Source organism: Pedobacter sp. UYP1 (assembly GCF_040547305.1).
In the GTDB taxonomy this organism is placed as follows: domain Bacteria; phylum Bacteroidota; class Bacteroidia; order Sphingobacteriales; family Sphingobacteriaceae; genus Pedobacter.
This window is the reverse complement of the sequence record NZ_JBEPPL010000003.1, coordinates 1-57671: the sequence shown is the minus strand read 5'-3', so window position 1 is coordinate 57671 and position 57671 is coordinate 1. Positions and strand designations below refer to the sequence as shown.

47 protein-coding genes and 1 riboswitch (1 of these 48 running past the window's edge) are annotated in these 57671 nt (G+C 37.8%); of the genes, 37 read left to right on the top strand and 10 right to left on the bottom strand.

Annotated features, from left to right (window positions below):
- The 6 genes in view from ABIB30_RS08065 to ABIB30_RS08040 are tightly spaced (at most 47 nt apart) and all read left to right on the top strand, a layout consistent with a single transcriptional unit that may run on beyond the window.
- Positions 1-398: the end of a CDP-alcohol phosphatidyltransferase family protein gene (locus ABIB30_RS08065; protein ID WP_354300884.1), read on the top strand. 538 nt of this gene lie to the left of the window's left edge; 398 of the gene's 936 nt are visible here — the last part of the coding sequence; the start codon falls outside the window, past its left edge; the stop codon is at positions 396-398.
- Between the two features lie 4 nt (positions 399-402).
- The gene (locus ABIB30_RS08060) at positions 403-1389 is read left to right on the top strand and encodes a lysylphosphatidylglycerol synthase transmembrane domain-containing protein (RefSeq protein ID WP_354300882.1); all 987 of its coding nucleotides are present in this window, start codon (positions 403-405) and stop codon (positions 1387-1389) included.
- Positions 1390-1436: 47 nt separating this feature from the next.
- Entirely contained in the window at positions 1437-2156 is a 720-nt protein-coding gene (locus tag ABIB30_RS08055; protein WP_354300880.1) for an HAD family hydrolase, read from the top strand.
- Between the two features lie 24 nt (positions 2157-2180).
- Positions 2181-3554 (top strand): exodeoxyribonuclease VII large subunit, encoded by a 1374-nt coding sequence (gene xseA / locus ABIB30_RS08050; RefSeq protein ID WP_354300879.1) that lies wholly within the window; start codon positions 2181-2183, stop codon positions 3552-3554.
- Entirely contained in the window at positions 3532-3738 is a 207-nt protein-coding gene (gene xseB / locus ABIB30_RS08045) for an exodeoxyribonuclease VII small subunit (protein WP_041887315.1), read from the top strand. Before xseA ends, xseB begins: the two co-directional genes overlap by 23 nt.
- Before the next feature lie 38 nt (positions 3739-3776).
- Positions 3777-4691, top strand: a complete 915-nt coding sequence (locus ABIB30_RS08040) for a tetratricopeptide repeat protein (protein WP_354300877.1) — start codon at positions 3777-3779, stop codon at positions 4689-4691.
- On the opposite strand, the gene ABIB30_RS08035 is transcribed toward ABIB30_RS08040, so the two are convergent.
- Positions 4688-5050, bottom strand: coding sequence for a response regulator transcription factor (locus tag ABIB30_RS08035; protein WP_354300875.1), 363 nt, complete (start codon positions 5048-5050; stop codon positions 4688-4690). The two genes, ABIB30_RS08040 and ABIB30_RS08035, sit on opposite strands and share 4 nt — an antisense overlap.
- A gap of 224 nt (positions 5051-5274) precedes the next feature.
- On the opposite strand from ABIB30_RS08035, the gene ABIB30_RS08030 reads away from it, so the two are divergent.
- The 4 genes from ABIB30_RS08030 (at position 5275) to ABIB30_RS08015 (ending at position 9726) form a co-directional block, all read left to right on the top strand.
- The gene (locus tag ABIB30_RS08030; protein ID WP_068396825.1) at positions 5275-5454 is read left to right on the top strand and encodes a BF3379 family histone-like protein; all 180 of its coding nucleotides are present in this window, start codon (positions 5275-5277) and stop codon (positions 5452-5454) included.
- Between the two features lie 60 nt (positions 5455-5514).
- On the top strand, positions 5515-6519 hold the full coding sequence (gene mgrA / locus ABIB30_RS08025; RefSeq protein ID WP_354300873.1) for an L-glyceraldehyde 3-phosphate reductase: 1005 nt from the start codon (positions 5515-5517) through the stop codon (positions 6517-6519).
- A gap of 64 nt (positions 6520-6583) precedes the next feature.
- A riboswitch (cobalamin riboswitch) is annotated at positions 6584-6769 on the top strand.
- A 182-nt stretch (positions 6770-6951) separates the two neighbouring features.
- The gene (gene metE / locus ABIB30_RS08020; RefSeq protein ID WP_354301619.1) at positions 6952-9276 is read left to right on the top strand and encodes a 5-methyltetrahydropteroyltriglutamate--homocysteine S-methyltransferase; all 2325 of its coding nucleotides are present in this window, start codon (positions 6952-6954) and stop codon (positions 9274-9276) included.
- A gap of 63 nt (positions 9277-9339) precedes the next feature.
- The gene (locus ABIB30_RS08015) at positions 9340-9726 is read left to right on the top strand and encodes an acyl-CoA thioesterase (protein ID WP_111632365.1); all 387 of its coding nucleotides are present in this window, start codon (positions 9340-9342) and stop codon (positions 9724-9726) included.
- Between the two features lie 55 nt (positions 9727-9781).
- On the opposite strand, the gene ABIB30_RS08010 is transcribed toward ABIB30_RS08015, so the two are convergent.
- A complete protein-coding gene (locus tag ABIB30_RS08010; protein WP_354300871.1) occupies positions 9782-10798 on the bottom strand; it encodes a Gfo/Idh/MocA family oxidoreductase in 1017 nt (338 codons plus the stop codon).
- Here ABIB30_RS08010 and rpiA point away from each other — a divergent pair.
- Complete coding sequence (gene rpiA, locus ABIB30_RS08005; RefSeq protein ID WP_354300869.1) at positions 10797-11528, top strand: ribose 5-phosphate isomerase A; 732 nt, start codon at positions 10797-10799, stop codon at positions 11526-11528. The two genes, ABIB30_RS08010 and rpiA, sit on opposite strands and share 2 nt — an antisense overlap.
- A 61-nt stretch (positions 11529-11589) precedes the next feature.
- Here rpiA and ABIB30_RS08000 read toward each other — a convergent pair whose 3' ends face one another.
- Positions 11590-12780 carry a C1 family peptidase gene (locus ABIB30_RS08000; protein ID WP_354300868.1) on the bottom strand — a complete coding sequence of 397 codons (1191 nt, stop codon included), beginning with the start codon at positions 12778-12780 and terminating at the stop codon, positions 11590-11592.
- Positions 12781-13015: 235 nt separating this feature from the next.
- On the opposite strand from ABIB30_RS08000, the gene ABIB30_RS07995 reads away from it, so the two are divergent.
- The 11 genes from ABIB30_RS07995 to ABIB30_RS07945 all read left to right on the top strand — a co-directional run bounded on the left by ABIB30_RS07995 (position 13016) and on the right by ABIB30_RS07945 (position 29228).
- Entirely contained in the window at positions 13016-14050 is a 1035-nt protein-coding gene (locus ABIB30_RS07995; RefSeq protein ID WP_354300866.1) for a CobW family GTP-binding protein, read from the top strand.
- A gap of 12 nt (positions 14051-14062) precedes the next feature.
- Complete coding sequence (locus tag ABIB30_RS07990; protein ID WP_354300864.1) at positions 14063-16642, top strand: M1 family metallopeptidase; 2580 nt, start codon at positions 14063-14065, stop codon at positions 16640-16642.
- A gap of 91 nt (positions 16643-16733) precedes the next feature.
- Positions 16734-17180: an Xre family toxin-antitoxin system antitoxin gene (locus tag ABIB30_RS07985; RefSeq protein WP_068396845.1), complete on the top strand. Its 447-nt coding sequence runs from the start codon at positions 16734-16736 to the stop codon at positions 17178-17180.
- Positions 17181-17188: 8 nt separating this feature from the next.
- Positions 17189-17656 (top strand): RES family NAD+ phosphorylase, encoded by a 468-nt coding sequence (locus ABIB30_RS07980; RefSeq protein WP_354300862.1) that lies wholly within the window; start codon positions 17189-17191, stop codon positions 17654-17656.
- A 53-nt stretch (positions 17657-17709) separates the two neighbouring features.
- The gene (locus ABIB30_RS07975; protein ID WP_354300860.1) at positions 17710-18618 is read left to right on the top strand and encodes a UbiA prenyltransferase family protein; all 909 of its coding nucleotides are present in this window, start codon (positions 17710-17712) and stop codon (positions 18616-18618) included.
- 21 nt (positions 18619-18639) lie between these two features.
- On the top strand, positions 18640-19296 hold the full coding sequence (locus tag ABIB30_RS07970; protein ID WP_354300858.1) for a class I SAM-dependent methyltransferase: 657 nt from the start codon (positions 18640-18642) through the stop codon (positions 19294-19296).
- 284 nt (positions 19297-19580) lie between these two features.
- The gene (locus ABIB30_RS07965) at positions 19581-20978 is read left to right on the top strand and encodes a TolC family protein (protein WP_354300857.1); all 1398 of its coding nucleotides are present in this window, start codon (positions 19581-19583) and stop codon (positions 20976-20978) included.
- Positions 20979-20992: 14 nt separating this feature from the next.
- Entirely contained in the window at positions 20993-24277 is a 3285-nt protein-coding gene (locus ABIB30_RS07960) for an efflux RND transporter permease subunit (RefSeq protein ID WP_354300855.1), read from the top strand.
- 58 nt (positions 24278-24335) lie between these two features.
- Positions 24336-25439 carry an efflux RND transporter periplasmic adaptor subunit gene (locus ABIB30_RS07955; RefSeq protein WP_354300853.1) on the top strand — a complete coding sequence of 368 codons (1104 nt, stop codon included), beginning with the start codon at positions 24336-24338 and terminating at the stop codon, positions 25437-25439.
- Positions 25440-25501: 62 nt separating this feature from the next.
- Positions 25502-26416 carry a helix-turn-helix domain-containing protein gene (locus tag ABIB30_RS07950; protein ID WP_354300851.1) on the top strand — a complete coding sequence of 305 codons (915 nt, stop codon included), beginning with the start codon at positions 25502-25504 and terminating at the stop codon, positions 26414-26416.
- Between the two features lie 250 nt (positions 26417-26666).
- Positions 26667-29228, top strand: a complete 2562-nt coding sequence (locus ABIB30_RS07945; RefSeq protein ID WP_354300849.1) for a DUF5686 and carboxypeptidase-like regulatory domain-containing protein — start codon at positions 26667-26669, stop codon at positions 29226-29228.
- On the opposite strand, the gene ABIB30_RS07940 is transcribed toward ABIB30_RS07945, so the two are convergent.
- On the bottom strand, positions 29225-30436 hold the full coding sequence (locus ABIB30_RS07940) for a BamA/TamA family outer membrane protein (protein WP_354300847.1): 1212 nt from the start codon (positions 30434-30436) through the stop codon (positions 29225-29227). The genes ABIB30_RS07945 and ABIB30_RS07940 overlap by 4 nt on opposite strands.
- 72 nt (positions 30437-30508) lie before the next feature.
- On the opposite strand from ABIB30_RS07940, the gene ABIB30_RS07935 reads away from it, so the two are divergent.
- Complete coding sequence (locus ABIB30_RS07935; RefSeq protein WP_354300845.1) at positions 30509-31225, top strand: DUF92 domain-containing protein; 717 nt, start codon at positions 30509-30511, stop codon at positions 31223-31225.
- A gap of 189 nt (positions 31226-31414) precedes the next feature.
- Complete coding sequence (locus ABIB30_RS07930; protein WP_354300842.1) at positions 31415-32098, top strand: substrate-binding periplasmic protein; 684 nt, start codon at positions 31415-31417, stop codon at positions 32096-32098.
- A 193-nt stretch (positions 32099-32291) separates the two neighbouring features.
- Here ABIB30_RS07930 and ABIB30_RS07925 read toward each other — a convergent pair whose 3' ends face one another.
- Positions 32292-32528, bottom strand: coding sequence for a hypothetical protein (locus tag ABIB30_RS07925; RefSeq protein ID WP_354300841.1), 237 nt, complete (start codon positions 32526-32528; stop codon positions 32292-32294).
- A 145-nt stretch (positions 32529-32673) separates the two neighbouring features.
- On the opposite strand from ABIB30_RS07925, the gene ABIB30_RS07920 reads away from it, so the two are divergent.
- Positions 32674-33318 (top strand): DUF1269 domain-containing protein, encoded by a 645-nt coding sequence (locus ABIB30_RS07920; RefSeq protein WP_354300839.1) that lies wholly within the window; start codon positions 32674-32676, stop codon positions 33316-33318.
- Between the two features lie 23 nt (positions 33319-33341).
- Here the strand turns inward: ABIB30_RS07920 and ABIB30_RS07915 are convergent, their stop codons facing one another.
- Positions 33342-35705 carry an ABC transporter permease gene (locus ABIB30_RS07915; RefSeq protein ID WP_354300838.1) on the bottom strand — a complete coding sequence of 788 codons (2364 nt, stop codon included), beginning with the start codon at positions 35703-35705 and terminating at the stop codon, positions 33342-33344.
- Between the two features lie 206 nt (positions 35706-35911).
- Here ABIB30_RS07915 and ABIB30_RS07910 point away from each other — a divergent pair, with 206 nt between their 5' ends.
- From ABIB30_RS07910 to ABIB30_RS07900, 3 genes are all read left to right on the top strand, one after another.
- On the top strand, positions 35912-36865 hold the full coding sequence (locus ABIB30_RS07910; protein ID WP_354300836.1) for a helix-turn-helix transcriptional regulator: 954 nt from the start codon (positions 35912-35914) through the stop codon (positions 36863-36865).
- A gap of 65 nt (positions 36866-36930) precedes the next feature.
- Positions 36931-37431 (top strand): DinB family protein, encoded by a 501-nt coding sequence (locus ABIB30_RS07905; RefSeq protein WP_354300834.1) that lies wholly within the window; start codon positions 36931-36933, stop codon positions 37429-37431.
- 77 nt (positions 37432-37508) lie between these two features.
- Entirely contained in the window at positions 37509-37718 is a 210-nt protein-coding gene (locus ABIB30_RS07900) for a DUF6965 family protein (RefSeq protein WP_354300833.1), read from the top strand.
- 4 nt (positions 37719-37722) lie between these two features.
- Here ABIB30_RS07900 and ABIB30_RS07895 read toward each other — a convergent pair whose 3' ends face one another.
- From ABIB30_RS07895 to ABIB30_RS07885, 3 genes are all read right to left on the bottom strand, one after another.
- On the bottom strand, positions 37723-38130 hold the full coding sequence (locus ABIB30_RS07895) for a MauE/DoxX family redox-associated membrane protein (RefSeq protein ID WP_354300831.1): 408 nt from the start codon (positions 38128-38130) through the stop codon (positions 37723-37725).
- 320 nt (positions 38131-38450) lie between these two features.
- Complete coding sequence (locus ABIB30_RS07890; protein ID WP_354300829.1) at positions 38451-39029, bottom strand: Crp/Fnr family transcriptional regulator; 579 nt, start codon at positions 39027-39029, stop codon at positions 38451-38453.
- Positions 39030-39841: 812 nt separating this feature from the next.
- Positions 39842-42169, bottom strand: coding sequence for a family 78 glycoside hydrolase catalytic domain (locus tag ABIB30_RS07885; RefSeq protein ID WP_354300827.1), 2328 nt, complete (start codon positions 42167-42169; stop codon positions 39842-39844).
- A gap of 368 nt (positions 42170-42537) precedes the next feature.
- On the opposite strand from ABIB30_RS07885, the gene ABIB30_RS07880 reads away from it, so the two are divergent.
- Positions 42538-43122 (top strand): RNA polymerase sigma factor, encoded by a 585-nt coding sequence (locus ABIB30_RS07880; protein ID WP_354300824.1) that lies wholly within the window; start codon positions 42538-42540, stop codon positions 43120-43122.
- Positions 43123-43131: 9 nt separating this feature from the next.
- Here the strand turns inward: ABIB30_RS07880 and ABIB30_RS07875 are convergent, their stop codons facing one another.
- Positions 43132-44454 carry a glycosyltransferase family 2 protein gene (locus tag ABIB30_RS07875; protein WP_354300822.1) on the bottom strand — a complete coding sequence of 441 codons (1323 nt, stop codon included), beginning with the start codon at positions 44452-44454 and terminating at the stop codon, positions 43132-43134.
- A 178-nt stretch (positions 44455-44632) separates the two neighbouring features.
- On the opposite strand from ABIB30_RS07875, the gene ABIB30_RS07870 reads away from it, so the two are divergent.
- From ABIB30_RS07870 to ABIB30_RS07835, 8 genes are all read left to right on the top strand, one after another.
- The gene (locus ABIB30_RS07870; protein WP_354300820.1) at positions 44633-45829 is read left to right on the top strand and encodes a FecR family protein; all 1197 of its coding nucleotides are present in this window, start codon (positions 44633-44635) and stop codon (positions 45827-45829) included.
- 153 nt (positions 45830-45982) lie between these two features.
- Entirely contained in the window at positions 45983-49693 is a 3711-nt protein-coding gene (locus ABIB30_RS07865) for a SusC/RagA family TonB-linked outer membrane protein (RefSeq protein WP_354300818.1), read from the top strand.
- An 11-nt stretch (positions 49694-49704) separates the two neighbouring features.
- Positions 49705-51090: a RagB/SusD family nutrient uptake outer membrane protein gene (locus ABIB30_RS07860; protein WP_354300816.1), complete on the top strand. Its 1386-nt coding sequence runs from the start codon at positions 49705-49707 to the stop codon at positions 51088-51090.
- Between the two features lie 41 nt (positions 51091-51131).
- The gene (locus ABIB30_RS07855; protein WP_354300814.1) at positions 51132-52319 is read left to right on the top strand and encodes an NHL repeat-containing protein; all 1188 of its coding nucleotides are present in this window, start codon (positions 51132-51134) and stop codon (positions 52317-52319) included.
- Positions 52320-52363: 44 nt separating this feature from the next.
- On the top strand, positions 52364-52909 hold the full coding sequence (locus ABIB30_RS07850) for an outer membrane beta-barrel protein (protein WP_354300813.1): 546 nt from the start codon (positions 52364-52366) through the stop codon (positions 52907-52909).
- A gap of 3 nt (positions 52910-52912) precedes the next feature.
- Positions 52913-53755, top strand: coding sequence for a hypothetical protein (locus tag ABIB30_RS07845; RefSeq protein ID WP_354300811.1), 843 nt, complete (start codon positions 52913-52915; stop codon positions 53753-53755).
- Entirely contained in the window at positions 53755-55593 is a 1839-nt protein-coding gene (bamJ, locus tag ABIB30_RS07840) for a BamJ family beta-barrel-assembly machinery protein (protein WP_354300809.1), read from the top strand. The genes ABIB30_RS07845 and bamJ overlap by 1 nt, the downstream gene beginning before the upstream one ends.
- A gap of 2 nt (positions 55594-55595) precedes the next feature.
- A complete protein-coding gene (locus tag ABIB30_RS07835) occupies positions 55596-57041 on the top strand; it encodes a S8 family serine peptidase (RefSeq protein WP_354300807.1) in 1446 nt (481 codons plus the stop codon).
- The last annotated feature ends 630 nt before the right edge of the window (positions 57042-57671 follow it).

Sequence of the window (57671 nt, the reverse complement as noted above, 5' to 3'; positions counted from 1 at the left end):
CGACCGATTTACAAAATGAATACAACAGGGATGCTAAGCAGACCAGTCTGTTTTTGCGGATAGTTGCTAAGGGATACATCAATTATACCCAGTTACAGGAAAGATGTTCTCCATACCTGCAGAAATTTCTAAAGCTTGTCAAGAAAAAATATACAACTGAATTACCTGCAGATTTAGTCAGTGAGTTCCGCACCTTGAATAAACCATTAATGAAGTACACAAATATTATCCAGTTCAATACCAGGGTAATCTTTTTGTTTCTGTGGTTGTTTCTGGATGAGACCTGGGTTTATTTCGTATTTGACCTGGTCGTTTTAAATTCGATCTTAATTTATATGGTGAACAGACAGGAAAAAATAAGCCGCATGTTTTACGAACGCCTGTCGGTTAAAGCTTAAATCAATGAATAGTAAGGCTTATAAGGTAATATTCATGGCTCTGGGCATTGTTACGCTCGGGTTTATGATCTACAAACTGGGTTTCCATGAAATTCTGGGAAATATAGAAAAAACGGGTGGTTGGTTCATTCCTATTATAGGAAGCTGGCTGGTTATTTACGGACTGAATGCGCTTGCATTTCGTCAGATTATTGAAGAGCCTGCGTTACCTGAAAGTAATCTGCCATTTTCAACGGTACTGCGTTTAACGATTACCGGTTATGCTATAAACTATGTAACTCCTTTTGTAGCCCTCGGTGGGGAGCCTTACCGGATCATGGAGCTGAAAAAGTTTATGGGTATCCATAAAGCAACCTCTTCCGTATTGTTATATGGAATGATGCACGTGTTTTCACACATCGTTTTCTGGGTGCTTTCGATCTTGCTGATCCTTGCGGTATTGCCACTGGAATCAACCATGGTGATTGGCTGTGTAGTTGGCTTTATTCTAGGTATCCTGATTATTTTATGGTTTTTGAGTATCTATAAAAAGGGTTTTACGGTCAGTACTTTTCTGCTTTTGCAAAAGCTTCCTTTTGTAAAGAAATTTGCGACCAACTTTTTAAAAGATAAATCTGAATCGCTGCATGAAGTGGATGATCAGATCAGAATGTTATATGAACAGCGGAAGTCACGTTTTTTGATGGCACTGCTTTATGAAATTCTGGCAAGGGTAGTGACCTGCGCGGAGATTTATTTTACGGCTGTTGCGATTGGTTTGGATATGACGGTTTCGCAGGCACTGATCATTAGTTCGGCTTCTTCGCTGTTTGCAAACATTATTTTCTTCTTTCCTATGCAGCTTGGGGTAAGAGAAGGAGGGCTGGCACTTGCACTGCGAAGTGTAGGTTTACCAGCAGAAACTGGTATTTTCATTGGGATCATCATGAGGATCAGAGAAATAGTGTGGATTATCTTTGGCTTTATTTTAATGAGAGTTTCAAAAAGATAATTTGAAAATATCACGTACTTTTGTCAGGAATAAAAATATTCAATAATATGATAAAAGGACTCTTATTTGATTACGGCGGGACGATTGATACCAATGGCCTTCATTGGGCAGTAGTATTAAAAAACAGCTATCAGAAATTCGATATACAAGTACCAAAAGACTTATTTTTCAAGGCATATTCTTTTGGAGAAAGAAGCCTGGCTATTCACCCGATTGTACAACCTTCATTTACCTTTTTACAGGTATTACGTGCGAAAATTGAACAGCAGTTCGTTTTTTTACAGGAGAATGGTTTTGAAATTGACAAAAAACACATTGAACTGATTGCCAGTGATTGTAATGAGTTTGCCAGACAGACTGTTCAAAATGCCAAAGTTATTCTGGAAGAATTAGCTGCAGCGTATCCGCTGGTTATGGTTTCGAATTTCTATGGAAATCTGAATGCAGTACTGGAAGATTTTGGAATCAGACATCTCTTTGCTCAGGTTGTTGAATCTGCTGTGGTAGGCGTAAGAAAGCCTGACCCTGCAATTTATGGAATGGGTGTAAAGGCTTTGGGCTTTAACCCGGAAGAATGTCTGGTTATAGGAGATTCTTTCAGTAAGGATATTATCCCGGCTAAAGAGATTGGGTGCCGTACAGTGTGGCTGAATGGGATTGGATGGGAAGATGATGACCATTTGAGTGCTGCCAATACCAATAGTGTACTGGCTGATGAAGAAATCAAGGATTTTTCGGCCCTTAAAAAATACCTGGTTACGACCTGAATTTAATTGTAATATCCCAGAAAATTGGCAGCAATACCCGCTATTAAACTATCCGAACTTACCCGTCAGATTCAGGAAACAATCAACGGTGTTTTTGGCTCGGGAACATTTTGGGTAATTGCCGATATTACGAATTATACTTATAAACCTCAGAGTAATTTCCATTATTTTGAACTGGTTGAAAAAGATAAATCTTCTGCGAAAATCCTGGCTAAAATAGGAGGTCGTGCGTGGGGAAATGCTTCCGTGAATATTGCTAATTTTGAGAAGGCTACCGGGCAGCAATTTAAGAATGATATTAATGTGCTGATTCAGGTTGCAGTGCAGTATAGTCCATCTTTTGGGTTACAGCTTAACCTGCTGGATATTGATACCACCTTTACCTTGGGCCGGTTTGAACAGCAGCGTAAAGAAACGCTGGACAGGCTTGTGAGGGATAATCCTTCATTTATTCGCCTGGCAGACGGGCAATACCGGACCAGAAACAAGGAGTTGCCTTTAAACAGGGTCTTACAACGTATTGCGGTAATATCATCTGATACTTCTGCTGGTTACCATGATTTCAAGCATACACTGGAGAATAATACTTTCGGTTATCATTTTGAAGTTGACGATTACTTTGCGTTGGTGCAGGGAGAAGGAAATGCAGGGCAGTTTTTAACTAAACTTATCCAGGTATTCGGTTCGGGCAAGGCATATGATGCACTGGTGATTATCAGGGGAGGTGGCGCTCAAACAGATTTCCTTATTTTCGATAACTACGAGCTTAATCGCGCGATTGCGAAATTCCCCATACCGGTAATTACAGGAATCGGTCACCAGAAGAATGAAACTATTGCCGATTTAATGGCACATACTTCTACAAAAACGCCAACAAAAGCGGCAGAGATGCTGATTGCACATAACAGGAATTTTGAAGAGGCTGTATTGTCTGTTCAGCAGCATTTGGTGATCCGAACGTTTCAAATGATGAATCAGCATAAGGAACTGCTAACCAGATTAAACCAGACTATTATTAACTCATCGAAAAACCTGCTGCATGAAAAACACAGGGATATCCTGAATCTTTCGGGCATGGTGCTGACCAACCCTAAAATTATTATCTCCAATAAGCGCAAAGACCTGAAAAACCTGCTGGCGAACTTCAAATCCTTTAACCGGATGTATTTCGCGAACCATAGCAGGTATATTGGCCATTTTGAATCTGTAGTGAGAATAATGAGCCCACAGAATATTTTGAACAAAGGATTTGCCATTGTAAAAATAAATGGCCAGATTGTAAGTAATGCCGATGCGATTGAACCTGGAACAGAGCTTACCATAGCTTTGAGTTCAGCAGAAATCAATACAAAAGTTTTAGCTAAAACATCCCGCAATGGAAAAGAATTTGAATTATGAAGCGGCTTATAGTGAACTGACACAAATTGCTCAGGAAATAGAGACTGAAGCTGTGTCTGTAGATATACTTGCCGAAAAAGTAAAACGGGCTTCCGAACTGATTGCTTTTTGTCAGACAAAATTGAGGTCTACTGAGACTGAAGTCAACAAAATTATAAAGCAGATGGAAAACCAACCCTTATAGTTACCTTCGCCCACCGTTAATTTAAAAAAAAATCAGCCATGTTAGTTTATAGTCCAGAAGAAGAAGAAGTATTTTTTGATCAGATTGATCAGGTTTATACACTGACTGAGTCTCAAAATTTAGAAGAAGCTGAACAGCTTTTATTAGAGATTAATGAATCGATCCCTCATCCCAAAGAAAATTGCAGTGTTGGCGGCATATTGCTGGACAGCATTTTCTCTTTTTATGAGCAGACCGGTCAGGTTGAAAAGGCATTGCCTCATTTTTTAAAAGAAACTGAATATCTTCAGGAAAAGATGAAGACTGAAACCGTAAAGAGTTCTGGTCATTTTATTACCACGGGCAGCATTTATTATGCGCTTGGTGACCTGGATAAAGCAAGAGTATATTTTAAAATTGCTCATGGTTTAGGGAAAAACAGCATTTTTCATGATTTTAATGCAGATTTTCTACATATGGCAGTAACTTCTGATGTGGAATTTGAAGAGTTCAAACAGAATTTTGTTCCTGTTGATAGTTCATTACAAGAAGAGCTGACGGATGAGCAGCAGGACCTGATGGAAGAATACTGTGATCAGGGAAACCTGGAGATGGATGCAGAGAATTTCGATCAGGCTGCTGAATGGTTCCAGAAAGCGTTAGACGTATTGCCGGCACCAAAAGAAGATTGGGAAGCAGCAGGGTGGGTTTCGGCCTCTTGTGGCGATGCATATTTTAATGCAGGGAAGTACAAGGAAGCTTTGGAACATTTGCTTGTAGCGCATGATATCTACACCAGTGAAGAAGAAGTGAATCCTTTTGTATTGCTTAGATTAGGCGAGACTTATTTTGAGTTGGGAGACCATGAAAATGCAAACGCAAATTTATTGGCTGCTTATGAAATGGAAGGAGCTGAGCTCTTTGAGGATGACCAGAAATATCTGAAATACCTTAAAACACAACATAAACTTTAAGCACTGATCAATTGGTGTTCTATAGTAGAGAGTAAGAAAGAGATATCGAATGGTTTAGCTACAACTTCATCTGCACATATCTCTTTCACTACTTCCAGCCTCGGGTGAGTCGATAAGACAATTACTGGAATATGGCTGGAATCTTCGGCCGCTTTAATGGTCTTGCATAAAGCAGTCCCTTCTTCAGTCGGGCTGATTACATCCAGCAGAATTGCATCAGGCTGAAAATTTCTGATATGTTCAAATATTTCTTTTTCTGAGGATAGCAAGTCAACATGATAACCTTCATCTGTGAGTACAATATTAATCAGTTCAAGAATATCTCTGTTCTTTTCCAATACTAATATCTTTTTATTCATAAGGCTTTATATCCTGTTCTTTATTTTTTGTTGAAGATGGTTAATCATTCAGTGAACAAAAATAGGTACAAATTTTGACCGGTGTGAAATTACAGCGTCATTTTTCTTCTGCTTGCGAAAAGACGATTATAGCTTATTTATCAGATATGATAGCAATTAAAAGGCTGTTCTGTATGTTTAATTCCCAAAAGTTATATATTTGGCTCTGTATAAAAAATTAAAACATGGAAAAATTTTCAAAACTAAAAGAATTGCTTGCTTCTGTTGAAGTTGATGCTGAGAAGTTTTATTCTGCAGGTAATAGTGCAGCAGGAACAAGAGTACGTAAAGCAATGCAGGATTTAAAAGTTCTTGCTCAGGATATCCGTACTGAAGTAACTGAGAAAAAAAACACAGCTAAATAAATTTAGCACAACCTTACCTGAAGAGGGGGTTTTATTACCCTCTTTTTTTGACCTTTTTCTATGCCATACCTAGCCAACCCTGAACGTTATACTCAAATGCAATACCGCCGTTGCGGTAAAAGTGGTTTAAAATTACCTGCCATCTCTTTAGGATTATGGCACAATTTCGGACACGTTGATCAGCTGGAAAATTCCAGAAATATTGTAAAACTCGCTTTTGATAGTGGAATCACACATTTTGACCTCGCAAATAATTATGGCCCGCCTCCTGGATCGGCAGAAGAGAATTTCGGTACGATTTTAAAGCAGGATTTTTCGGCTTACCGGGATGAAATGATTATTTCTTCTAAAGCTGGTTATACGATGTGGGATGGTCCTTATGGGGACTGGGGGTCTAAAAAATATTTAGTTTCCAGTCTGGACCAGAGTTTAAAACGTATGGGACTTGATTATGTAGATATCTTTTATCACCATCGTCCGGATCCGGAAACGCCTCTGGAAGAAACAATGGCTACCCTTGATTTAATGGTTCGTCAGGGAAAGGCTTTATACGTCGGAATTTCAAATTATGCTGCGCCTGAAGCGGCTGAAGCATTACGTATTTTAAAAGAATTAGGAACCCCCTGCTTAATTCATCAGCCTAAATATTCCATGTTTGAGAGATGGATAGAGGGCGGGTTATTAGACTTGCTGGGTGAACAAGGTGTGGGCTGTATTCCATTTTCACCATTGGCCCAGGGTTTACTCACGAATAAATACCTGCATGGTATTCCTGAAGATTCAAGGGCAGCAAAGCCACATGGGTTCTTACAGGAAAATCAGATTACGGCGGAACGTCTTCATCAGTTACAGGAGTTAAATACTTTAGCGGTTAAACGTGGACAGAGCCTTGCACAGATGGCTTTATCCTGGATTTTAAGAGATGACCGGATCACTTCTGTATTGGTAGGGGCAAGCAGGCCAGAACAGCTTGCAGATTCAATTCAATGCCTTGATCAGCTATCTTTTAGCGAAGAGGAACTGAGTCTGATTGAACATGTTTTATCTAATTCAGATAAAAACTGATTTTACTGACCGATACATTCTAATTTCAATTATATTTGAGTTGATTAAGTTCTTTACTATTTTTTCTTCATCAAACGGAAAAGGTTCTGCTTAACGCAGATTAATAGGGAATCGTGTGCAAATCACGAGCTGTCGCGCAACTGTAAGTAACTTCACAGTTTTTGCCGGAATAATATCCACTGTCCTGCGGGATGGGAAGGATGGCAAAAATGTTACAAGTCAGGAGACCTGCCTGTTCCGAATTGACAATGCTTTCGCGAAATGAAGCTTTTGGTCAGATATGATGCATTTTTTGTTGGCTGCTGAGCGTATAGTTTACGTTTAAGGGGGGCTTTGGTGCATGCATGTGATCTCTTCTTTTATAAAACATTGTGAACATTTAGCTTAAAAGAGCTTTTAACTGATTTTTTTATCATTTAAAAAGCAATGAAAATGCTAACAAACAATCTTGGCTATCCGCGAATAGGTAGCAGCAGAGCGCTCAAAAAAGCCAGTGAACTTTACTGGTCGGGCAAAACATCTATTGAAAGCCTATTACAAGCAGGAAAAGAAATCCGTGCAAATAACTGGAAGCTTCAGCAGGAATCAGGTATAGACCTTATTCCGTCAAATGATTTCTCTTTTTATGATCAGGTACTGGATCTTTCTCTGACTGTTGGCGCAATTCCAAAACGCTACCACGAAGTTATTTTAAACAAAGCTAATACGGAGCTTGATCTCTATTTTGCGATGGCAAGGGGCTATCAGAAAGACGGTATTGATATCACTGCGATGGAAATGACCAAGTGGTTTGATACCAACTACCATTATATTGTACCGGAGTTCTATAAGGATCAGACTTTCAAGCTTTTTTCTCAGAAAATTATCAATGAATATAATGAGGCCAAACGACTTGGGGTAAAAACCAAACCGGTAATTATCGGCCCTGTTTCTTATTTGCTTTTAGGAAAGGAAAAGCAAGAAGGTTTCCACAGGATTGAACTGATCAAAAATCTGCTGCCAGTATACCTGGAAATCTTAAAAGAGTTAGACGCACAGCAGGTAGAGTGGGTACAGTTTGATGAGCCTTTCCTGGTGCTGGATTTAACGCAGCAGGAAAAAGATGCTTATACTTATGTTTATAAGGAAATCAAAAAACAGTTTCCAAACCTGAAAGTTCTTCTAACTACTTATTTTGAAGGATTAAAAGATAACCTGGACTTGGCAGCATCGCTTCCGGTTACGGCATTGCATATTGACCTGGTTAGAGCTCCTGAGCAATTGGAACGTGTTTTGTCAGCCATTCCTGGTCATTTGAAATTATCTTTAGGGGTGGTTGATGGAAGAAATATATGGAAAAATGATTTTCAGCAATCACTTTCGCAGTTAAACCTGGCGATAGAGAGAATAGGTGAGGAACGGGTTTTAGTTTCACCTTCTTGTTCATTGATTCATTCTCCTTGTGATTTAACATTGGAGACCAATGAGAAAACGCTGAAGCCAGAAATCAAACAATGGCTTGCTTTTGCCCGTCAGAAGGTTGATGAAATAGTTAACCTGAAGCAGTTGGCTGGTCAAGCGCCTTCAAATAATGCAATTACGGCTTTACAGGATAACGTTGCTGCGAATCAAAGTCGCAGAACTTCAGCTTTAATTCATAATGATGCGGTGAAAAATCGTATTGCTGGAGTAACTGAAAAAGATGAAAATAGATTAACTCTTTATTCAAACCGTAAAATTGCGCAGCAAAATGCCTTAAATCTGCCGTTATTCCCTACGACTACGATTGGTTCTTTTCCGCAGACTCCTGAAGTCCGCAGCTGGAGAGCTAAATTTAAAAAGGGTGATTTAACGCAGGTTGAATACGACAAGCTGATCGAAAAAGAGACCGAAGAAACGATACATTTCCAGGAAGATACAGGCATTGATGTGCTTGTCCATGGTGAGTTTGAGCGGAATGATATGGTTGAATATTTTGGAGAGCAGCTTGCTGGTTTTGTATTCACCAAAAATGGTTGGGTACAGAGTTATGGCAGCCGGTGTGTGAAACCTCCGATTATATTTGGCGATGTGCATCGCCCTGCGGCCATGACAGTAAGATGGTCTTCTTTTGCGCAATCGCTAACCAGTAAGTGGGTTAAAGGGATGTTAACAGGCCCTGTCACTATTTTGCAATGGTCATTTGTAAGAAACGATCAGCCACGTTCTCTGACTTGTAAACAAATTGCTTTAGCTATCCGTGATGAGGTTTGTGATTTAGAGGCTGCTGGTATTAAAATTATTCAGATTGATGAGCCGGCAATTCGTGAGGGTTTACCTTTGCGCAAATCAGATTGGCAGGAATATTTGAAATGGGCAGTACAGGCTTTCCGTATTGCTGCAAGCGGGGTTCGTGATGAGACACAGATTCACACGCATATGTGTTATTCGGAATTCAATGATATTATTCAGCATATCGCAGATATGGATGCAGATGTAATTACTATTGAGTGTTCACGTTCACAAATGGAATTGCTTGATGCTTTTGCGGATTTCAATTATCCAAATGAAATTGGGCCAGGGGTTTATGATATCCATTCTCCAAGGGTGCCTTCGAGGGAAGAAATGGTCAATTTGCTGAAAAAAGCAAAAGCTGTGATTCCGGCTGCACAATTATGGGTTAATCCTGATTGTGGTTTAAAAACACGCCATTGGGACGAAACTAAAAAAGCATTGATCGAAATGGTTGAAGCTGCAAAAGAATTGCGTTTATCCGTAAAAGAACCAGTAAGTTTGTAGCCTTAAACGGAAACGGGTGGTTTGTTTGCAAGCCGCCTGTTTTTAATATATATAAATACAAAAATGACTATAGAAGAGAAGATTAAAGCATCAGAGACCCGAATTTTTAAAGCCGTATTTCCCAATACTACCAATCATTATGATACTTTGTTTGGCGGAACAGCCATGCATATGATGGACGAAGTGGCATTTATTACTGCAACCAGGTTTAGCCGCCAGAGAATGGTTACGGTAAGCAGTGACCGGATAGATTTTAAAATGCCTATTCCTGCTGGAACTATTGTGGAACTGGTAGGTACCGTAAGCCATATTGGAAATACCAGTATGAAAGTAAAGGTGGAGATCTATGTAGAGCAGATGTATTGTGAAGATCGTGAAAAAGCGGTGACTGGTGAATTCTCATTTGTAGCGATTGATGAACATAAGAAACCTACAGCAATTATTAAATAACTTTTAAGCTGTCGCATAAAAAGGGCCGTATTCTTTAAAATACGGCCCTTTATAATTATTTGCTTTCCAGTATCGTAATTTGACGTATGATCTGTTCCTCTTGTACGGGATAAGGTTTATGCGCTCTTATGGTTTGATAAACTGCTTCGAATAAATTAAGATAGGAGGCTTTACCTGGTGGGATGATTGTTTTTGTGATTTGACCACCTGCATCAATCGTACTCAAAACACCTTCTTTTCCTGGTAATTCAATTCCGTATAAAGGGTCATCAGGGCTCATGTTTTTTAGTAGCTGTGTTTCTTGTATGTCTGAACGGTGCTTGAAATAAGATCCTTTGGTTCCGTTTATTACAAATGCTGGCTGCTGCTCTACCACGAGCATACTCATGGTTATAAATACTTGCAGATTTTCGGGATATTTTAAGTGCAGGTAAGCGTAGTCATCTACCTGGGTACCCGGACGGTAATAACCTAATGTTTTAGTCCATGTTAAAGGCTCACCAAACAGGGCAAATACCATATCAAGCAAGTGTGGGCCAAGGTCATACAGTAAGCCGCTGCCTGGCATTGGTGTTTCTTTAAATACTTTAGGGCCAATAGTATACCTGTATCTGTCGTAACGGATATGAGCTTCTACAAGTTGTCCCATTTTTTTACTGTCTACAATTTCTTTTGCGGCTAAAAAATCGCTGTCGTAACGACGGTTTTGGTAGGGAAGGACATGCAGGTTAAGCTCCTTTGCCTCTTTAAAAAGGAGTCTGGCTTCTGCGGTGGTTACGGTAAATGGTTTTTCTACCAAAACATGTTTACCTGCGCGAAGGGCTTTTTGTGCAAATTCAAAGTGCGTATAATTTGGAGTATTGATAATGACCAGTTCTATTGCCGGGTCTGCAATGAGTTCGTCTACAGAATTATAGCTTTTGATTTCTGGAAAACGAAGCTGTGCTGTTTTTTCTGATCTTTCTACTACTGCATACAGCTCAAATCCGGGATGTGCAGCTACGAATGGGGTGTGAAATAACTTTCCAGACATTCCAAAGGATAATATGCCTGTTCTTATAGGTTTTTGCATGGATAAATATATTAAATTTAGCCCGGATACTAATTCGGTTCAGATGATTGATTACAAACTGGAAGCTGCAAAAGCTTCATTGGATTTTATAAAAGAGGGGCAAACAATTGGTTTGGGCGCTGGCAGTACGATTGTACATTTAGTCAATTTAATCAGTGAGCAGGAAGAATTGGCTGCCTCCTTAAGATTTGTGTCTTCTTCCTTTAAAACGCGCGCATATCTTCTGGAAAAGGGCTTAAATGTGATATATTCCAGTGCTTTATCGAAGCTGGATATCTATTTTGATGGTTGTGATCAATTTGATCGGGACCTGAATGCATTGAAAAGTGGGGGTGGAATCCATACGAGTGAAAAGATTCTGGCGTCAATGGCTTCGGTATTTATCTTAATTGGGGATGAGGGGAAAATGGTAACCAGATTAGATCATACTTATCCTTTGGTTGTGGAGATTCTGCAGGAGGCTTTGCCTGCTGTCCTGAACCATATTCATTCAGTTTATCCGGCGTCAGTTGTAAAATTAAGAATGAGTAGTCAGAAGGATGGTGCAGTGATTTCAGACCATGGTAATTTACTGGCCGATATTTATTTTACGGAATTGCCGGAATTAAATGCGTTAAACATTGCGGTAAAAATGATTCCCGGTATTGTAGAGCATTCTTTGTTTTACGGGATGGCTGCTAAAGCAGTTATTGCAGGGGTGAATGGGACAAAGCTTATAAGCCGGGCATAATAAAAAGGCGGTTAAGTATCAGATGATACTTAACCGCCTTTTATATAGTAGTATGGATGGATTAAATACCCAGGTTTTTTCTGATTGCTGCTGGTATGCCGCCTTTGTTCAATAAGAAAGCAGTAGTTTTATATTTTACATAATTCTTAGTTACGTATAAATAACCTTTATAGTCATTGGTTACGCCCCATGAATTTTTAACGATATAGTATTCTCTGCCATTTTGATCTTTAGCTAATCCAACGATATGCATACCGTGATCATCAGTAGTTTCATAGTTGTCAAAAGCTAACTGACGGTTCTCCTGAGTGATTTCCATTTCTGGTTTTGGCTCACTGAACATACCTGCTTTTTCCTGCTCATTCATTTCTTCATATGGTTTAGCAGGGATATAAGCTACGCCATTTTTATAAGAGAAAGATTTTTCACTTACATCAGTAGCCCATGCTACAGAGTAACCGTTTTTCAATGCGTTATCAATGATGTCAGTGATTTCATTTACTTTAACGTTATAAACCTGGTCAAATGACCAGTTATCTTGTACTAATAAAGTGAATTTGCTGTAAAAAGGATAGTCATTAAATGAAGACAGTTCTACATAGTCATCTGGATTAATACCTACTACTTGTTTTGCAAAAGTTTGTGGTGTATAGCTTTTACCTTTGTAATCGAATTTTTCAGGAACCTGGCCTAAATAAGAATCAATTGCAGCTGTATAAGCTTTCTGCCAGTTTGGTGTTAAGGTTTTGTTTTTAACTACAGCTTCTAATATGCCAGTAGTAATTGAACCCATTTCACCAAATTTATTGATTTTTGTACCGTAGTTTAAACCAGTATAGTTTACTTGTGGAACTGCACCGTATTTTCTGTACATGTTGATTACATCGTGCAATGCACCACCGTCGCCTAAAGAAACAGCACCGTGCATACGTACATAGTTTTTACCTTTTTCAACATAAACGTTACGCGCCGAGAATATTTCTGATAAAGCTACAGGTTGTTTACCCATTCTGATCATTTCTGATTCCAGGAAAGAGTTGGTCGAATAGCTCCAGCAAGTTCCAGAAGAACCCTGGTTCTTTACAGATGTGTTTTCAAGGTTAATCACATCCGTGAATTTAAAACCTGAAGTACTGTTTGCTGATTGATTGTTTTTCAAAGAATTTACCAGGTTATCCTGAGCAAATCCAAAAGTGGAAGTTAGTAATAGTCCTGAGGCGAAGACTAAAGGTTTAAATATTGATTTATTCATTATTGTGTGTTTGATTAGTATTCAGCGTAATATTTATTGCGCAACAATATTGCATTTGCTTATCTTTGTCTGGCAATGTACATCTTTTAGACAATATTGAAAAAATATTACCGGGAAAATATCCTGAACAACATAAAATTTACACAGCGGGATGTTGAACGTTATTTTATTTGGCTAAAAATGGACGTAAATAGTAAGTTTGTAATTAAAACAGAGCTCAAATTTCAATAAATAAATGAAAGCAAAAGAAGTAACACTCCTCACGGGGTTTTTAGGTGCAGGAAAAACAACAGTACTGAATGCGGTAATTTCAAAAATGAAAGATACGCGTTTTGCGATTATAGAGAATGAGATTGGTGCGGAAAGTATTGATGCGGGACTGATTATTAAAGGGGATGAGGATGTTGTAGAGTTGAACAACGGATGTATTTGTTGTACGCTGAATGATGATCTGTTTGAAATTTTAAATAATTTGTGGGATAAGAAGGATTCGTGGGACCATTTGATTATAGAGGCTACAGGGATTGCTGACCCTGCAAATATTGCACATCCTTTTTTGACTATGGACCAGGTAAAAAGGGGATATGATTTAAAAAGAGTAATTTGTATTGTAGATGCGGAGCTGATTGAAGATCAGTTGAAAGAGCGTCCTGAGGCGATTAAACAGATCGCTTTTAGTGATAGTATTTTGTTAAACAAGGTGGAGCGGATAAGTGAGGATTATGTGAAGGAGCTTCAAGCCGTTTTAAAGGCTATCAACCCATTTGCGGAGATCCTGATTGCTACCCAGGATGATTTTCAGGTACGTAAAATGTTTGCCAGAGAACGTTTTGCGAATTTTTACAGCAATCCAAAGCCTGTTTCAACGCCAAAAGGGATGTTTAGTTTGAGTAATGGTACCGATGAAAAACAATCTTTACTGGCTTTTGCGGCTTCTCATCAGAAACATGAACATAGTGATATTGAAACTATACTTTTAAAGTATAAGGAGAGTTTAAATATTGAAGAACTGGAGCATCGGATGATGGTTTTTCTGATTGTGCAGTCGGCTAATGTATACCGGATTAAAGGGATTATTTACAGCCATCTCTTTCAAAGCAGGATCATCTTGCAAACCGTTGGTAAATCACTTTCTATCACGCTTGGGGAGAATTGGTTACCTGATGAAATTAAGGAAACAAAGATCGTTGTGATTGGGAAGGGGCTTAAAGTGTTTGGTTTCGATAAGATGTTTCGTACTTGTTTATATGCCGAATCTGAACTAAAATAGTAAATTGCCGGTATGGTTCTTCGCTATAAAATATTGTTATTACTGGTTATTGTGCTGAGTTCCTGTTCCTCGCGAAAGGCGGAACCTGGGGTTCCGGTAGTAGAAAATGGAGTAAGCAGATCGCTGGCACTTTATCGTAAAGCTGTATTAACGGCTATTCATTATACCCTGGAACTCGATATTCCAGCTGAAAAAACGAAGGCAATTTCTGCGCATGAAATTGTAAATTTTAAGCTTGGTAGTGCCAGAACACCATTACAACTTGATTTTAAGGAAGATCCTGCAAAAATCAGCTTACTAACGATTAACGGAAAAACGGTTCCTGTAACGTATAGCAAGGAACATCTGATATTGCTTCCTGAGTTTCTGAAAAAAGGAGACAATGAGGTTCGTATCCTGTTCCGGGCAGGTGATGGGGCATTGAACAGGAATACTGATTATCTGTATACTTTATTCGTTCCGGACAGAGCACGGACGGTTTTTCCATGTTTCGATCAACCTGATTTGAAGGCTACGTACACTTTAACGCTTCATTTACCTAATGATTGGAAAGCGATAGCCAATGCGGAGCTGAAAGATTCTGTGCAGAAAAAGGAGCGTAAAACTTACCATTATAAGACTTCTGATTTGTTAAGTACTTATTTGTTTGCTTTTGCGGCAGGCAAGTTTCAGCTTGGCAATCCTACTGTCAATACACAGCAAGCGAGTTTCTTATACCGGGAAACTGATGCCGCAAAGCTTAAATCAAGTTTGCCTGCTATATATGCTATCCATGCTGCTTCTTTAAAATATCTGGAAGACTGGACTGCGCTTCCTTACCCTTTCCAGAAATTCGGATTTGTAGCTATTCCTGATTTTCAGTTTGGTGGAATGGAACATCCTGGTGCGATACAGTATAAAGCAGCCAGTTTATTTTTAGATGCGGGTGCAACGAAAGATCAGCTCAATGCGCGTAATAACCTTATTGCACATGAAACTGCACATATGTGGTTTGGTGATCTGGTTACAATGGACTGGTTTTCTGATGTTTGGATGAAAGAAGTATTCGCTAATTTTATGGCGGATAAAAGTGTGGAGGAAGCTGACGGAAAGGATAATTATGCGCTTAAATTCCTGATTGATCATTTTCCTGCTGCTTATACGGTTGACCGCACAGCTGGGGCTAATCCTATTCGTCAGCCACTTGATAATTTAAAGGATGCAGGAACACTTTATGGGAATATTATTTATCATAAGGCTCCTATTATGATGCAGCAACTTGAAAAGCTGATGGGGAAAGATAAATTTCAGCAAGGGGTGAGAGAATATTTGAAGAAATTTGCAAATAGTAATGCTTCATGGCCAGATTTGATTCATATTCTGGATAGTCATACTGCTGTAGATCTGGAAAAATGGAATAAGATATGGGTAAATGAGAGTGGCAGACCTGTAATTGATTATAAGCTAACTTATCAGGGAGATAAGATAAGCAATCTGATGGTTACGCAGCGGGCTGAATCAGGAGCTCAAAGGGAATGGCCGCAAACTTTCGAGGTAACTTTATTTTATCCTCACACTGTTAAAGTAATCAATGCTGATTTAGTGGGCGCTCAGTTGGAGCTTAAAGAGGCTGTTGGGTTGGATAAACCATTATTTATTCTTTTTAACTCTGCTGGAGATGGTTATGGACAATGGCCGGTTGATCCTTCGGTTCAGCAATACTTGTTTACGCTGGAGAAGCCATTACATCGTTCTGTTGCCTATATATCATTGTATGAACAGATGTTAAGCGGGAAAAATATTCAGCCTGCTGATTTGTTAACGCTTTTTAGCCAGGGTTTGGCTAAAGAAGGGGAAGAGTTGAATGTCAGGTTACTCTGCAATTATATCAGCACGATTTACTGGCAATTCAGTGGGGTTAAAGAACGGCAGCTTTTATCAGTTTCGCTGGAAAATAAGTTATGGGATGCGATGCTGCAACAGAAGAGCAGTAACAATAAAAAACAGCTTTTAAAGGCTTATCAGGATGTTTTTCTGAGCCAGGGGGCGAGAAATAAGTTGTATCAGGTTTGGAAAAATCAGAAACCGCCTGCTGGTATCACGCTTTCTGAGGATGATTATACTAGTCTGGCGCTTTCTCTGGCGGTAAGAGATGATGCGGATATTTCTATTTTGCCAGTCCAGGAATCCAGAATTACAAATCCTGATCGTAAAAAACGCTTTGAATTTATTATGCCTGCTGTTTCAGCAAAGAAAAGTGTAAGAGATGATTTTTTTGATAGCTTAAAATACCCTGCAAACAGGGCAAAAGAGTCAAATGTTCTGGCTGCTTTGTATTATTTACATCATCCTTTGCGCCAGCAATCTAGTGTTGCTTATTTGGAGAAGAGCCTTGAATTACTGGCCGAAATCCAGGCTACTGGTGATATTTTCTTTCCGCAGTCCTGGCTGCAGGCTACATTTGGGAATTATCAAAGTAATGAGGCTGCTGTTATTGTGAGGGAATTTCTTAAAAGCCACCCAAATTACAATCCCCGTTTGAAGGCGAAAATCTTGCAAGCAACCGACAATTTAGTCCGGGCAGAGCGGTTATCGTCACAGCGAAGTAAATAAGGCTGCTTTTGAAGATAGTAAATGGATATACGAATATTTTCAATACCGATAATGAAAAAATTCGTATATTAGTCTTCTAAAACTCAAGGATATGTCAGCTACAAGTGTATTACTTTCAGATAAACGCACAGAGACACTTCGCGTCAAGTTTAATGCAATTGATGTAAGTGATGATATGAAGGTCTTTCAATATGCAAGACAGGGATTAAAACCCGGTTTATTCTATGATTTTGCTGAAGCGATTAATATTTCAAATAAATCACTGGCAGAGTTGATTAATATATCTTCCAGGACAATCAGCAATTATAAAGAGCAGAAGAAATTATTAGAGCCTGTTTATGGGGAACATTTGCTTAAACTCATTGGGCTTTATAAAAAAGGAGTAGAGTTATTTGGCTCTGTAGATGAGTTTAGTTATTGGTTAAATAAACCTTTCTGGAATTCAAAAGAACGTCCTATGGACTGGTTGACAACTCCTGGTGGAGTAGATCTGGTTGCAGATGAACTCTTGAAAATGGCTTATGGTGACGCCGTTTAAGTGTTCATATGATTGTATTCAGAATAGGGCATAAAAATTATGCGGGTTCACTTACTGCTTCAGGCGCGAATGGACGTTGGGCTTCTACTGGTAAACCTGTAATTTACTGTGCTGAAAATATCCCGCTGGCCTTCATGGAAAATATGGTAAGACGGCAGGGAGTTGGTTTTAATCAGGATTTTAAGACAGTTTTTATTGAAATTCCCGATGATCTGCTGATTAGTACAGTGGAAGAAAGTAAACTGGATCCGGACTGGCGCGATCCTTATGATTATAGTCATTGTCAGCCAATAGGTAATAAATGGTTTGATGACCTGCGGATACCTGTGCTGAAAGTTCCGTCGGCTGTAATGCCTGAGTGCAATAATTATGTAATCAATACTTTGCATCCTGATTTTAAAAAGATTAAGTTAATTGCGGTGACGGACCTTGTTCCTGATGCCAGAATAGAAGATATCCTCAAAAAATACCACTAAAATGGTACTCAGAAATTAATGCAGATGATCAAACCAGCTGAGGGAATCTTACAATGGGTTTAAAAATTATAAAGTTTATATTTTTTGGCAACTATTTTATAGGTTTACTGGCCGTGGCTCTGACTATAGAGTCGACCTTACAGTTAAAAGTTCCTTTTAACTCTCTGAATTACTATACTTTGTTATTTCTTGCGCCAATAGTCTATTATACTTATGCGTATATGGGGGCAAAGAACAGTCAGAAAACACAGAATCCCAGAACAACCTGGTATACAGAACATCGTAGTTTTATACGGTTAAGCCAGCTTTTGTTAAGCATGGTATGTGGAGGGCTGATATTCTATATGGTCGTCAGTAATTTTGAGGCGATTTTACATTTACCCCTGGAGTATTGGTTGGTTGTTGGTGTGATCATAGCCATGGCTGTTTTATACTATGGGTTGGTGCCTGTGTTTTTCTTTAATCTCAATTTACGAAATACGGGCTGGCTGAAGCCTTTCATTATTGGTTTTGTATGGGCAGCTACTGCAAATTTATTACCGTTGATTTTGTTGAAAATAGAGTCTGGTACGGATGTAGCCAGAACGACACTCTGGTATTTTCTTTTTGTGAAAAACTGGATGTTCTGTACGGTAAATGCGATCATGTTCGATATGAAGGATTATGCGATAGATTCTAACAATCAGCTTAAAACTTTTGTGGTCAGAATAGGACTTAAGAAAACAATATTTTATGTACTGATCCCACTTTTAATTACTGGGATTGTATCACTTTTAGTTTTCGCTAATATTGAACATTTCCCGTCTTCAAGGATCTTTTTTAACCTGATTCCTTTTATATTAACTGCATTGGTTGCTTATTCAATGAACAGGAGAAAAAAAATATTTTACTATCTTATCGTCATTGATGGGTTGATTATGGTGAAGGCGATTTGTGGCATTATTGCTATGCAGTTTATTTAACTGGCTTTTAAACAGACGGAAATGAAGAATAATTACGACAGTATAGCGGGTTATTATGATGTACTGAGCAGAATGGTTTTTTTTCGGGCACAAGTGAAGGCACAGATTCAGCAATTAAGTGCCATTCCGGTTAACAGTACTATTTTGATAGCAGGTGGGGGGACGGGCTGGATATTAGAGGAACTGGCTAAAGTTCATGCTTCTGGTTTAAATATCACCTATGTTGAGATTTCATCCAGAATGCTTGAACGTTCAAAAAAAAGAGAAGTTAAGGGGAATAAAGTAGAATACGTACATGCGGCTATGGAAGATTTTAAACCTTCTGTGGTATATGATGTACTGATTACTGCTTTCTTTTTTGATAATTTTTCTGCGGACAGTATCCAGCTTATTTTTAATCAGCTCAATACTTTACTCAAACCTGGTGGAATATGGCTTTTTGCGGATTTTTATTATACGGAGAAGGCAGGGAAGAAGTGGCAATTGCTATTGTTAAAGTCTATGTATTTATTTTTTAGTAAGATTTCATCCGTAGAAGCAAAAATGCTGATTAATACGGAACATTTTTTTGAAGAACAATCTTATAGCATCATAAAAACAGCTTTTTATTATGGTAGTTTTATTAAAGCAATCGTTTATCAGAAACCTGGTGTTATTATTCCGGTTTTATCGGGCTAATTAGCTTTGGGACTTGAAAAATTGTGTTTAATTCATAGTTTTACGCACTTTTTGAGTCAGTCTATTGTCATATAAAGCGGTTTTTAATTGATTATGGATACAATTACGCTTTTAATTCCATTTAAAGGGCTTAAACGGCCTTGAATAGGGGTTTTTGAGCCTAATTGTTTGAATTTAATAAGTATTGATTTGAACTGAATATTTCCGGTTGATGTTCTAACAGATACTTTTGTCATGTACAATAAACACTAAGTAGAATATCGATTTAATTTAACATCAATCTAATGCCCCGAATATCATTTTCTACAATTCTTTTTTCCTCTTTTCTGTGTACTGCTATTACTGCTGACGCGCAAACTTTAAATATGAAGGATGCGGTAAATGCAGCAATTACAAACTATGGAACTATAAAGGCGAAAGGCAATTATGTGAGTGCCTCTAAACAGTCAGTTGAACAGGCCAGAAGGGAGTATCTCCCAAATTTAACGCTTGCTGCACAGCAAGATTATGGAACTATTAATGGTCAGAACGGACCGCTTTCTGCTTTGGGTGGGTTAAGTACGGCTTCGTCTGGCCCGGCACTTGCCCAGCAAAATTGGAATGCTGCCTTTGGAGCGCTTTATCTCAGTAATATAAACTGGGATTTTTTCAGCTTCGGAAGAATTCGTGAAAAGATCAAAGTTTCGAAAGAAGTCCTTAAGCGGGATGAAAATGATCTGAACCAGGAAATATTCCAGCACGAAGTGCGGGTGTCTGCTGCTTATCTGAATTTACTGGCGGCTCAGCGCTTGACTAAGTCTCAGCAGAAAAATCTGGAAAGAGCTACAATTTTTAAAGATAATGCTGCACTGCGTGCAAAAAATGGTTTGATCGCCGGCGTAGATTCTGCATTAGCTGCTGCGGAGGTGTCTAATGCTAAAATTTCACTAACCAAGGCGATTGATCTGGAACAAGAACAGGCAAACAAGCTGGGGATTTTGATGGGAGTTACTGCTACTGATTTCAAGGTGGATACTGCATCTATTAACCATGTTCCGAAATCAATCTTATTAACGGATACTAATGTGAATTTCAAGGAGCATCCGCTTTTGAAGTTCTATAAGAACAGGATAGAGGTTAGTAATCAACAGTTGAATTATTATAAAAAACTTGCTTACCCGACTTTCTCTTTAATTGGGATATTACAGGGCAGAGGGTCTGGATTTGATGCTAATTATCCAAATAACCTGAATGCATATTCACATAGTTATGGTGATGGGGTGAATCCAACAAGGGGTAATTATTTATTTGGTGTTGGCGTAACCTGGAACTTAACAACGATCCTGCGTAATTCTCCGCAGGTTAAAGCACAACGCTATATTTCCAGTGGTCTGCAGAATGAATATGAGCTGGTTGATCAGCAATTACATGCACAGCTGGCCCTTGCTGAAACCAAGATCAAGAATGCAATGGACAATTATAATGAAGCTCCTGTTCAGGTTAAGGCAGCGAGTGAGGCGTATTTGCAGAAAAGTACTTTGTATAAAAATGGGTTGACAACGATTGTTGATTTAACGCAGGCACTTTATGCGCTGAACAGAGCAGAGACTGATCGTGATATTGCTTATACCAATGTTTGGCAGGCTTTATTATTGAAATCAGCCGCAATGGGTGATTATAATCTATTTATTAACGAATTTTAAGCTGCTACCCAGATATGAATTTAATACGTTTTGCATTGCGAAAACCCATTTCAATAATGGTGTTTGTTGCCGGTTTACTGTTCTTCGGTATCAGTGCCATGACCAGTATCAAGGTCGATATTTTACCTCAGATGAATTTGCCGGTTATTTATATCGCCCACCCGTTTGGGGGATATACACCAACTCAAATGGAGTCTTATTTCGCTAAAAACTATGTCAATATCCTGCTTTTTGCAAATGGTATAAAAAGCATTGAAACTAAAAATACACAGGGGTTGATGCTGATGAAGCTGACCTATTATGAGGGAACGAATATGGCACAGGCAGCCTCAGAGTTGAGTGCACTGTCCAATCGGGCCCAGGCGATCTTTCCCCCCGGGTCCCAGCCCCCCTTTATTATCAGGTTTGACGCTTCGTCATTACCTATTGGACAGCTGGTATTAAGCAGTCCAACCCGCAGTAACAATGAGTTGCAGGATTTAGCAAATACCTATGTACGTGCTTCTTTTACGGCTATTCCAGGATTACTGGCTCCGGCTCCTTTTGGGGGTAGTCCGCGTACAGTAGAGATTAATGTGAATCCGGGTTTAATGCGTTCGCATAATCTTACGGTAGAGCAAATTGTAAGTGCAATCAGTACCAATAACCAAACGGCTCCTTCGGGAAATGTGCGGATAGGTAATAAAAATTATATTACACCTACTAATTATACAATTAAAGAAATCAAAGATTTTGAGAATATCCCATTGTTTAAAGGAGGGGTTCAAAATCTTTATTTACGTGACGTTGCCAGTGTAAAGGATGGTGCGGATGTAACGAATGGTTATGCATTGATTAATGGTAAACGTTCTGTTTACCTGAGTATCGCGAAATCGGGAGATGCTTCCACGTGGGATGTAGTTAAAAATCTGAAGGCTAATTTGCCGAAAATTCAAAATACATTGCCTGAGGATGTGAAGTTATCTTATGAGTTTGACCAGTCTGTATCTGTTATTAATGCTGTAGAAAGTTTAATCAGTGAGGGTGCTATTGGAGCTATTCTGACGGGTTTAATGGTATTGCTGTTTTTGGGAGATAAAAGAGCTGCGTTAATCGTTATTCTGACGATTCCAACTTCAATTATTGCAGGTGTATTGTTCCTGAAACTATTTGGGCAGACGATTAATATCATGTCACTTTCGGGGCTGGCACTGGCTATTGGTATCCTGGTGGATGAGTCCACGGTAACTATAGAGAATATTCACCAGCATTTTGATATGGGGAAACCTAAAGCGCTGGCGATATGGGATGCTTGTAAGGAGATCGCTTTTCCTAAGTTGCTGATCTTATTATGTATCCTTGCTGTATTTGCACCTGCTTTTACAATGACAGGTATACCTGGAGCCTTGTTTTTACCTTTAGCATTAGCGATTGGGTTCTCCATGATCATTTCTTTCCTTTTGTCCCAGACTTTTGTCCCTATTCTGGCCAACTGGTTAATGGTGGCGCATCCGCATAAGCATGTAAAAACTGATCCTGCAATTACTGAGGATGAGGATGCTTTTAATCAGACGGGTTTAACTTTGGAGTCTGAGCAGGAAACGCTGAATCAGAAGAAAATTCTGGTAGAGCGTGAGTGTTATGATGAAGGTGGAAAGGTAACCTTATTTGATAAGTTCAGAAATAGGTTTATGCGTTTCATAGACCGTTTATTCCTGATCCGTAAGCCGGTTGTAATTATCTATCTGATCGTTATTATTGGTTCTGCGATCTTAATGTTATCCAATATTGGCCGTGATGTATTACCTAAAGTGAATTCAAGCCAGTTTCAACTGAGGATGCGTGCTCCTGATGGTACACGTTTAGAAAGGACAGAAGAAAAAGCAAACATGATATTGAAGGTGCTGAAAAAATTAGTGGGCCCTGAGCATGTGGGTATTACATCCGTTTATGTAGGCCAGCATCCTGCACTTTTCTCTGTAAATCCAATCTATTTATTCATGGGTGGGCCTCATGAGGCTGTTTTCCAGATCGCATTGAAAGATTATCATGTGAATATGGACGAGTTGAAAGATAAGTTGCGTGATGCGATTAAAAAAGAGATTCCGGATGTAAAGTTATCATTTGAGCCAATAGAATTAACTGATAAGGTATTGAGTCAGGGTTCTCCAACTCCGGTTGAAGTAAGGATAGCTGGTAAAAATAAAAAGATAAATGAAGAATATGCGGGTAAAATCGTAGCTGAATTAAAGAGAATCGATTATATGAGGGATGTTCAGATTGCACAACCGATTAAATATCCTTCTTTAAATATTAATATTGACAGGGTACGTGCGGCGCAATTGGGAATTGATTTAAATGATATTTCTAAATCACTGATTGCTTCTACTTCGTCTTCGCGTTATACTGACAAGAATAACTGGGTGGATGAAAAGATAGGCTTATCTTATGGTGTTCAGGTACAGGTCCCTTTAAATGAGATGAATAGTAAGGATGAGCTTGGAGAGATTCCATTGCTAAAGAACAGCAGCAGGCCTGTATTGAGTGATGTGGCTACAATTAAAGCTGATACTACTTATGGTGAAAATGATAACCTTGGAGCTACGCCATACTTATCTGTAACTGCCAATCTGAATGATAAAGATTTGGGGTCGGCAAATAAAGATGTGACTTTGGCTATCAAAAATCTGGGTGAATTGCCAAGGGGAGTTGTAGTAGAACAAATTGGTTTAGGAAAGGTGCTGGATGAAACACTGAGCAGCTTGCAGACTGGTCTGCTAGTGGCTATTATAGTGATTTTCTTAATGTTGTCTGCGAACTTCCAGTCTTTCAGAGTGCCGCTTGTTATTTTGGCAACAGTACCGGCGGTAATATTAGGCTCCTTGTTATTGTTAAAGCTGACGGGTTCTACGCTTAACTTACAGTCTTATATGGGGATTATCATGTCTGTTGGGGTGTCTATTGCCAATGCGGTACTGTTAATTACGAACGCAGAAGAGTTAAGAAAGCATAACGGAAATGCACTGCAATCTGCCAGAGAAGCGGCTGGGCTACGTTTACGTCCAATCATCATGACCAGTGTGGCGATGGTGGCGGGTATGTTACCGATGGCTATTGGTCATGGAGAAGGTGGTGATCAGGTATCTCCATTGGGAAGAGCAGTAATCGGAGGATTAATTGCATCTACTTTCGCCGTATTAATTATCTTGCCTATGGTATTTGCATGGGTACAAGGTAAAGTTTCTACACAGTCCTTATCCCTGGATCCGGAAGATGAAGAAAGTGCACATTTTATTAAAGGATTACATGAAGGTAAATAATAATCAGGTGTTGAACACCTCAAATACAAATAAGAACAGATACATAGCATCTCATATAATGAACAAAGAAATATTCCGCCGGACTTCCTTTTTTTTAAGCAGTATTGCATTGGCAGCTATGCTGAGCAGTTGTCATCACGAGGAGAAAAAAGAAAATAAAGCTGCTGATAAAAAAGTTGAGCTCAAGACTTTTGTTTTGAGCAAGGAAAAAATGGCGACTACCCTGAAAATGCCAGGTGAACTGATCGCTTATCAACAGGTCGATTTATATGCCAAGGTAAGCAGTTTTGTAAGAACGCTAAAGGCGGATATTGGCTCTGAGGTTAAACAGGGGCAGCTGTTAATGACATTGGAAGCTCCAGAACTGGCTTCGCAACTTGCAGCTGCGGAATCCCGTCTAAAATCTCAGGAAGCTGTTTATACAGCTAGTAAGGCGAATTATGACCGTTTGTTTGAAACTAGTAAAACTCCCGGAACAATTTCAAAGAATGATCTGGATCAGGCTATTGCGAAAAGAAACTCAGATCTTGCTCAGTTTAACGCGGCAAAGGCTGCTTATAAAGAAGTGGGCTCTATCCAGAATTACCTGGAAATCCGTGCTCCTTTTGATGGGATAATTTCTTCGAGAAATGTAAATCTCGGGGCTTATGTAGGACCTTCGGGAAAGGGATCGGAATTCCCTTTATTTACTTTACAACAGCAGAAACATTTGCGTCTGGCTATCTCTATTCCGGAATTATATACTGGATATCTTAAAGAAGGAGATGCAGTTACTTTTACAGTGAAATCACAACCGGATCTATTGTTTAGTGCTAAAGTAAAAAGGTTGTCTGGTGCACTGGATCAGCGTTTACGTTCAGAAAGAGTAGAGATGGATGTGCCTAATTTATTAAAGCAGCTTTTACCGGGAATGGTAGCAGATGTATCGATTCCTTTGCCAGCAAATGCAAGCACTTTTACTGTGCCTAAATCGGCTTTAGTGGAGAGTGCAGAAGGTGTATATGTAATTCGTTCTACTGGTGGAAAAGCAGAAAAGGTAACCGTTAAAAAGGGACGTGAAACGGATGACAGAATAGAAATTTTCGGTGATATTAAAGAAGGGGATGTCCTGGTTAGTCAGGCAAATGAAGAAATTCATCCCGGAGACGTTATCAAACCATAATATTACAATAAAAATATAGGGACATCTTAAAATTTATGCAATTTTAATGCGTGAAAAAAAGTATGTCCCTTCAGGAGTTTTATGAGATGTTTGCTGTTAACCGGCCAGACGTCACTATTCCCAATACAATACTTGATGCACATACCGGACATTTTAATGTATTTAAAAGGTTCGGTTACTGCACCTTAAATCCTTCTCCTTATAACAGAAGAGATTTTTATAAAATTGCTTACATCATTGGAAAAGGGGTATTACATTATCCAGACCGGCAGATAGAAATTGATGGTTGTGCGTTGATGATTACCAATCAGACTATTCCATATTCCTGGCAGTCAACTTCTGAATTCCAATCGGGCTATTTCTGCTTATTTACCGAAAATTTCATGCGCCAGCGCACAGAACCGCTAAAGAATTCTTTGCTGGCCAGGATACAGGATAATCCTGTGTTTTATATCAATAAGGACCAGCAGGAACATGTAGCCAGAATCTTTGAAAAAATGCTGGTAGAAATGGAGAGCGATTATACTTATAAGTATGATCTGATCCGTAATTACGTCAACCTGCTTATTCATGAGGCGATGAAGATGCAGCCTTGTGAAGCACAGGTGAAATCAAATAATGCTTCTTCCCGTATTGCTTCTTTGTTTTTTGAATTGCTGGAAAGACAATTTCCTATTTATTCTCCTGATCATGTATTACCGCTGCGCACTGCGAATGATTTTGCTGCACGGTTGTCTATCCATGTAAACCACCTGAATCATGCGGTGAAGGAGGTAACTGGGAAAACTACTTCTGAGCATATTTCCGGGCGTATTGCAAATGAGGCCATCGCTTTGCTTAAGCATACGGAATGGAATATTTCGGAAATTGGCTATTGCCTGGGTTTCGAATATCCTGCAAACTTTAATCTTTTCTTTAAACGCCAGACCATGGCCGCGCCAAAAGCATTCCGGGAGAAAACAATTGGCTTAAGTTAGTGTTGTTGCTGTGGCCTATAGCTATGCATCCTGTTTGTAAACGTATGTTTTTGATTTTTTTTATGTTACAGTCATGAATTGGTATGATTTTTAACATACATTAACATCTTAATTGAAAAACATTTGGTTAATTAGAGTGATTATGTGGTATACAAATAGTTATCATCTAATACACAGCTGATCAATGTCGTGATTAAGCAGTTATTTGCATAAATATTAACAAAAAGACTTAGGCCAGGCGTTTTAGATTATGATTGATATCCAGAAGAAGTCTTTTTGTGTACTGACTGTACTTGTTTTTCTTTTTACGCTGCAGGCTGCGGCCCAGCGTACCGTAATTTCAGGAACTATAACAAATATTAAGGATAGAAGCCCTATTCCTTATGTTACAGTTTTGTTTAAAGGGTCAAAAATAATGGCCAGAACAGATATTGATGGAAAATACGAGATTAGTACCAGTGAGTCTTATACCCAGTTACAGGTCGAATATGTAGGCTTTAAAACACGTTTTTTTCCTGTAGTTGCTGGTCAATCACAAGTATTGAATATTAAGTTGCAGGAAGAGTCACAGAATCTGATTGAAGTAAAAATCAGTTCGAATAAAAAAGCTCCTTACAAGAATAAGGGAAATCCGGCTGTTGAACTGATCAGGAAAGTAATTGAGCATAAACCGATGAACAGGCTTGAAAGTGCAAATGCAGTGCAGTATCAGCAGTATGATTGGATGCAGTTTTCACTTAGTAATTTATCAGAGAAATTTAAGAATAAAAAGCTTTTCCGTAAATATCAGTTCTTATTTGATCAGCAGGATTCGTCTGCAATAGGGGGAAAGAATATTTTACCTATTTATCTTCGTGAACGGTTTTCTCAGAATTATTACCGTAAGAACCCTGAAAAAACAAAGGTAATTATGCTGGCTGATAAGCATGTTAATTTTGATAACGGGCTGGTTGATAATAATGCTATCGGTAATTATTTTGAAAGAATGTATGCGGATGTAAATATCTATGATAACAATATCATTTTTACAAATAGCCAGTTTTTAAGTCCTATTGCAGCTAGTGCACCTACATTTTATAAGTTTTTTATCACGGATACGATCAAGACTTCAAAGCCTAATTTAATTGAGCTTTCGTTTGTTCCACGTAATAAAAATGCACTGTTGTTTGAAGGAAAGATTTATATCACGATGGATGGGAGGTATGCTGTTCAGAATGCATTCTTGAAAACGGGTAAAGATGTTAATATAAATTTTGTCCGGGCTATGGAAGTTAAGCTGAATTTTGAACAGGATTCATTGGGCAAGTTTCACTTGAGTAAAAGTCATCTATTAGTAGATTTTGGTTTGGGAAGTGATGGAGGAAGGGGTTTTAAAGGAGAGCGGACAGTTGTGATTAAAGATTATAAAACTAATGTGATGCAACCAGATGCGATTTATAAGGGGGAAAGCCTTGTTGTGGTTCCGGAAGCCGAAAACAGAACTGATCAATTTTGGGCAAATAATCGTCTGGATACTTTAGCGAATGAAAAGATCAAGATTTATCATAATATGGATAGTCTTGGCCAAATGAAGTCTTTTAAACGTTTAATGGATGTAGCTTCTATCCTTTTTATAGGCTATAAGAAGTATGGAAAGACTGAAGTTGGACCAATTTATAGCTTTTATAGTTTCAATAGCCTGGAGGGCTTCAGATTGAGGTTCGGAGGGCGTACGACTACAGACTTCAGTAAAAGATTTTATTTTGATACTTATGCTGCCTATGGCTTTAAGGATGAAAAAATGAAAGGTTATCTGAGTGCTGCTTATGCTTTTAACAATAAGTCTATTTATACTTTTCCTCAGAGTTTTATCAGAGCGAGCTTCCAGCGTGATGTTGATATTCCAGGGGATGGGGCTAAGAATATAATTCCAGAGGATAATTTTGTCGCATCTTTTAAAAGAGGAGAAAGTAACCAGTTTTTATATAGTGATTATTACAGGGTCAACTATATGCAGGAATATAGCAATCACTTTTCTTTTAATCTCGGATTTAAAAAATGGTCACAAACTCCTGCGGGATCATTGATTTTTGCCAGGTATGTAGATAATAATGCTGTACTTACTGATCAGGTCACTAGTTCTGAACTTAGTCTGGATCTTCGCTATGCTCCGTTTGAAAAATTTTATCAGGGTAAAACTTTCCGTGAGAGGATAATTGAAAAATATCCGGTGTTTAACCTGAATTATTCAAGAGGGGTAAAGGGGTTATTTGGAGGGCAGTATAATTACCATAATATTATGGGTAGCATTGATAAGCGTTTCTATTTTTCCCAGTTTGGGCGCTCGGATGTAAGGCTGGAAGGTGGTTATATAGCAGGCAAGGTGCCTTTTCCATTACTGGATATCCATAGAGCAAATCAAAGTTATTCTTATCAGATATATGCTTATAACCTTATGAATTTTATGGAATTTGTTAGTGATCATTATGTGAGTTTGAATATTGATCATAATTTCAATGGATTGATATTAAATAGAATACCATTGATAAAAAAGTTGAAATTAAGAGAGTATATTACTTTTAAAGGACTGTATGGTGGTTTGAGAAAAGAGAATGATCCTAATCAGGATGCTTCTTTATTGCAGTTCCCGGTAAATGGTGATGGCGTTAAAACTACTTATTCGCTGGGTAAATTACCTTATATAGAAGGCAGCATAGGAATTGGGAATATTTTTAAAGTTGTCCGCCTGGATTTAGTCAGAAGATTCAATTATTTAGACAATCCTGGTATTTCTAAATATGGGTTGAGAGCAAAGGTTCAGTTCGAGTTCTAGAAGGCTTCGTTGATGCCGACGAAAACACCATTTGATCCATTACCAAAGCCATAATCAAGACATAGGTTCGTTCTTGTATGTTTGTTGAATAAGATGCGTAAACCGGCTCCTCCACCTGGTTCCCAATATTCAAATAGACGTGTGCGAAACTGATTATTAGCGGTTTGCATATTGAAAAATGTAACTCCACTGATTAATTTATTCGCTGTAATGGGGAATCTGTATTCCAATTCATTGTAAAAATAAGAGGGGCCTTTAAAGCGGGCAATTGTATAGCCCCGGCCCATACGCTGATAGCTATCACTTCCTGTTCCTGGCAATTCCAAATAAGGGATTGTTCCTTTTAACAGATAAGAACCCCATAGCCAGAAGGCAAGGACGTGTTCAGGATTCTTTTGAGATAGTGACCAGTATTTTCTCAATTCTGTTTTTAATTGTGTGGCATTCTGGTCGCTCCCCAGCCATTTTCTATTTGACCTGAGCGATAGATTGATATAAACTCCTTTATAGGCACGAAATGGCTGGTCACGTGTATCATATTGCAGGTTTACTGATAATCCGCTGGCTGTATATCCATAGGTTGGGAAACCGTTTTTAACACTGTAAAAGTGATTTCTGGTTTTTGACTTGGCTGAATTCTCACGTTCATCATCAATATTTGTATAATAATTAAAGGCCAGGCCTGCTCCAGCATAAAAGTTATCAAATATCTTACCGTATATATTTTCATATAACTTTGCATAAGTATACTTGATCGGAGATATTCCCGGGTCGTCTTTGCCTGTGCCAATTCCATGGTCAAGAACAACAGTTTTTCCAAATTCCCAGCTTCCTTCCAAATACCATTGGTTGGCTTCGGAATAGACGTTATGTTTTAGTTGTATCAGGGCAAGCTGGTTAGTCGAAACTGCTCCAAAAGCATCAAAAATAGATATTGTAGTTGTTTTAGGATTGCCAAATATCTTAGTGACAGCAACATCTGCACCAAACATGAAGCCTGTACTTGGGGTATATCCGATGGACGGAAGTATAGCCAGACTGCTTGTCTTTTTAAAACTGGTATCTGTTTTTTTCTTAAACAATATTCTAAATATATCGTTTACATCTTGCTGTGCTACAGTGTCTTTTAATGCGGGTTTTTCCTGTGCGAATAGTGCACAAGAAGTACTCATAAAAAGAAATAGCGCAACCAGAAAATAACGAAACATATATTTTTTAAAATTACAAAGAATATCTTCAATCTTGTCAATGCTGTCTCATAAATTTTATTACTTTTAAGCATGTTGATTCAACACACCGCTGTTCCTGTTGCCATTTTATTGATTGCAGGAGGATATTTCAGTGTCTATTTCCGAAAGTTAACTACGGGAGCAGCCATTACCGGAGTAGTATGCGGAATACTTATTTTTCTTGGAATTGGTTATGCGGGACTGGCTTTGCTAGCCGCTTTTTTTCTATTGGGTACACTGGCTACAGCATGGGGCAGGAAAGCGAAAATGCAACTGGATAAGCCAGAAGATGCTGTTCAAAGGAAATCCGGACAAGTGCTGGCTAATGCCGGAACAGCAACGCTGCTTTCTTTTGTGGCGATAGTTTTTCCTGAGTATAAAGAGATTTTATTAGTTATGGCAGCTGGAAGTTTTGCCTCAGCTACAGCAGATACTTTATCTTCTGAGTTGGGTGTATTATATGGCAAAAGGTTTTATAATTGTCTGAGCTGGCGAAGAGAGAGAAAAGGGCTCGACGGTGTGATCAGTTTAGAAGGTACATTGATTGGTATAGCAGGGGCAGGTATAGTGGCATTAGTCTACAGGCTGTTTCGCGTAAGCGATGAGTGCATGTTAATTCTTGTTTTTGCAGGTTTTATGGGAAATCTTTCCGATTCAGTGCTGGGAGCAAGCTATGAAAGGCGCAATTTGCTGAGCAATGATTGGGTAAATTTTCTAAGTACTTTATTTGCCGCTGCCATAACTCTATTATTAATCAGTGTTTTCTGATGGTTTTAATTTTCTGATCGTCAAATGAAATATTTATATTGGAGAATATTGAAAAAGACCCTTAAAATTAACTAAAATTGTCAGTATAAAATAACGAGTTAGCCCGGGTTGTTAATCTTCATTAGAAAAAATGAATAAAAGAAGGGATCGATGCGAATATACGACCCCTGAGAATTGAAATAACAAATTATGAAACAAATATTGAAGATAGGACTGGATTCTGCAGCGCCTTTTCCTTTACACAGCGATTATAATTCATCTGTATTTGAAGGATTTGAAGTAGACATGATCCGGGCAGTTGCTGAAGTTTTGAACCTCGAACTACATTATGAGGTTTCATTATGGAAAACTATCCTCGAAAAACTATATAAAGGTGAGCTGGATATGATCTGCTCAGCAGTGACTATGACTACCTCCAGGCAAATGATCCTGGAATTTAGTAAACCTTATTTGCAATTCCAGTTATGTGCGGTAGTTAATGGTGGCGATGGTCTGGTTGATCTGAGTAGTTTTAAGAATAAAAAAATAGGAATCAGGACTGCTACTGAAGCTGAAAAATATGTCATGGTGCAGTTTCCCGGAAATACAACTGTGCATACGGATACAAATGATGAACTCTATAAAAAGCTCCTTGCGCATAAAATTGACGTACTGATAGATGATTCACCGATTGTGGGTGGTTTTCTTGCGAAACATCAAAAATTAAAGATCGGTATGTTTATGCCGGGAACTGAGTCTGAATATGCTATAGCTATGAAAAAGGGTGACCTCGCACTGAAGCATCAGATTAATGAAACTCTCGATTTATTAAGGCAAAATGGAGTTTATGATGCTATTCATGACAAATGGTTTAATAGTATTAAACTTGTCTGATTATCATCTCATTAATTAATTGTAATTTTGTGTCTTATTATTGTTTTTAGGGTTGTAAGATTTGTACCGTGGATAAGAAAAAACATAAAGATAAAAAGCATTCCAAATCAAATTCTAAAAAGAAAAAGGAATGTTGTGAGAAGTATAAAAAGGGGAAGCGCTGCGATAATTGTCCTTTAGGGTAGTCTGATATTCAGGGTTTTACGGGATTTGTGGCGTTCTGTATAATCTCAGTTAAACGGGGGTTGTTTTCGCGGTACGCCTCGCTGAGCCACATATATTTACCCATTTCTGTATCGTAAATCGCAACGCTGGGACCATGCTCGGGCCCAAGTTCGTTAAAATATTTATGGCAGGCTACTATAGATCCTAATCTGCAGTACCAATCCTGATCCAGTTTGTAATTGATGTTGATTGCCAGGTATCTCATCCTATAAACTTAAGGAGTGGCGTAAGGCCCTTCAAGAAAATTATATAAAATAGCTGATATGTTATATAATAAAGCTTCTGCACCAAACAAAAGTGCTTTTTGATTGCTTTTACAGGTATAGTTTTGACCCAATAAGTTATCAATTATGGAAAAAATAATACAGGCCTTGTTCAGTACTGATTCAGAGGCATTTAATGCCATGCAGGCCATCCAACAATTAGATCATTCACAAGAAATTTCTTTAGGAGAATCTTATATTCTGAGTAAGGATAAGGATGGAATTACAGCGATTCGCTCTGCTAAAGATGAAGCAGAAGGTTACAGTGCAATAGGAGGAGGAATAATTGGTGGATTGATTGGATTATTGGCTGGACCGCTTGGTTTTCTTGTGGGCATAGGAGCTGGTATGGTTGCTGGTTCAGTTGGCGATACGGTCAGGGCAGAGGGCGTGTCAGATTATCTGGATAAAGTCTCTGCAAATATCCCAAATGGCAAGTCTGTGTTGATTGCTCATGTTTGGGAAGATTGGGAAACTCCTGTTAATACTGTTCTCGAGCCGTTAACGCAAGATATTACCCGGACAAATGTAGATGATGAAGTCTTTATTCCTGCACCTGCTAAACTTGTTGCTCTCCGGGAAAATCAGTTGTCACGCTGGGTAGATAATCATCATGAGCATAATGCTGATAGGGGTGCTTTAGAGGCTCACTCTCAAGAAAAACATGATCGGCTGGAAAGTCGTATCAAAGAACAAAAAGAAAGGCTTGGGCAGCTTAAAAAGGATAGGTAGTTTTGTTTACTTACAGGCAGTAATTATTCATGTTTAAGAGCATCGACGGGGTTTGATTTGATCACTTTTATGGATTGAAGGCTTACTGTAATGATCGTAATTAATAAGGAAAGCCCAATTGCAATTGCAAAAGGCAAAATAGAGATAGAAATTCTGAAACTATAGGACGCTAACCAGTTGTTTATAATTATATAAGCAACTGGAAATGCGATTAAATTGCCAATAACTACTAGTTTAATGAAGTCTTTATTTAATAAGGTAATGATGTTTAAATTGTTCGCTCCTAATACTTTGCGGATACTTATTTCTCTCTTTCGTTGTTCGGACATAAATAAAGCGAGGCCTAAAAGTCCAAGACAGGAAATGAAAATAGCAAAGCCTCCAAACCAATTTGATAAAATACCCAGTAGCTTCTCATTCTGAAATTTCGTCTCGAAACTTTCATCTACAAAATGTCGTTCTACTGGAAAGTCCGGATTCATCATTTTAACTATATTATCTATCTTATTGACTGAATTACTTATATTTTGATCAGGATTTAACCTGCAAATGATCGTATATATTTCTTCCATATTATAACTGATAACCATTGGTTCTGCACTTTTATAGGGAGATTCCATAACGAAATCTTCCATTATCCCTATAATTGTTAATGGCTGGTTAGCATATTTAATTACAGTCCCTACGGGGTTTTTTAAACCCATTATTTTTACCGCTGCTTCATTTAAAATAATTGTTGCTGAGTCTTTATATTCGGGGGAAAAATCTCTGCCCGAAAGCATTTTTGCACCGGTTGTTTTAGTGAAATCGTATCCTGTTTGCCGATAATTAAAGATGAATATATCATTTGGTTTTTTACCTGTCCAACTAAAATCACTTGTATTATTCCCTCCGTCATCGAGTGATTGACTGAAATAAGTTACATCGGTGACGGCACCTGATTGGAGTAATTGATCTTTGATCAAAAGCAGTTGGGATTTATTCCTTAGTTTTCCTTCAGCAAATATGTCTACCAGACCGGCCTTATTGTATCCAATTGGTTTATTTCTTACATAGTTCAATTGTTGATAAATCACAGCAGTACAGACTATCAGACAGGCGGCGAAGATAAACTGAAAGATTACAAGTACTTTACGGATTGAAAGCGAAGAATTTCCAGCTGTATTAAATCCCTTCAATACTTTAACCGGTTCAAAAGAGGACAGATAAAATGCAGGGTAACTTCCTGCGATGAAGCCGGTCAATAAGGTTAAACTAATTAATGTTGACCAGAATTTCCAGTCTTTATAATTGATAATCAGTTCAAGGTTGAGTAATCCATTAAAATAGGGAAGGCTTAGTTCCAGTAGAGTAAAAGCCACCAGCATACCAATAACTGCCAATAACATGGACTCCAGCATAAACTGACTAACCAGGGATTTTCTGGAAGATCCAATGGCTTTACGCACGCCTACTTCTTTTGCTCTTTTTTCAGACCTTGCTGTAGATAGGTTCATAAAGTTTACGCAGGCAATCAGCAAAATAGAAAAAGCGAGCAACAGGAAGATCCTGAGCTGATCAATTTTACCACCTGTGGATTTTCCATTTTCAAATTTATCATATAAGTGCATTTTAGAAACAGGGTGCAAAAAGGCTTCACTAGAAGATATTGTTCTGTTTCTTTTATAAATACCTTTCATCTGGCCGTTGACTTGATTGAAGAACTGATTGTCTTTGAGTTGTATCAACGTCATGCAGACATTGCTTTTCCAATTGGGTTCTTTGAGAGATGGATTATGTTTCTCATTTAGTGCCCAGGGTAACAGATAGTCGAATCTGATACTATTGTTCCTGGGAATATCTTCAATAACTGCTTCTACTATAAGATTTTCAGTGTTTCCTAGTTTTATTGTTTTATTGATCGGGTCTTCACTACCGAATAGACTTTTAGCTAGTGTTTCGGTGAGAATTACTGTGTTTATTTGTTTTAAGGCACTCGCCGGATCACCCTTTATAAATTTATAGTCCAGTATTTTCAGAAAAGAAGGCTCAGCATAAATTGCTTGTTTTTTAAAGTTGTTATGTTTATAGCTTATTAATGTGTTTTCTGGGAAGGTGGAGTGCGCAGTGTAGGCTACTCCGGGTATTTTATCTCTAATCTCTCTGGCCATTGGTGCAGGAGTCCATGGCCAGCTTGTGGTCTTTCCATTGGCAGTTAAATTATCAATTGCCATATAAGTCTTTTCCTGATGCGTAAACTGCTTATCATAACTCATTTCATAAGAGACATACAGTAGTAAAATGAGACAACTGGCCAGACCAATTGCTAAACCACCAATATTAATAAAGGTAAATGCCTTGTTTTTCCAAAGATTACGCATTGCTATTTTTAAATTCAGTTTAAACATATCTGGTGTCAAATAAGGACTTTTGATGAATTGATCGTTTAGCTAAGGATATGCCAATAAAAAGAAGCGTCACTGCGTATCAATAAACTGCGTTTTCTAAATTAAGTAAAAAATAATTGTTCGTAAATGAACATGTGGTGTGCATTTGTGGACAATAGCTAAATTTAATATGCTAATTTTATTAGCTAAATTTATAGCTTTGAGCTATGAACCGAATAGACCGTCTCTCTGCCATACTTATTCAATTGCAATCACGCAGGACGATCAGAGCACAGGATATCGCTGACCGTTTTGAGATAAGCTTGCGAACGGTATATAGAGATATAAGGTCTCTGGAAGAAGCTGGAATACCAATTATTGGTGAAGCGGGAGTAGGGTATTCTCTGACAGAAGGCTACAGATTACCACCTATTATGTTTACCCGTGAAGAAGCTACAGCATTCATTACAGCAGAGAAGCTGGTTGTAAACCTAACAGATACTGCGAATGGTAGTTCTTATAGTAATGCGCTTTATAAGGTAAGGGCAGTTTTGAAAAGTGCAGATAAAGAATACCTTGAAAATCTGGATGACAGAATAGAAGTATTGAAGGCTACTCATGTTTCGCCGGCGTTGCATGCGTATCATAATTCTTTGCAAACTATCCTGAACGCTATTGCCGGGAAAAATGTAATGCAGTTAAATTATTTCGCATACTACAGACAGGAGCATACACTCAGGTTAATTGAGCCTGTTGGTGTATTTTATCTGGATAACTACTGGCACCTGATTGCCTATTGCAGAGAAAGAGAAGCTTATAGAGATTTTCGTTTTGACAGGATCACAGACCTCAGTACATGTGCGGAATTTTATAATGACCGTCATCCATCTTTAAAGGATTATCTCCGGGATATGTTCAAAGGGATTAAATTGGAAGAGGTGATCATTAAAGTCGATCTGTATGCTTATCCACACCTTGGACAGCAAAAATATTATCATGGGTATGTAACTGAAAATCATTTGGAAGATGGAATAGAAATGCAGTTTCTTACCATTTCCTTAGAAGGATTTGCCCGGTGGTTTATCGCCTTTGCTGATCATGCTGTTATTTTACAGCCAGAGGCGTTACTGACTAAAGTGAAATGTATTTATACTGGTATTGGTGAAAAACTTGCTCCATAAATAAAGCTACTGACATAGGGTTGTCATCCGGCATTTGTTTCTTTGATTTAACAAATAAAACAAATATGATGTCAACCATTCAAAACTTACTAAAAGAACTAACTGAAGAATCGGCAGTTACCCGTAAAATGCTGGAACGTACTCCAGCTGGTCAGCTGGATTGGCAGCCGCATGAAAAAAGTATGTCTATCAGGAAATTGGCTGGACATATCGCTGAATTACCAGGTTGGGTGAGCATGACTTTGAAAACTAATGGACTAAATTTTGCAGATCAAGCCTATCAGGCGCCTGTGTGGAATTCTAATTCTGAGTTGCTTGAAATCTTTGAAAAATCATTGGCAGAGGCAGTGGCATCTTTAGAAACTGCAAAAGAAGAAGACTTGTTGCCAACCTGGACATTGAAAAATGGGGAGCAGGTGCTGATGTCAAAAACAAAAGGAGAAGTTATACGGCATTCCATGAGTCAGATTGTTCACCATCGTGCGCAGTTAGGGGTTTATCTGCGCTTATTGGATATCCCTGTTCCGGGCAGCTACGGGCCAAGTGCTGATGATCCGAATTTCTAAGCTTTATATTTTCCAAAAAAAAGGCCTTCATTTATTATGAAAGCCTTTTTTTTAGATATTTCTTTTAACTTCGCAACATGTCAATAGAAGAATTAGAAGCCTATTTTACTGGAATAAATTTACCCGATCAAATTGAACTGGAACGTGGGGTTATGGTCATGAATGTACCTCTTTTTTTGGAGTCACATCTAAATTATGTAAAGATTAATCCTGACTTAAGATCTGCTGAGGTTTTTGTTTACCGCTTACATCAGCTGAAGGAAAGGCTGGAAGAACTTAATACCTGATCTTTTATACTTCCATTAGTATTACGCCTGCCAGGGCAATTAATGTCAATACAATATTCACTTTAAAGTGCTTATACCACCCTAATTTTGCAAATAAACCACCGCAAGCACAAGGGTATTGGTCGTAAATATGAAATACTGCCCCACCTACATAAACGGTAAACGCTCCCATCATTAATAAAGATGAATACATACCAATCAATCTTGTCTGTGGAATTATTAACAGGCCGGCTAATACAAGTTCAGAAAGAGGTAAAACGTAAAGAAGAATCTTTCCGACCCAGCGGGGAAATACCTGTGTCATTAGTGCTTGTTTAAACTGATGGAGGTTAAATAGTTTTGATAAGGCTGCATAAGCCCATAACAAAACTAGTATTCCGGTAATGATGATAATAAAAGGATGTAGGTTCATAATTTTATACATTAGGTTAATTCCAAATCAATTAATTGCAGGACTGAACGAAATAGTCATTCTAGGGAAGGACGTGTAAAGACATATTTTTGTCAGCCTGCAATTAATAGAGTGCGTTAATTTATCTTGTTTGATGAAGGCAATTTACGGACGGATTTGGCGCTAAAAAAGGGACAAATGTCCCAAAAGGATTAAATTTATAGTACAAAAAAAAGCTGTAACCCTTGGTAGAGGGATACAGCTCGAAGGCTGGTAAAATGCCGGCTGGTCAAATAGCTTGAGAAAGTGTGTGGGGAAACTGCTCGGTTAAACTGCTGATTCTAAAATCTTCTGGTTCTGGATCTGATGCGGTTTAATGTTTTTCGGGATATGCCAAGATAGGCGGCAATACTTTCTACCGATGCTTTCCTGAAAATTGCAGGACAATCTCTCATTAAGTGCAAATAATGTTCTTCGGGTTTATAAGCCGCGAATTCAAGAATTCTCTTCTCACTCATTTGCTGGTAATCCTGCATAATCTTGCGCACATATTCATTCGATTCCGGGAAACCAAGCAATATTTCTTGCACGTCATCAAAAGATATGGACAAAAGGACACCAGGCTCCAGGAGTTCTATATAAGTTTCTGAGGGAATCTGATTGAAAAAGCTATTGAGTGGAACCATAATATCACTCTCATTCCAGAACCAAAAAGGTACTTTCTTTTCTTCCTTAAAAACAAATCCCATAGCAGATCCCTTTTCGATAAACCAAGCGCGGTTAGGGATTTGTCCTGGTTTTAAGATAATCTGACTTTTGGCATAATACTCCCTCTTAATCATTTCGTTGAGTTTTAATTCTAACTCTAAACGCAAAGAATTCTTTCCTGCTAGCAGTCTGAACAATTCCTTATTTTCCATTTCACATTATAATTTAAAAATGACACGAATTATTAATTAGTCTGTAAATATGATCTGCACTTAAAATCTGTATTTTAAGCAAATCATTATAAAATAACTCAATATTTTATTGTTAAGGAGGTACGAGTAATTTGATGTGCATGGAAGATGTTATAGGTTAATAATCAACAAAATACGAAAAATATCATTTACTTTAATCATTATAAAAATAAATGTATCAACAATTGTCTATCAGTTAATGACTTCGTATTCTCTTTATAATAAAAACATTGCTTATAACCTTATTAATCTTAGGTTTTCAAAAATATTGACGAATTTTTCTGGGGAAAAATTTTTTATTTTATACACATATATATGATGAATTATTTGTCACATCGCATATTCACTTGTTGATTTAAACCTTTTTTATCTGTGCTGTTTTTTTTGTCATTTGTATTGCAAAATTTGAACTGAGAAATGATAGCTTACGTTTATTATTATCTGTGTTTTTTGTAATTGGTTAGTTATCAAAATACTATAAAAAATTTAACCCGGTTCAAACGCTTTAAAAAATCAATTGATATCCTGATTTTATTTCCTTCACTTTGCTTTTTTTTATTGTGGAGGCTTTTTTGGGTATTAATTTGCAGTTGTAAAAAAATGGTATTGTTAGAGAAAAATGGATTATAAGTTACATTTATACTGGCTGATATTATTTTGGATGTTTGATTTTGTTATATAGCGTATAGAAATTAGATTAAACAATCTGTTTGCAAATAAAGAAATTTCAGGGCGGACGATGGAGCTTGCTGGTATAGTTCATATTTTTAGTTTTAGATGGCTATAATTTGTTTACCTCCATGTAATTTGACTTCTTGCCCTTTCCAGCTAAATGTTCCTGAGGTCTGTTCCGGTAGTAATATCTCTGCGCGGATTCCGTCCTTTCCAGTCCGCTTAAGTATAACAGATACTTTTCCAGAAGGAATAGGCATGGTACCTGTAACTTCTTTTAATTCACCTAAGGAAGGTTTAATTAATACTGTTTTAAAGCCTGGGGTTTCAGGCATGATGCCGCAAATCGTAGCCAGAAAATCATAATCCGGACTTGCACTCCAGGCATGGCAATCAGACCGTGTGGGCTCAGGTTTTTCTGCGAAAGTTGTTAATCCCATTTTTAGCATATTTCTCCATGGCTTGAGCTCCTGATAATATAAATCTCCCATTTCAGCCTTTTTTAAAGCCTGCGTTAGATAAAATCGATAAAAAAAAGTAACCTGACCTATGGATTTATCATTCAGAATCTTTCTCATCATTGTCTGTGCCTCCTGTAGTGTAACACCTCCACTTAGTACAGCCCATATGCTAGCATGCTGACTATAGGTTAGTTTTTCGGGAGTATCCGCCATCAAGCCATTTGTTTTATTATAACAATACCAGTAGGTGTGGTCATTCAATTCCAATGCAAGCATTTCCTGGTCATCTGCCTGTGTGGGGTGGTTGAAAGCTCTGAATAGCTCTGCAGCTTGATTTAAGGTATAGGCATATTGTAAAGTGATGATAGAAGAGTTTCCCTGATCTGCACCTGGAGCTGTGCCCCAGTCATTGAAATTATCCCAGTCCACAAAATTCCACCACGTGAGCGGACCTAACATTTTTTTCTTTTGATCAATATGGGTATGAAACCATTCCAGCGTCTCATTGATAGCCGGGAGAAATTGTTTGACAAAAGCATCATCATGCCGGTGCATCCAATAATCATGGATCATAGATACCCAAAATAAGGAGAAGGTAGGAATGATTTGTAATCTGTTACTCGGATAACGTCCCTGTGTTAATCCTTCGGGAGTGCGGGAATGATAAAAATCCAGAATCGCTTTCCGCATTAGTCTGTCATCGCCAGAGGTATAAAGAGAGATTAAGGCTTGTATACGACTATCGCCTGTATATTGTAATTGTTCATAATAGGGGGTATCATAATATAAATCTCCAGCACAAAGTTGTGCTGTACGCCAGCCTACCTTCCATATTTCCTGTAATGAAGGATCATTGCTGGAAAATGATGCATTCATTTTAAGCGGATAGCCCGTTTTCATCCCATATATATCATTCAAAATTAATGGGTCATCTGCAGTCATAATGTCCAGCTGCAAATAACGATAAGCTCTAAACCATAAAGGACGGAATTTTCTATTGCCTTCACCATCGGGCATAAAAGTGTCGTAATTTCCTTTAATTTCTTTACCTTCTATCTCGCTTCTATTTCCTTTTTGATCTTGTTTATCAAATAATGCTTCAGCGTAAGTCATCTTGACTCTGGATCCTTTGCCACCCGAAACTATTAATTCGGGGTAAGCAGCTGTCATTGCCTGCTGGTCAAGCAAAATACTTACCCTTTGATTAGCTGGAATAGTGAGTGGCCTTTTCCCGGTTACAAAGTCTTTCGTTACGTTAATGCCATTTGTACGGCGGACAACTGGAAAACGCAATATGCTTTCCGTGAATAAGGGAATATTTCTCGGAGCTAAAGTCCATAAATTATCGGTTCCATAGCCTACAGGCTGAGGATGTGTGAGCTCTGCTGCAGCGTTCCACGAGGCATCATTATATGCAAGAGTTTCCCAATCCCATGGATACAATTTGCCATCTACCTGGTCACCCGGGCCAACTACCATATAGGCTTTTAATCTTTCTCCATTATCCAGAGAACAGGGGGTATAGGCTTTACTTTTTTTGACTTTCCAGCTCAGATCAGTATTGACCATTTGCTCTGCGGCAGAGTTACCTTGTACGACAAAAGCTGTTTGATTGGAAACTTGTGCTACAGCAGCAAGGTTACCCATATTCCATACCAATGCGGCAAGAACGTTCTCTCCTTCGGTTAAATAAGGAGCGATATCTATGGTTTCAAAAAACCAGTTAAACAGATCGCCGCGAGCCGGGCCTGAGCAGACCGCTTTACCGTTTACTAATAGGCGATAGCGATTATCTGCACTTACATGAATTAAAAAAGATTTTGGTTTAGTAGCTGTAGGGAGTAGAAAGGTTTTTCGGAAATGATAGACTCCGTATTCACGTTGTTGTGTGGCTGGAGAAGTAATCCAGGATGCAGGCCATGCACTTTGAAGCAATTGTGGATTAATGGAGGGCGGCGCCTGACTCATTACCTGATTTATGCCACAAAATATGGTGCACATCATAAGGAGTAATCTGAATTTCATAAGCTCAGTTTATACAAAGGTGTTGGATATATTTGGTTTTATTAAAATGGTAAAAAACCGATTCAATACATATGTGTAAATGTGGTAATCGGCATGGCTAATCTACATAATTCTTTATATTTTAGATAGTTAGTTTTTAAAATAGCTGTAAATACAAGGACTCGTAATTCACTATTTTTCAAATAAATGCGACCATTATTTTTTAAATGCATTTAGCTGAATTCAACTTTCTGCTTATTAAGGTGAAACAGGAATTTATAAAATAAATTTTTACCAGTGCTGAAAATTTTATGATTTAACCATTTAGTTATATGAATATGAGAACTACGCAATTGGTTTATCATTCTTACTCTGATGCGGAATTAACTGCTTACTTGAAAGAAGGGGACAGGGCAGCATTTGAAGAGATTTACGAAAGGTATTGGAAAAAGCTTTATAACGAAACTTTTAAGCGGTTACGAAATATAGAGTTAGTAGAAGAGGTGGTTCAGGATGTTTTTAGTGATCTGTGGATAAAAAAAGAGAAAAAGAATATTGAGAATATCTATGCCTATTTAATAGGGGCTATCCGCTATCAGGTATATATGCTTTACAAAAAAGGTAAAACGACACCACATTTTGAAATCCCGCTTGATCATTTGCTCTTATCCTCCTTACAGGCAGACTCTTTATTTAAAGAGAAAGAACTTAAATGGTGTATTTCTATCTGGTTGGCAATGCAACCTGTAAAACGGGCGGAAATTTTCAAAATGAAATATCTGGATGACCGCTCTACCAAAGAAATTAGTGAAAGACTTAATATTTCCCAGAAAACAGTACAGAATCAGGTGCTTCATGCTTTTTCAGATTTACGAGCTTTTTTGAATAGAATTATGGCGTTTCTGTATTTATTATAATGCTTATTTTTAATTGGCTTTCTGCTCTTCTTCATCTTCGAAAAACTTGATACTCGTATTATTTAGATGTAACCTGGCAATAAAGCCCTGAAAGTAATCATGGGCAAAAACTCTCGCTCCTGAATTTCGGATATAGTCATCGTCTTCCCCTATTTGCAGATTTTTAAAAGGGTGCTGCTCCCAAAATGATTTTCTATAAATCAGTGATGCACCCGTTAACCAGGGTAGTTTAGAATTGCTGTTTTTTGTCATCCAATAACGATTAAGGGCAGGCGCGAAAAATTGCACCTGGTCGATGCCACAAATGTCAGCATCAGCATTGATTAATGCCTGTACCTGATGAGAAATCCAATCTTGTGCATACCAGTCATCATCATCCCAGTGTGTGATCAATTCTCCATTCGCTATTTCGCAAGCGATATTACGTTTTGTGCCTATTTTGCCAAGTGGTTCGAAATAAAAATACCTGATGCGTGGGTTTTCAGGAATTAAATCAGCTACAGAATCTTTTCCGTCATCGATGATAACGAGTTCAGCATTCATATAATCTTGCTTTAGAAAATTAGCTATTGCATCGGGAATAAAATCTTTACGATTAGCCGTTGGCATAATGCAACTTACCAGAGGCAGATCTGAACTAGTCGAAAAGATAGAGTGCTTTTCACATACTTCCGGGGCATCCATCTTTTTCATCCATTTTTCTACTCTTATTTTTTTTCGTGGATCTTCATACATCAGGATTCCAGAATTTTCTCTGTGAATGACGCTGATATAACCATCAATGTAGTTATGCGGATGTATTTTAGTCTGGGATGACTTCCAGATAAAGTCATTATCTTCTCCAGCCTGCAAGCCATGGAAAGGCTGTTTGCTCCAGAAAGATTTCCAGTAGGCTAAAGTTCCGCCATAAACCCATGGCTTTTCTTTTTCAGTATCTCTGTAGGTCCACCTTTTATTTGTAAAAGCAGAGAAGAAATTGATATCACATAAACCGGTAATATCTGCACCAGAGCTAATTAAAGCATTGACCTGTTGGCTCACCCAATCTTGTGCATACCAATCATCGTCATCCCAGTGAACAATAATTTCTCCCTTGGACTTTTCGCAGGCTATATTTCTAACCTTGCCAAGACTGGTACCTAATGAATTATTATATACATAATGGATATTTGGATGTTTGGGAATCAGTGAAGCGATAGATTCTTCACTGTCATCAATAATAACAAACTCTGCATTTGGATAATCCTGATGCAAAAAAAAATCAATAGCATAGGGAATGAAAATCTGCCTGTTTGCCGTAGGCATGATGCAGGAAACTAGTGGTAAATCCATAATCAGGTTTTTTTACAATTTAAGCAAGAATGCAAAAGATTAGGCGGGACAAATGTCCCAAAAAGGTGTTACTGAAATAATTTCTGGTATCCATATTAAAAATATTTTCAATGGGCATAGGAGATTGACTGATTTTGATATACTGTTATAATAAAGGTTATCATAGTACAGCAATTAAATGAACTCAAAAAAAGTTAAAGACGAATTTTTAAAAGCGGTTGAAGCCTATTTAGAAGGTACCGCTGACGAAGCTCAATTACTATTTGTGGAACAATACTTCGATCTTTTTTTAGATACGGAAGATATTTTCGAGTCTATGGATAGCAGAGAGATACAAAATATCCATGACCGTATCATTTCGAAGATTAATAGTGAAATCGAAAAAAAAACTAGAATCTCCACTGGTCAGATAGAAAGTGCACGTTCATTTTCAAAGTATCTGTACTTAGCTGCGGCAGCTGCTTTTGTGATTCCAATGAGTCTTTATATATACCAAAGAAATCAGATTAGGTTTAAGCCTGTTAGTACTCAATTGATTACTAAAATTACACCAGGAGGAAATAAAGCTGTTCTGACTTTGGCCGATGGATCCAAAATATCTTTGACTGATGTGAAAAATGGAGAAGTTGCGAATCAATCAGGTAGCGTAATTACTAAAAGCAGGGATAGTCAGTTGGTTTATCAGCAGTCTGCTGCTGCTTCAACTGCTAAAGAAATTACATATAATACTATAGAAACACCTAAAGGTGGACAGTTTCAATTGATTCTGTCTGATGGAACAAAAGTTTGGCTCAATGCAGCATCTTCTCTACGTTATCCTTCTGCTTTTGGCCGGGGAGATCGTAAAGTTGAATTAGTTGGAGAAGCCTATTTCGAAGTCGCTAAAAATACGGCTAAGCCTTTTTTAGTTTCTTCAAGTAAACAGGTGGTGGAAGTGTTAGGTACGCACTTTAATATTAATGCCTATACAAATGAACCTGTTGTCAGCACTACTTTACTTGAAGGAAGTGTTAAAGTAATCAGTCCTTTTACAAATACCTATAAAATTATCAAACCCGGACAACAATCACTCGTCAATAGCGGTGATACTAATAATATGGGAATTAAAGTGAAAAACATCGACCCTGATGAAGCTGTCGCCTGGAAAAATGGATATTTCATGTTCGAGAAAGAAGGACTTGCAAGTGTATTAAGAAAGGTATCGAGGTGGTATGATGTCGAAATCGAAAACCCGCGAGGAGAGAAATTGGACAAGCTTTTATTTAGTGGAACACTATCAAAATACAGCGATGTTTCGAAAGTATTGAGAAAGCTGGAATTAACGGGGTCGATCCGCTTTAAGATAATAGGAAGGAGGATTATAGTTATGAATTGAAACGCTACTCAAAACAAAATCAAATAAGTTAAGGGTGCTGAAACACCCCTAACTATTTGGTTTATAGCAAGATTTAAGCAACCTATTACTAATGCAGAGAGTGTACCCTAGAAGATATTTCTCTTTGCAAAAAAAAACCAAGGATATAAAGGTATGAATTATTATACTAAACTTTCGGGGTGCCTGACGGGCAATCTGAATAAATTTTTATTAGTAATGCGACTGATGATTATTTTGTTTTTTGTGGGTATGATGCAAGTGTCCGGTGCTACATATGGACAGAAAATAACCCTGAACCAGAACAAAATAAAAATCACACAGCTTTTTAAAGAAATCAAGAGGCAAACCGGGTATGATATACTGTGGCAGTCTGAAAAGCTGAATGAAAACAAGATAATTAGTGCAAATTTCAATAAAACTGACCTTAAGGAAGTTATGGCTCAGTGCCTTGCCGGGCAAAATTTAACATTTGCAATCGAAGACAATAGCGTTGTGATTAAACAACGGCAAACTTTAGTCCGTTCATTGAATATGCCGCTGCTTCAGGATTCTATTATTTATAGAGGGAAAGTATTGGATGAACAGGGTAAACCATTACCAGGCGCTACTATTCGTTTAAAAGGAGGGTCAAAAAGCTCCGTATCTACGGAAAGTGGTTATTTTGAGCGATATGGTACTAAAAAAAGTGTCCTTGTTATCTCTTATATAGGGTATAATATTAAAGAAGTTTCTTTGGTCGGTTTGAATGCAGCAAATATGATTACGGTTAAGATGAATCCGCAGTCTGGTGTTCAGTTAGGCGAAGTAAATATTGCGAGCAATGGTTATCAGGATGTTCCTAAAGAACGGGCCACAGGGGTTTTTGAGGTAATTAGCAAGGAACAATTACAGCATACTACAAATACAAATTTGCTCAGTCGTTTGGAAGGGATAACTACTAGTATGAATTTCAGAGATGATCTGGTTCCTACAAATTCTTCTGCAAGCAGAAAAAATCCGACTACCAGATCGCCGCTTACAAATTTAACTATTCGTGGTAAAAATACCTTATCTGTTACAGGTGGAGATAATAATAGTGGCAGACCTCTGGTTGTTATAGATGGAATTGCCAGCCCTTATTCTATTGATCTGGTGAATCCCAATGACGTAGAAAGCATTACTATTTTAAAAGATGCTGCCTCGGCTTCCATATGGGGATCCAGAGCTGCAAACGGCGTAATTGTAGTAAAAACTAAAAAAGGAAGTTATGAAAGCCCCTTACAAATTGCCTTCAATGCCAATTTGAATATTACACAAAAACCAGATCTTTTCTATCAAAAAACTATGAGTACCTCAGATTATATTGATGCACAATTATATCAATATAATCAACAGTATCCAGGACCAACTGATCATACACCTGACCCGGTAATTAATGCTGGTCAGGCGGCAATTTCTCCGGTCGCGGAAATCATGGATCAGCAACGGCGAGGGCAAATTACACCTGATGTGGCAAAATCTCAAATAGATGCATTACGGGGCAACGACGTTCGTAACGATCTTACTAAGTACTTTTTTCGTAACGCAGCTACACAGTCCTATTCATTAGCAATTTCAGGAGGAAATCAACAAATATCCCAGCGTTTTTCTGCTGGCTATGATAAGACCTTAAACAATACTGTGAAATCTGGATCAAATCGTGAGGTTTTGAATTATTCGATTTCGGCAAAACCTACAACTAAACTTGAACTCCAGGCAAATGTTATTTATTCTCAATCAAATACAACTGATCAAGCAGGTGGAGATGGCTTTAATGGAATAAACTATGCTACTGGTAACATCGATTTCTATCCCTACAGTCGGATAGCAGATAACCAAGGTAATCCATTGTCAATTACTAAAGCATACAGCCAGGCATTTTTGAATCTTTTAAATTCTACCTATGGGGATAAATTGTTAAGTTATGATTACAAGCCGTTAGTAGATATTAATGACGGTTATAATAAGACCAAATTGCAGAATATTAATGTAAATCTGACGGCTACTTATCGGATACTTCCTGAACTGTCTGCAAATGTTACCTACAATTATAATGTTAGTTCTAGTACTTTAGAAGATCTGGACCGGGCAGAATCGTGGTATATGAGAGATAAAATTAATTCGTTTGTGACCCCAGTGAATGCTTATGATCTCTATACTTTTTTACCGCTGGATCCGGGTATTAGAAACCTGCCGGTAGGTGGCCAATATGTAAAAACTATTACTAATACTAATAATCAAACTTTAAGAGGTCAGTTAAATTTTAATAAAACTTGGAATGATAAACATAACATTTCTGCGCTAGCAGGAATTGATGTTTACCGAAGTTATGGTAAAGTGATATCCAATGGTTATTATGGATATAATGAAAAAGATTTTTCTTTCGCTGGGAACTTAAATAATAACTATTTTTATTTATTATTATTTGCTAACCCTATAAGTGGTGCAGGTGTTAATACTGTCGCACCACCTTCAAATTTTATTTCGGATGCAAATGGAAGAACGATTAGTTATTTCACTAATGCAGCTTATACTTATGATAACAAGTATATACTTTCTGCAAGTTTTCGACGGGATTTATCAAACGTATTCAGTTCAGTCGGAAATAATGGTGGAACTCCTTTTTATTCTCTGGGTGCCGGTTGGAATATCAATAATGAGAAATTCTATAACTTTTCACTTTTACCAATTCTAAAACTAAGGGCAACTTTTGGATATAATGGAAATACCAATCCTGCTATTTCTCCTTCACCACTATTGTCTTATACTCCTGCTAGTCAGGTTACTGACGGTAATTTTCTTGGGTTTGCAGATATACAAAACCCTTCCAATATCAAATTAAAACCCGAAAAGACTTCTGTATTGAATTTTGGGCTTGATTTTGGTCTAAGGGGTGGACGTTTATCAGGAAATGTAGACTACTATCAAAAAAGAACTAAAGATCTGTTAGCGAATAACGCAGCTGATCCGAGTACAGGATTCAATCAATTGCTTTTCAATTCTGGAAATTTGTTTGGTAAGGGAATAGACCTGACCTTAAATTCTTTGAATGTACGGACTGGACTATTCCGTTGGACTAGTAATTTCTTATTCAGTTACAATAGGGTTAAAGTTACTAAGCTATATGCACCTATTAAATATAATGCAGGTAGCTTGGTATCAAGCCCATCTCTTTTTACTGAAGGTGACGACTTATCTCGTGCTTTTGCTTTTAAATGGGCAGGATTGGATCCTGCAAATGGTGCCCCAAGAGGTTATTTAAATGGAAATATCGTTACCATAGATAATACCACAACTGGTTCTGATGCGTATGGAGCTATTATTGCTCAACCAACTAGTTCTTTACATTATTTTGGCTCACTGATTCCTGTTTACTATGGCTCTTTCCGCAATACATTCAGCTATGAAAATTTTTCACTTTCGGCAAATCTACTCTATAAACTAGGTTATTGGTTTAGAAAACCAATTTCTACTATAGTTCAGTACAATAATTTATATACCACTGGGAATTTGCAGGGAGCGGAATATGCTAATAGATGGCAAAAGCCAGGAGATGAGGCGTTTACTAATGTTCCTTCGGCGATTTATCCGGGTAATCCAAACGGAGATGCATTTTACAGGTATTCAGATATTAATGTCCTGAAAGGCGATCATGTCCGTTTACAGGAAATCAATCTCTCTTACACTTTTAACAAAAAGAACTGGGTGCTCAAAAATCCAAGAGTTTATGCTAATGTATCAAACTTGGGGGTAATCTGGAGAGCAAATAAACAAGGCCTTGACCCGGATGTATATGATTTTCCGTTGCCAAGAACCTATAGTCTCGGTTTAAGTGCTAATTTCTAAAATTGAAGAAAATGAAGATTTATAAATTCTCGTTATCGATTCTTATGTTCAGCTTAATGTTGAGCTCCTGTAAAAAATACTTAGATGTTAAAACTGATAGTAGACAAAGCATCGCTGAGACTGCTGAAGATTGTCAGTTGCTATTAGATAACTATGCTGTAATGAATACTGGATACCCAAGTGATGGAGAGCTTTCTGCTGATGATTATTATATGAAAGCTATTAACTATAGTACTCTCAGCGACCCTGTCGATCGTGATCTGTATATCTGGTCGGCTGGGGCAAAACGAGCGCTTGGAGCTCCACAATGGCAAAATCCGTATAAAGTAGTACTCCAGGTGAATCTGGTTTTAGAGACTATTCAAAAGCTGCAGGGAGGTTCTACGGATCCGGCTACCTTAAATTCTTTAAAGGGGGCAGCTTTATTTTACAGGTCATATGCCTTTTGGAACGTCGCGCAATTATATACTAAACCTTATACCGCTGCAAGTGCTGGTCAGGATCCGGGTATTCCGCTGAGAATGACCACTGATTTAAGTGAGAAATCAGTACGTGGTACTGTTCAGCAAACTTATGACAGAATTATTCAAGATCTTAAGGATGCTGTTAGTCTTTTGCCTGCAACCTCCAGTGTACCCACAAGGCCAAACAAAGCATCAGCCTACGCTATGCTTGCACGTACTTATTTGTCAATGGAAGATTATCCAAATGCTTTAAGTGCCGCAACTTCGGCATTACAACTTAATAGTCAGTTGATGGATTACAATGCGATCAGTATTATTTCTGGTACTCCTTTTAGTCCACGTTTTAATAAAGAAGTGATTTTCCATTCAATAACTAACCCTGGAAAGACTTTAGTACCAAATAATTCTGCAGCCAGAATTGATTCGACCTTAGTTGCATCTTACGATAGTAATGATTTGAGAGGTAAGATCTTCTTTAAACGGATTCCCACAGACGGCACTTATCGTTTTACAGGGAATTATGAAGGTTCATTTTTTGCCTCTAATTTCTTCAATGGACTGGCTGTAGATGAATTGTATCTGACCCGTGCAGAATGTTACGCCAGGACTAATAAACCAGCAGAGGCAATGACTGACTTGAATACTTTACTTGTGACAAGATGGAAAACTGGCACCTATGTAAATATGATTGCAACTGATGCAACTGATGCTTTGACCAAAATACTAACAGAAAGAAGGAAAGAGTTAGTAATGCGGGCACAACGTTGGACAGACTTACGCCGATTGAACAAAGTTGCTGCAACAGCGAAAAAATTGCAAAGAGTACTTACGGGTATAGGTACATACGAGCTGCCTGCAAATGATCTAAGATATGTTTTATTAATTCCCGATGAAGTGATCTTAAATGCTGGAATAGAACAGAATTCACGATAGCATAAGTATTTAACCAAGTAAATCATAAATAACTAATTAACATGAAACGATTGATGAGATGGCTTCGACTGTACGGTATAAGTATGCTGGGAGTTTTAGCGGCAAGTGGCTGCAAAAAAGTGGCTCCTGATGAAGTAAAGGTAGACCAGAGTTATTCCCAAGTAACCACTTTTGTAGGTAGTGGTGGTACTGGAGGTGGTTATAGTGATGGAACAGGGAAATTGACAGCGTTTAGCTACATGGCTGGTATTGCGATGGATGCTACTGGTAACTTATATGTAAATGATCAAAATAACTTTCGCATACGTAAAATAACATCTGCCGGCGTGGTGACTACTTTTGCAGGAAGCGGAGTAAATGGTTATACTGATGGAACTGGTACAGCAGCACAATTTAGTTATCTTGAAGGTATGATAATTGACGCTTCTGGTAATCTATACGTATCAGACTATGGCAATAGCGTTATCCGTAAAATTACTCCTTCAGGAGTGGTTTCTACTTATGCGGGAACTGGTCATGCGGGTATGATGGATGGGCCTGTTGCTACTGCACAATTTTCCAATCCTGCTGGTTTAACAATAGATAAAACAGGTAATTTATATGTAGGAGATAGCGGTAATTTTGCAGTAAGAAAAATATCGGCTGGAGGAATAGTCAGTACCTATGCTGGTGTTCCTGGTACTCCTAATTATTATCCAAGCAGATTTAATGGAAGGGCTAGTGATCTTACTTTTGGACCTAATATAAATGGCCTTGCATTAGACGCTGCTGGAAACCTTTATGTCTCGGACAGATATAGTAATTTTATACAGAAAATTACTCCTGAAGGTGATGCTGTTACATGGGCTGGTGATGGAACTACGCAGTCTTCAGGTATTTTTCCTTACAGAGATGGATTTAGATTAACAGCTGAATTCAATTCTCAAACTTATATGAGCATTGATGCAGTTGGTAACCTTTACATTGCTGACCAGGCTAATAACCGGATCCGAAAAATTACGCCAGATGGAAATGTTTCCACTCTCGCTGGTAATGACAAGGCAGGCGAAGTTGATGGACGAGTACCTGATGCTCAACTTAGGGCACCAATTGCAGTAACAACTAATGCTGATGGAAGTATTGTTTATTTTACAGAATATAACAGGATTTGTAGAATAGATAATATTACGACTTATACTAAGCCACAAAATAGTTGGAATAATCCTCAAAGCTGGGGAAATCCTAATTAACAAAAGTCAAGATTACCTTAATATATACTATAAAGCTTAGTAAAATGAAAAAAATATCTCTAATAATTATCATTTTTGCAATCTCAATCTTAGCAGCAAGTGCACAACAGCAAGAGAAGGGGGAAGTTAAGAAAAGAATAACCTATAGCATTGGTGCAGATATAGGAATACCAGCCGGGTATGTGTCAAATTATTCATCATTAGTTGCCGGCGCCTCTTTACAGGCAGAATACCAGGTTTTAAAAAAAACTGGTATTACTGCAAGTGCTGGTTATCTTGATTTTATAGCTAAAAGAGCAGGAAAGGGGGTGTCTTTTATTCCACTTTTACTGGGAGCTAAGTATTATTTTACACCAAAAATTTATGCTTCAGGGCAAGCGGGTCTCTCATTTTATGGCGGCAGAGACCATGGAGACGAAGAGGGTGGAGGAAGTGGTGAAAAGTACTTTACTTATGTTCCAGGAATTGGCTTTCGTACCTCTAAGCACTTTGATGTATTGTTTAAATACGAATCGGTCTATATCGCGTCTTCTACAAAAACATATTCTTCTGCCGGTGTAAGAATCAGTTATAATTTCAATTTAAATTAAGCAATGAAATTAACATTCTATGTTACCTGCCTTTTAAGTCTGGTTTTTCTAAAAGGATTAGCGCAAACAGATACTTCTACTTTTAAGTACCGAAAACCACTTTTCGACTTTGACTATCAAAAGTCAGTTTTTAAGTTACAGAATGAACAATTGACTAACAAAAATAAGTTTTTGCGTTTCTCTGTTGTCACAGGATACAGAGAAGGTGTTAAGCCGGTCTCTGGTGCATTCGGTGTGAATTTTAATTCTTTTTTTAATCAGGATACCGGTTTACAATTGATCAGTATGTATAATTTGTCAATTGCCGATATGCTTACACATGGGTTAGTCAGGCATAACAACATACTACTGGAAGTGGATGATCCATCAAAATACCTTTATGACCCTAAATATGGTGATAAGGAGAGTTGGAACAGAAAGAACGCCTATTGCTTTGAGTTAATGCTCCCAATTGGGATAATCAAAGGCGGAAAAACAATAGATGAATATGTTGCCAATTCATTCGGTGTCAAATTTGGTATGGAGAAAAAAATGGTTAAAGTACTTATTCTGATACGAACATCAACTGTTGACAAACTTAAATCTGCTGAGAAAGGTGAAGCTAAATATGATTTAAAAGGTTATTTTAATAATGTATCCATTGATAGGCTGGAGCATCCACTTGCTGAAGCAGGATTACCACCAATGGTTGATGAAACGGGGTATAAAGATCCTGTAGATCTGAATCTTAAGATTGATTCATGGACAGATCTTTCTGCTTTGCGTAAAGAATTGCATAGGTATGATCTTGATCTGATTGATGGCATGCGTGAACTGGAAATGTTTGTTATAAAAAAAAATAACTGATGAGATTAATAAATATATTAGCTATACAGCTCTTTTTGATTGTTTTCAACGTAGATGCTCAAAAAACTTATAAAGTACCGGATCAAAGTATGGCCGATCTTCCAAACCTATCTATTGGAGATAAATTGCCCTATTTCACCATAAAAAAGATTATAAATTCAAATAAAAAGTCGGGGCTAACAGCTGAATATAACGATCAGTTGTTAATTATAGATTTCTGGGCAACCAATTGCTCTGGTTGCGTGGCAGCACTTCCCAAAATGGATTCTTTGCAAAATAAATTTGGATCTAAAATCAAAATATTGCCGGTAACTTATGAGAAAGAAGCATATGTGCTTAGTTTTTGGAAAAATAATAAATATACTAGACATCTCTCATTGTCATCGGTAATAGAGGATAAAACCTTTTCTTCTTATTTTAAACACAAGTCTATTCCTCACGAAGTCTGGATCTATAAGGGTAAAGTAATCGGAATCACTTCATCAGATTTTGTAATTGCGGATAATATTCAGTTAGTGCTTGATGGAAAGAAAATTAACTGGCCGGTGAAAAATGATTTCTATGTATTTGATGCCACAAAACAGTTGTTGTTTGCTCCTGATCCAAATCAGATAGATACAGGATCAACGTTCATGAAATATGCGGCAATATCTGATTATAAAGAAGGCGTAAACTCAGAAGGTTTTGGTGCATCTGGTATTGTAAGAGATCCTCGTAAAAAAATGGTTAGAACTTTCTTTCTAAATCACCCGATTTATAGTGCGTATTGGATCAATTGGAATTATCTGATAAAAACAGAAAATCTAGTTAGGCCTGCCACTACATTTACTGCAAATCAAATTGTCTGGGAAGTGCTGAATAGATCTAAATATATGTTTCTTGAAGGTTCTGGTGGGTTGCAAGATTGGCTAGTGAGAAATGGTATTTGTTTTGAATCTGTAAATCCTGACACTGGACAGACGGATGTTGCAATTCATAAGTCTACAATAGCAGATTTGGATCGTTTGCTTCGTTTACATGTCCGTTGGGAAAAGCGAAATGAAAAAGTTCTGGTTTTAGTACGTACCGATAAAAGTGTAATATTAAAAAGTAAAAAAGCTTTAACGGATCAATATGATGACCATCTGGTTATTAAAGGATCTTTACATCAATTTAGAGATTCACCGCTAAGCAGTATAACCAGACAAATGAATCAACAAGCAGATAATCCTTATGTTTTTGATGAAACTGATTATACTGGGAATTTAGATATTGATTTGAATTTCTCTTCATGGACTGATATTGCTGGGATAAAGAAGTCATTACAACATTATGGTCTGGATTTGAAAGAGGAGGAAAGAATGGTCGATAAATTTGTTTTCACTGAACTTGATGGAGGAGGGATAGCTGATAGTAAATTAATCGCAGATTCGAAGGCCAGAAAGGCAGCGCAGAAAGATATGAAAGGACCTTTATCCGAAGAGAACAATCTTTTTTTAATGATGAACAAGAAAAAAGTCGGAATAGTTGCTTTACCATCTGGTCTACAGTACAAAATTATACACCAGGGTAAAGGGGGTAAGCCAAGTTTAACGAACAAAGTTAGTGTAAACTATACAGGTATGCTTGTTAATGGGAAGATTTTTGATAGCTCTCTGGAGAAAGGTTTACCATATATTCTAAATGTAGATCAAGTGATGAAAGGTTGGTCAGAAGCTTTACAGCTAATGCCAGTTGGATCTAAATGGATAATTTATATTCCTTCAAATCTTGCTTATGGAGGAGGGAGTAATTCGGGACAAATTCCACCAGGTAGTACCTTAATTTTCGAAATAGAATTGTTGCAAATTATGAATTAAGGATGGGAAATTATAATTTAAGAATTGAATTTTTTAGCGGGTTGCTAATAATAGCAGCTCTACTACTATTACCAAATATTTTATTTGCTCAAACAGGAGAAAAAGTCAAAGATAATTGGCAAAATCTGGATCTGAAGACAGATAGCGTATTTGGAATCAGTATGGAAAAAGCATACACGGAACTGTTGAAGGGAAAGAAGGCGAACTCAGTTATAGTTGCGGTTATTGACGGAGGCGTGGATGTGAATCATGAAGATCTTAAATCTGTAATCTGGACAAATCCTAATGAAATACCAGCCAATGGCAAAGACGACGATAAAAATGGTTTTATCGATGATCTGCATGGCTGGAGTTTCTATAGTACTATTGTAAAAGAGGATGAAAAAACTCAAGTATTCTTAATACAGAATAAACTGAAAAATGTACTGGCAGATGAGAAAATATTAGATCAGATTCTGCAAAAGATAAGTAAACCTGATCCTGTTATTGATGATTTTAGGAACTATATTCCAGGTAATGCAGAGGAACAAAAAATGCAGACTACAATTGTATCTGGTTTGAAAAGTTATCCTGATTTTGTACGGTACAAAAAAATCAACCTTAAAAGAGCAGTTAATTATTATAATATGCAACTTGCTTATTATGAAAAACGTGATTTTGATCCTATTACGGGCGGACCATCTGCCTACCATGGCACTCATATTGCTGGAATTATTGCTGCCGTTAGAGATAATAATATTGGTATTAAAGGAGTAGCTGATCATGCACAAATAATGGTGATCAAGGCTGTTCCTGGTTTGAATCCAATTGGTGAAGGCGATGGGATGATGGGTGTAAGTCAGGAAAATAATTTAAGTCAGGATGAAAAAACTAAACCAATTGCAGATGCGATTCGTTATGCGGTTGATAATGGTGCAAAAGTAATTAATATGAGCTTTGGTCAGCCTTGGACTAAAACTACAGTTGCAGTTAATGAAGCCATAAAGTATGCCATAAGTAAAGATGTTTTAATCATTCATGCTGCTGGTAATGAGGGTCAAAATCTGGATCAAATGACTATTTATCCTGACCGTATGACTGTGGAAGGTCGGGATATATCAGCTTGTTGGATAGAGGTAGGGGCCTCTGGCTGGAAAAATGACGAAAAATTGGCGGGGATATTTTCTAACTATGGCAAAAATAGTGTAGACGTATATGCTCCTGGAATTGTGATTACCTCTACAGCTCCCCGTTCAACATATCTGGACGATACAGGTACAAGTATGGCTGCTCCAGTAGTTGCGGGATTAGCTGCAGTAATCAGGGAATATTGCCCAAAATTAACAGCTTCAGAAGTTAAGACAATGATCATGAAATCAGTTATACAAGTTCCAGCCTTAAAAGATAAATGCATTTCTGGAGGAGTGATTAATGCTTATAAAGTCTTCGAATCAGCGAAATTTGAATAATATTATATTTTGATTATTCAATAGTACAACTAATTCATGTACTAATGAATAGTCAAAATAATATTATGCTCTTTACTGTTTTCTGCTTTCTCATCATTTACGTATTTTCCAAGATCTGACTTGATCAGATTGAACGAAGATTAAATTAAACTTTAAAAATTAATAGGGTGTACTCTATTATATATATCATCTTTTTTTATAATCTATGACTCTTATCGATAAGAAAGGATTGATAAACTTTATTTAACATCTGTTTTTTCTGGCTTTTCGATTTTCACTTTGATTGTGCTAATCCTTAATTTTTCCCGTAAACATATTTTTTAATACCTGCACTTGCATCCGGTTCTGCTACAAGTGTTACTAGTATAATGCCAATATAATTTCTGATATTAGCAGATATTACTGATGGATTAGGTCCACCATTTGGTGTATAAATGGCACAAATACGACGTCCATTTATACAAGCAGGTTTAACAGTGGTTAGAATGTAACTTGCAATTAGTAAAGGATTGCCAACCCCATTATAAGCGTACCATGTCCTATACTGAGATTAGTTTACAGTAGAAAGTAGATTACTAATTTATGTTTACCTAGTTTATTACAATTTCCTGCCCTTAGTTTACAATAGGA

What these genes read in the sequence shown, in the direction of transcription:
- ABIB30_RS07975 (WP_354300860.1), top strand. Translation starts at nt 17,710, where the DNA reads ATGGGTTTAAAAATTATAAAGTTTATATTTTTTGGCAACTATTTTATA.
- ABIB30_RS07935 (WP_354300845.1), top strand. Translation starts at nt 30,509, where the DNA reads ATGTTGATTCAACACACCGCTGTTCCTGTTGCCATTTTATTGATTGCA.
- ABIB30_RS07875 (WP_354300822.1), bottom strand. Translation starts at nt 44,454, where the DNA reads ATGGATTTACCACTAGTTTCCTGCATCATGCCTACGGCAAACAGGCAG.
- ABIB30_RS07925 (WP_354300841.1), bottom strand. Translation starts at nt 32,528, where the DNA reads ATGAGATACCTGGCAATCAACATCAATTACAAACTGGATCAGGATTGG.
- ABIB30_RS07845 (WP_354300811.1), top strand. Translation starts at nt 52,913, where the DNA reads ATGAAATTAACATTCTATGTTACCTGCCTTTTAAGTCTGGTTTTTCTA.
- ABIB30_RS07940 (WP_354300847.1), bottom strand. Translation starts at nt 30,436, where the DNA reads ATGTTTCGTTATTTTCTGGTTGCGCTATTTCTTTTTATGAGTACTTCT.
- ABIB30_RS07965 (WP_354300857.1), top strand. Translation starts at nt 19,581, where the DNA reads ATGCCCCGAATATCATTTTCTACAATTCTTTTTTCCTCTTTTCTGTGT.
- ABIB30_RS07915 (WP_354300838.1), bottom strand. Translation starts at nt 35,705, where the DNA reads ATGTTTAAACTGAATTTAAAAATAGCAATGCGTAATCTTTGGAAAAAC.
- ABIB30_RS08030 (WP_068396825.1), top strand. Translation starts at nt 5,275, where the DNA reads ATGGAAAAATTTTCAAAACTAAAAGAATTGCTTGCTTCTGTTGAAGTT.
- ABIB30_RS07890 (WP_354300829.1), bottom strand. Translation starts at nt 39,029, where the DNA reads ATGGAAAATAAGGAATTGTTCAGACTGCTAGCAGGAAAGAATTCTTTG.
- ABIB30_RS07855 (WP_354300814.1), top strand. Translation starts at nt 51,132, where the DNA reads ATGAAACGATTGATGAGATGGCTTCGACTGTACGGTATAAGTATGCTG.
- ABIB30_RS07985 (WP_068396845.1), top strand. Translation starts at nt 16,734, where the DNA reads ATGTCAGCTACAAGTGTATTACTTTCAGATAAACGCACAGAGACACTT.
- ABIB30_RS07990 (WP_354300864.1), top strand. Translation starts at nt 14,063, where the DNA reads ATGGTTCTTCGCTATAAAATATTGTTATTACTGGTTATTGTGCTGAGT.
- bamJ (WP_354300809.1), top strand. Translation starts at nt 53,755, where the DNA reads ATGAGATTAATAAATATATTAGCTATACAGCTCTTTTTGATTGTTTTC.
- xseB (WP_041887315.1), top strand. Translation starts at nt 3,532, where the DNA reads ATGGAAAAGAATTTGAATTATGAAGCGGCTTATAGTGAACTGACACAA.
- ABIB30_RS07920 (WP_354300839.1), top strand. Translation starts at nt 32,674, where the DNA reads ATGGAAAAAATAATACAGGCCTTGTTCAGTACTGATTCAGAGGCATTT.
- ABIB30_RS07835 (WP_354300807.1), top strand. Translation starts at nt 55,596, where the DNA reads ATGGGAAATTATAATTTAAGAATTGAATTTTTTAGCGGGTTGCTAATA.
- ABIB30_RS07865 (WP_354300818.1), top strand. Translation starts at nt 45,983, where the DNA reads ATGAATTATTATACTAAACTTTCGGGGTGCCTGACGGGCAATCTGAAT.
- ABIB30_RS07960 (WP_354300855.1), top strand. Translation starts at nt 20,993, where the DNA reads ATGAATTTAATACGTTTTGCATTGCGAAAACCCATTTCAATAATGGTG.
- ABIB30_RS07905 (WP_354300834.1), top strand. Translation starts at nt 36,931, where the DNA reads ATGATGTCAACCATTCAAAACTTACTAAAAGAACTAACTGAAGAATCG.
- ABIB30_RS07900 (WP_354300833.1), top strand. Translation starts at nt 37,509, where the DNA reads ATGTCAATAGAAGAATTAGAAGCCTATTTTACTGGAATAAATTTACCC.
- ABIB30_RS07850 (WP_354300813.1), top strand. Translation starts at nt 52,364, where the DNA reads ATGAAAAAAATATCTCTAATAATTATCATTTTTGCAATCTCAATCTTA.
- ABIB30_RS07895 (WP_354300831.1), bottom strand. Translation starts at nt 38,130, where the DNA reads ATGAACCTACATCCTTTTATTATCATCATTACCGGAATACTAGTTTTG.
- ABIB30_RS08000 (WP_354300868.1), bottom strand. Translation starts at nt 12,780, where the DNA reads ATGAATAAATCAATATTTAAACCTTTAGTCTTCGCCTCAGGACTATTA.
- mgrA (WP_354300873.1), top strand. Translation starts at nt 5,515, where the DNA reads ATGCCATACCTAGCCAACCCTGAACGTTATACTCAAATGCAATACCGC.
- ABIB30_RS08055 (WP_354300880.1), top strand. Translation starts at nt 1,437, where the DNA reads ATGATAAAAGGACTCTTATTTGATTACGGCGGGACGATTGATACCAAT.
- ABIB30_RS08010 (WP_354300871.1), bottom strand. Translation starts at nt 10,798, where the DNA reads ATGCAAAAACCTATAAGAACAGGCATATTATCCTTTGGAATGTCTGGA.
- ABIB30_RS07885 (WP_354300827.1), bottom strand. Translation starts at nt 42,169, where the DNA reads ATGAGTCAGGCGCCGCCCTCCATTAATCCACAATTGCTTCAAAGTGCA.
- ABIB30_RS07930 (WP_354300842.1), top strand. Translation starts at nt 31,415, where the DNA reads ATGAAACAAATATTGAAGATAGGACTGGATTCTGCAGCGCCTTTTCCT.
- ABIB30_RS07910 (WP_354300836.1), top strand. Translation starts at nt 35,912, where the DNA reads ATGAACCGAATAGACCGTCTCTCTGCCATACTTATTCAATTGCAATCA.
- ABIB30_RS08015 (WP_111632365.1), top strand. Translation starts at nt 9,340, where the DNA reads ATGACTATAGAAGAGAAGATTAAAGCATCAGAGACCCGAATTTTTAAA.
- ABIB30_RS08035 (WP_354300875.1), bottom strand. Translation starts at nt 5,050, where the DNA reads ATGAATAAAAAGATATTAGTATTGGAAAAGAACAGAGATATTCTTGAA.
- ABIB30_RS07980 (WP_354300862.1), top strand. Translation starts at nt 17,189, where the DNA reads ATGATTGTATTCAGAATAGGGCATAAAAATTATGCGGGTTCACTTACT.
- ABIB30_RS07945 (WP_354300849.1), top strand. Translation starts at nt 26,667, where the DNA reads ATGATTGATATCCAGAAGAAGTCTTTTTGTGTACTGACTGTACTTGTT.
- ABIB30_RS07880 (WP_354300824.1), top strand. Translation starts at nt 42,538, where the DNA reads ATGAATATGAGAACTACGCAATTGGTTTATCATTCTTACTCTGATGCG.
- ABIB30_RS07970 (WP_354300858.1), top strand. Translation starts at nt 18,640, where the DNA reads ATGAAGAATAATTACGACAGTATAGCGGGTTATTATGATGTACTGAGC.
- ABIB30_RS07950 (WP_354300851.1), top strand. Translation starts at nt 25,502, where the DNA reads ATGTCCCTTCAGGAGTTTTATGAGATGTTTGCTGTTAACCGGCCAGAC.
- rpiA (WP_354300869.1), top strand. Translation starts at nt 10,797, where the DNA reads ATGGATAAATATATTAAATTTAGCCCGGATACTAATTCGGTTCAGATG.
- ABIB30_RS07870 (WP_354300820.1), top strand. Translation starts at nt 44,633, where the DNA reads ATGAACTCAAAAAAAGTTAAAGACGAATTTTTAAAAGCGGTTGAAGCC.
- ABIB30_RS07955 (WP_354300853.1), top strand. Translation starts at nt 24,336, where the DNA reads ATGAACAAAGAAATATTCCGCCGGACTTCCTTTTTTTTAAGCAGTATT.
- metE (WP_354301619.1), top strand. Translation starts at nt 6,952, where the DNA reads ATGCTAACAAACAATCTTGGCTATCCGCGAATAGGTAGCAGCAGAGCG.
- ABIB30_RS08040 (WP_354300877.1), top strand. Translation starts at nt 3,777, where the DNA reads ATGTTAGTTTATAGTCCAGAAGAAGAAGAAGTATTTTTTGATCAGATT.
- ABIB30_RS08060 (WP_354300882.1), top strand. Translation starts at nt 403, where the DNA reads ATGAATAGTAAGGCTTATAAGGTAATATTCATGGCTCTGGGCATTGTT.
- ABIB30_RS07995 (WP_354300866.1), top strand. Translation starts at nt 13,016, where the DNA reads ATGAAAGCAAAAGAAGTAACACTCCTCACGGGGTTTTTAGGTGCAGGA.
- ABIB30_RS07860 (WP_354300816.1), top strand. Translation starts at nt 49,705, where the DNA reads ATGAAGATTTATAAATTCTCGTTATCGATTCTTATGTTCAGCTTAATG.